Genomic DNA, 56,336 nt, shown 5'->3' with positions numbered 1-56,336 from the left:
CGGCAGATCGGTCGCCATGCCCAGCAGTGCGGCCCGGTGGGCGTTCTGGAATTCCATGCCGGCCGAACGGCGCAAGTTCGCTCGGTCCCGACTGTATCCGGAGAGCGCGGCGGTGATCATCGAGCGAGTCGACCGTCGCGGTCTGCCCAGCGAAGTCCCGCGGACCTGGATCATGACCCTGCGGGACCGGGCGCTCTCGCCGGCGCAGCAGCAACGCTGCATCGCCGCACTGGGTGGCGTCGACACGATGATCTGCCTCGATACCTGCCACGACCTCATGTACAGCGAACCGCGCCGGCTGGCGGCAGTCCTGGCCGAACGTTGCCGGACCCGGTCGAAAGCTGACTGAAAGACCCAGCGCGACAGCGGCTTCCACGCCCGGCGGGGCAGCGACGCCGCGGCCGCCGACTTTACAGAGAAACGGAACGGTGTCACGCTGCCACCATGACCGGTCCAAGCGACGACGTCTGGGAAGTCATGTCGACCGCCCGCACCATCCGCCGGTTCACCGACGAGCCGGTCGATGACGCCACGCTGAAACGGTGCCTGGACGCGGCCCGGTGGGCGCCTTCGGGCGCCAACGCACAAGGCTGGCGCTTCGTCGTGCTGCGCTCGCCGGCGCAGCGGGCCGTCGTCGCCAAAGCCGCGGCCCAAGCCCTGCAGGTCATCGAACCGGTTTACGGAATGAGCCGGCCCGCCCCCGAAGACAACAGCCGCCGCGCCCAGAACAACCGAGCGACCTACGAATTGCACGACAGGGCAGGGGAATTCACCTCAGTGCTGTTTGCGCAGATTCATTACCCGACCGCCTCCCAACTCCTGCTGGGCGGGTCGATCTTTCCGGCCATGCAGAACTTCTTGCTGGCGGCCCGTGCTCAGGGCCTTGGTGCCTGCATGACCAGCTGGGCGTCCTATGGCGGCGAGCAATTGCTGCGCGACGCCGTCGGCGTGCCCGGCGAGTGGATGCTGGCCGGACACATCGTCGTGGGCTGGCCGAAGGGCAAGCACGGCCCCCTGCGGCGTCGTTCCCTCGCCGAGGCGGTGAACCTCGACCACTGGGACCATCCCGCCCAGGATCTACTCAGCTGATCGGGCGGCGAAGAACTGCGCAGCCTTGCGGATGGATTCGGCGACGGGTTCGGGTCGCCACCCGAGTTCCCGTTCGGCCTTGCTGTGATCCAGCGGCGACATCAGCTCCGCCATGCGGGCACCGACATAGGCAAACGGTAGGTCGCGGTCGAGCACCGCGGCGGCGAGGTCGTTGACCCGGGCGGCGCCGCGCAGGACGGTCATCGGAATCGGAATGCGGGGTGGTCGCCGTCCGACGGCGCGGGCGGCAATCTCGTGCAACTCGCGGCTGCTCACATACCGGTCCGAGACGATGTAGCGGTGACCGTCGCGGCCCTTGTCGGCCGCCAGAAGCATTGCCCGGGCAGCGTCCTCGATGCCGACTACTTCCGAGGAGAAACCCAGGTAAAAGGGAAAGCGGCCGTTGGCAACGCGCGCCAGGAGTCCGCCGTGCGGCGTCGGTGCCCAGTCCCCGGGCCCGTAGGTGGTCGAGATGCACATCGCGACCGCAGGCAGTCCCCGCTCATGGGCGTACTGCAGCACCAGGTTCTCGGCGGCAACCCGGGATTCAATGTAAGGGCCGCCGTCGTTCCAGTTGTGCGGATCTTCCTCGGTGACCGGCCGGTGGTCGCTGATCGCGAGGGTCCCGGTGCTGCTGGTGAAGACGAATTTCCGGAGGTCGGCGCCCAGCGCCGCGTCGAGGACATGACGTAGGCCCTCGACATTGGTGGCAAACAGCGGCGCCGGGTCGCGCAGCCACATCCGGGCGTCGACCACGCAGTAGTAGACGACGTCACATCCGGCCATGGCGTTGCGCAGGGCGGCATCGTCGAAGATGTCGCCGTAGCAGCGTTCGACGGGTAAGTCCTCGAATCCCTTTGTCGAACTGGTCTTTCGGATCATGACCCGCACATCCTCGCCGGCCGCGACCAGTTGTCGGGTGACGTGTGAGCCGAGGAAGCCGCTGGCGCCGATGACGAGCTTTTTCATTTGCTGACCATCTCCACAAGCATGTCGGGTCCGTACTTGGCGCGCAGAAACGTCCACGGGTAGGCGTACGGACCGCGGTGTTCCCTCCGGCGCTGCAGTGCGAAGACAGCTCGCAGCGCCGGACGGATGACCGGCCCAAAGGCTCGGAGTGCGATCCGGCGCCGGCCCATCGATTCGGCCACCCAGGCGACGGTATCGGCCCAGTCGTGTTGCTGATAATCAAGCAGCGCTTGTGATTCCGTGGTGTCGAACCAGCCGGTGAAGGCCCACCCGCGATCGTCGTCGGGGTCACCGGGCAAGCCCATGGCGGGTCCGAGGCGGCCGATCCCGATCGCGGCCATGACGTCGTCTTGCAGGTCACCCATGAGGCGCAGGCAGCTGCCGTTGCCGGCGATCACCAGCACCTTGCCGTTGACGGCGTCACGGCGCTCCACCGCGTTGGCGAAGGCCAGCGCGACGTCGCGGGCGTCGGTCGCGTGCATGCGGTTGTCGATCGGTGTCGCGCGTACCAGGAGCAGGTAGTCGGCATCGAATGTGGCAGCACCGTCGGGTGAGACGATCGCCGCCAGACGCAGAACAGTATGCGGCAGAGCGCTTTCGGTGACCACGGCTTCGGCGAGGACCTTGTCCTGGCCGTACTGGTCGATGGGGTTGACCGGCGTGTCGGCGGTGATCCGTTCGGGGTGCCGGTGCGGGTTGCGGGAGCCATAGACCGCAGCGCTCGAGGCGAACACGAACAGCGGCGGATCGGTCAACCGCTGCGCGGCCGCTACCAGGGTCTGGGTGCCCTCGACGTTGACCCGGCGGGCCAGCACGGGGTTGCGGTACGAGGGCGGCGCGACGATCGCCGCGAGGTGCACGATCTCCGTCGGCCGGTGTCGGTGCACCACCTTCCCAACCGCATCGGCATCGAGCAGATCGGTGTAGGCCGCAACGAGTTCGCCCGGCGGCGAATCGGCCCTCAGGGCCGCAACGGCCGCGTCCGCGGCGGCTCCGGGCAGGTCCATCGCGATGACGGTGTGGCCGCGGCGCAGCAACAGCTCCGCACAGCGCCTGCCGACCTGCCCGAAGGCGCCGGTGACGAGCACGGTTCGACTCACTTGAGTGCTCACTTGCCGAACCTGCGTGCCAGCGCCACCCCGGCTGAGCGCATGCGCGGTGAGATGTGCACGCTCACAAGCAGATTGAAGACGTCTTCACGCAACCGGGTCAGGGTGGAGGATTTGATCAGCCACTGGCCGTCCACTTTCTGGTAGGTCTCGTGGTAGTGGCCACGGCCGTTGAGGTTGACGGCGGGACCCAACCGCACCACGTCCTCGAGCGCCCAGATCCCCGTCGCGGTGGTCGGCGAGGTCAGCGTGATCTCCGGCGCATGCACTTGATGGGCGGTGGGTTGGGAGGCCTTGCCCAGGGAGGAGCGGACGAACGCCACGAATTCGTCGGCGCCGGTGATCTGTTTCCCGCCGGCCGGGGTGGTGTCGCTGACGAAGTCGTCGGTGAACAGCTGACGCCAGTCATCCCAGCGTTTGGTGTCCAGGTAACGGCAGTACCGGGCTTTCAACTGCTTGATCGCCTCGATCTCGAGCAGGGTCGTTGCGGCATCCGGCATTTGCGACCTCCGCCATGATCGGGCTGCACTTCATAACCAGATAGTGAGATTACTACTTGCAGATCAGAGAATGTTATTCTCGCATAGCCGGTGAGGACAGGAGGCGGCGCGGATGCTGTTGGAGTTCGATGCTGATCAGCGCCTGTGGCAGCAGACGGTGCAGGACGTGGTCGCCAAGCAGTGCCCGCCCTCTTTGGTGCGCAGCGTCGCCGAGGACGGAACCGACCCGACGCCGCTGTGGAAGTGCTATGTGGACCAGGGCTGGACCGAGCTCAACGACCAGGCCGACGCGGTCGAGTTGGCCATCGTGCTAGAGGAACTGGGTCATGCCACCGACCCCACCCCGTTTCTGGCGACCATGAGCCAGTTCGCTCCGCTGGCAGGGGACCGGTTCGACGCGCACCAGTCGGGCACCGCAGTCTACGGAGGTGTGTCGGCGCACCGCGACCCCGACGGCTGGGTGCTCGACGGCACGGCACGCCATGTCCTCGACGGTGATCGGGTCGATCAGTTGGCGGTGGTCACCGAGGCGGGTGTGTTCCTCGTCGAGGCAGGTCAGGTGTCGGCCCGGCGTGAATCGGTGTTCGACCCGGTGCTGCATGTCGCCGACCTGTCCTTCCGCGAGGTTCGGGTACCCGACGGTGCCCGGCTCACCGTCGACGCCGATCGGGCACGTCACATGGCGTTGACCGGTATGGCGCTGACGATGGTGGGGGCGTGCCAGCGCATCCTCGATCTGGTCCTCGAGCACGTGCGCAGCCGTCAGCAGTTCGGTGTGCCTATCGGTTCCTTTCAAGCGGTTCAGCACAAGGCCGCCGACATGCACGTCGCCGTGCAACGGGCCCGCGCATTGGCATACTTCGCAGCGTTGACCATCGCCGCCGACGATCCGCGCCGCAGGTTGGCCGCCGCGATGGCCAAAGCTGCTGCGGGAGAATGCCAGTCGCTGGTCTTCCGCCATGGCCTGCAACTGCACGGTGCCATGGGGTTCACCTGGGAGAACGATCTGCAATTTGCGCTCAAGCGCGCCAAAGCGGGTGAGCTGATGCTCGGCGGCGCGGCGCAGCATCGAGCGCAGATCGCCGAGGAGTACCGTGCAGCTGACTTTTGATTCCGATGTCGAGGAGTTCCGGGCCGAGTTCTCGGCATTTCTCGACGAGAATCTGCCTCCGCCAAGCGAAACCCTCGAGCGGCCCCGTTCGGTCTCCCATATGCCGCAGTGGGCGCGCCGCTGGCAGCGGTTGCTGTTCGACAATGGTTGGCTGCTGCCCGGTCAGCCGCCCGAATTCGGCGGACGCAACGCGACAGTGGTTCAGCAATTCGTCCATCTGGAAGAGCTATGCCGGCGCAGGATCTATCACAGCTTCAATCCCCAAGGTGTGAATATCGTTGCCGCATCGCTATTGTCGTTCGGCAGTGACGAGCAGAAGCAGCGCTGGGCGGTGCCCATCCTGCGGGCCGAGATGACCGCCTCCCTGGGCATGAGCGAGCCCAGCGCCGGATCGGATCTGGCGTCGCTGCGTACCCGGGCGGTCCTAGACGGCGACCACTTCGTGGTCAACGGGCAGAAAGTCTGGACCTCGGGTGCCCATGACGCCGACGTCCTGCTGACCTTTGTGCGCACCGATCCCGACGCGCCCAAGCACAAGGGCATCAGTGTGCTGCTGATCCCCACCGCCACCGAAGGCGTTGTGCGGCGGCCCTTTCCGTCCATCTGTTCTGCCGATGACCTGGACTTCAATGAGGTGTTCTTCACCGACGTGAGGGTGCCCAAGGAGAACCTGGTCGGTGAGCTCAATCAGGGCTGGCGGGTGGCCAACGGGTCACTGGGGCATGAGCGCACCATGATGTGGCTCGGCTTCGCCGACCGGCTGGACAACATGATCGACGACTTCCAGCCCAGGACGGCGCTGGAGCGCGACCACTACGCGACCACCATCATGGACAAACAGGCCTTGCGACTGCTGGGTTCGGTGGCTTTGGCGCGTGCGGCCCGCGGTGAAGACGACGTGGCCGCGATCTCGGTGCTCAAGCTGCTCGGCTCCGAAGCCGAATTACGCGCCAGCGAGCAGGCTTTGGCGGCGGCCGGTCCCGACGGGCTCATTCAGCCGGCGCTGACCGGACCTTACGCGCACATGAACCTGGACCATTACTTCGCCAGCTGGTTCGAGCGGTACGCCCGTAGCTTCTCGGGCACCATCGCCGGCGGCACCTCGGAGATTCAGCGCAACATCATCGCCCAACGGGTGCTGGGTCTCCCGCGCGGCTGATTTCCTCTCGCGAGCAGACGCAGAATCGCACGATATCTCGCTGTGTAATGCGATTCTGCGTCTGCTCGGCGACCGGGGCCTAGTCGATGACCGCGGCTTCGCGGCGCTCGGTGACCGGCCTGGCCAATTCCTGCTCGTCGCAGATGCGTTGCAGCTTGTCGAGTGTCGCGTCCAGGCCCGCGCCGACGCGAGGGCCCGGGGTGAAGGTCGCGGGCAGCTTGCGCATGCCCTGGATGACCCCGATGGTCTCGTAATGCACCGCACCGCCGGGCACACAGGTGTAGTCGGGCATCCGATCGAGCACCGCCGTGAGCATGGACTTGAACACGGTACGGGCCACGTTGGAGCCGATGCAGCGATGCACGCCGATCCCGAAACTGAAGTGCCGATTGCCTTTTCGGTCCAGAACGATCTCGTCGGGGTCGTGGAACACCGACGGGTCCCGGTTGGCCATGGCCCAGGAAATCCACAGCCGCTCGCCCTCCTTGAACTGGGTACCGTCCAGTTCCACATCGTCGGCAAAGGTCCTGCCGTCGCCGGGCGCGGGGGTGAAGTAGCGCAGGAACTCCTCGGTGGCCGGATCGAGCAGGGTATCGAGGTGTTGGTGCAGACGCCGGCGCTCCTCGGGATTGTCCGAGAGCCACTCCAGCGCATGGGCGGTCAGCGCGGTTGTGGTGTCGAAACCGCCGCCGATGACCAGACCTAGATTGCCGAGTATTTCCAGATCGGGAGCCGGCTCACCGTCGATGCGCATCTGCAGCAGAGCATTGACGATCCCCGGTCGCGGGTTGTTGCGAATCTCGATCATGGTGTTGACCATGTCGAGGCCCATCTGCCGGTGCATCTCGGTGACGCGCTCGATGTCGGGGGAGTGTTCGGGGGTGTACACCGCGGCGTGGACGGGCTCGCTGTACATGTTCCACTTCTTCAACGGGATGCCCAGCATCGCCAGCGTCAGTACCGCGGGCACGATGTTGGCCAGGTCGTCGACGAAGTCGATGGTGCCGCCCTCGATCTTCTCGTCCAGGCAGGCGCGGGTCACCTCGTCGATGAACGGTTCCCAGCGCTTGACTGCGGCCGGGGACAGGTACGGGTTGAGCACGGTGCGGTAGATGCGGTGTTCGGGGTCGTCCATCTCCAGGATGCCGCCGCGGACGACGCTGACGCGGCTGGCCGTAGGAATCGAAATCCCTTTGTAGCCACGGCGTTCCCCGTGGATGTCGTGGTCGTTGGAGACGACTGGGCAGCGGGCGAGTTCGAAGACTTCGTGACTGCCCGCGGCGACCCAGTGGCCGCCGTAGGTGTCGCTCCACGCCATCGGACACTTGGCGTGCATCTCCTCGGTGACCTTTTTGAACTGGGCGCGGTATTCCGGGGAGTGCCGATCGAAGTGGTAGCGGTTCTTCTTGCGGTCGCTGTCACTGACGACGTCGTCCACACTCAACGTGCTGTCTCCCTTGATCTTCAGTCGGTCAGGATGATGGCCTGCTCCGGGCAGGATTGGGCGGCTTCGCGCACCTGGTCCAGCTGGTCTTCGGGTACCACCTCGCTGACCGCCGAGGCGCTGCCGTCGATGTCACTGAGCGCAAAGGAGTCCGGAGCAATCATCGAACACAGGGTGTGGCCCTGACAGCGTTCCGCATCGACCCAGACCTTCACAGTGCCTCCTTACTACTTAGGTGTTCCGGCCGCCGTTGACACCCAGAATCTGCCCGGTGATGTAGCCGGCTTCTTCGGAGATGAGGAAGGCGCACGCGGCGGCGATGTCTTCTGGCTTGCCCATGCGGCGCACCGGCGTTCGCGCGATGTTCTGTTCGATGTCGCCCAGGAAGCCCTGAGCCGCGGCATTGCGCAGCATCGGCGTGTCGATGAAACCGGGCGGCACGGCATTGACAGTGATACCGCTGGGCCCATATTCCAGTGCCAGCGACTTCGTCAATCCGTTGACCGCGGACTTGGCCGCCACGTAGTGCGACATGTAAGAGGTGCCCGAGTGGGTGCTGGACGAAGAGATGTTGACGATCCGTCCCCACCCGGCCTCCAGCATGTCGGGCAGGACCGCCTGAATCGTGTGGAAGACCCCGTTGAGGTTGACGTCGATGACGCGCTGCCACTCCTCGAAGGCGATGTTGGTGAAGCGCTTGAATCCGTCGAGGCCCGCGGCGTTGACCAGAACCGTCACCGGTCCCAGTCGGTCGCGAATGGCCGACAAGGCCGTGTCCACCTGGGCACGGTCGGTGACATCGGCAGTGAATCCGAGATCGTCGTCGCACGGCCGCAGGTCCATGGTGGCCACGTTCAGGCCATCGGCTCGCAGACGGCGCACAATAGCCAGCCCGATGCCGGAACCGCCACCGGTGACGACGGCAGTCTTCACTGCATAACCTCCGGTGAAAGCCTGTCCGTCTCAATCACAAAGAATCTCCCTTACAAATTAGGAGAATATTACTCTCCGGATTGAACGGGGTGCAACCAGTTCCCAAACCCGGCGCAGCCTGCGACAAGACCGATAGTCTCTCTAGCGCTAAGCGATTGCTTAGCTGGTCGACGGTGGGATCGAGCCCTCGAACTTTCTTGAATTCTCAGCCTTCGAATGTAGGATTCGCCGGGGATGAGAATGAAATTATCGTGATCGGCACCACATCAGCTGCAGATCAGGGGGCCTTGACCATGCCAGCGCAGTCGACGGCGGAGACCGTCTCACGACCGGTCGGGGGCGGTGCCGGTGCGCCGTCGCAGGCCGATCGGCGACTTCTGATCGACGGTCGGCTGACGACATGCGGGACGACTTTCGCATCGATCAACCCCGCGACCGGCGAGGTGGTGGGGAACGCCCCCGACGCGGGCGCCGAGGAGGCGCAGGCCGCGATCGCTGCGGCCCGGCGCGCGTTCGATGCGACGACCTGGCCGACCGACGTCGCGTTCCGGATTCGTTGTCTGAACCAGCTGCACCAGGCGTTGACGGAACATGCCGAGGAGTTGCGTGCGCTCACCATCGCCGAAGTCGGTGCCACCCGCGCATTGACGCACGGCGCCCAGCTGGACGAGCCGATCGCCATCGTGGGTTTCTATGCCGACTTGCTCGGCAACTTCGAGTTCTCCGAAGACCTGGGCGAGAAAGAATCTCGCGGCATGCGCCACCACCGGTGGGTGGAAAAAGAAGCGGCCGGGGTGGTGGCCGCCATCATCGCCTACAACTACCCGAACCAACTCGCGCTGGCCAAGCTGGCTCCGGCGCTGGCCGCCGGCTGCACGGTGGTGCTCAAAGGTGCTCCCGACACACCTCTGGTCACGCTGGCGTTGGGCGAGTTGATCGCTAAGCACACCGACATTCCCGCCGGCGTGGTGAACGTCTTGAGTTCCTCGGATCCCGAAGTCGGAGCCGCGCTCACCACCAGCCCGGACGTCGACGTCGTCACCTTCACCGGCTCGACTGCCGTCGGGCGCAAGATCATGGCGGCAGCCAGCCAGACCGTCAAGCGCGTGTTCCTGGAGCTGGGCGGCAAGTCGGCGGTCATCATGCTCGACGACGCCGACTTCGCCGGCGCCGGCATGTTCGCGGCGTTCAGCATGGTCACCCATGCGGGCCAGGGTTGTGCCTTGACGTCGCGGCTGCTGGTACCCAAGAAACACCACGACGAAATTGTCGAGCTCATCGCGGAGAACTTCGCCAAGGTGCGCCACGGCGACCCGGCGGACCCGAAAATTTATATGGGCCCGCTCATCAACGAACGTCAACGCGACAAGGTCGACGGCATGGTGCAGCGCGCCGTCGCCGCCGGGGCCACGCTGGTCACCGGCGGTAAGCGGGTGGACCCGGGCTACTTCTATGCACCCACCTTGCTGACGAATGTGGATCCCGACAGCGAGATCGCGCAAGAGGAGGTGTTCGGACCGGTGCTCGTCGTCATCGCGTACGACGATGACGACGACGCGGTGCGCATCGCCAACAACTCGATCTACGGCTTGGCCGGTGCGGTGTTCAGTCGCGACCAGGACCGGGCGCTGGCAGTGGCACGGCGCATCCGCGCCGGATCCTTCTCCATCAACGGCGGCAACTACTTCGGCGCGGACAGCCCGTTCGGCGGCTTCAAGCAGTCCGGGGTGGGACGCGAGATGGGAGCCGCCGGACTCGAAGAGTTCTTGGAACTCAAGACATATGCGGTTCCAGTGTTAGGGGCACCAGCGTGAAGCCATTAGAGGGCATCCGAGTTCTGGAAGTCGCGATGTACGGCTTCGTCCCGTCGGCCGGCGCAGTGCTGGTCGAGTGGGGCGCCGATGTCATCAAGGTTGAGCATGCGGTGACCGGTGACCCTCAGCGCGGATTGCGGCAGACCGGCATGTTGCGCGTGGAAGGTGATCCGAACCCCAACATCGAGCACGCCAACCGCGGCAAGCGCAGCATCGGGTTGGACATGTCCGTTCCCGAGGGCAGGGAAGTGCTCTACGAACTGGCCCGCCGGTCCGATGTCTTTCTGACCAGCTTCCTGCCCGACGCGCGCCAGAAGTTCGGCATCGACGTCGACGACATCCGCGCGGTGAACCCGTCGATCATCTACGCGCGCGGCAGCGCGCTGGGGCCCCGCGGTCAGGAAGCCACCAAGGGCGGTTACGACATGACGGCGTTCTGGTGCCGCGCCGGAACGGCGGCCACCATCACACCGATGGGCTACTCGGGGATGATCAACCCACCTGGGCCCGCCTACGGCGACACCATCTCTGGCACCAATCTCGCCGGGGGCATCGCGGCGGCGCTGCTCAAGCGCGAACGCACCGGTGAGCCGTCCGTGGTCGACGTGTCGTTGTTGGGCAGCGGACTGTGGTCGCTGGGTCACACGGTGGCGTTGACCAACCACTTGGGTCAGTTGATGCAAGCACCGCCGCCCGGCATACACGGGTCACCGATCAACCCGCTGGTGGGGGTGTATGCGACTTCTGACGAACGCTACATCTCCTTGGTGATGATGCAGCCGACCAAATTCTGGGCCGATGTGTGCCGCCACGTCGACCTCCCCGAGTTGGCCGATGACCCGCGGTTCGCCACCGTGGACAGCATCGCCGCCAATACCGCTGAGGCGGTGGAGATTCTGAGCAAGGTCATCGCGACCCGCACGCTCGCCGAATGGAGCGAGCGGTTTGCGACGCTCGCTGGGCCGTGGGCCCCGGTGCAGGACACCTTGCAAGCGGCCGAGGACGCGCAGATCCGGGCCAATGAGTACATCGTGGCGGCCGGCGAACTGGAACTGGTCGCTAATCCCGTGCAGTTCGACGTCACCGCGCCGCAGAGCGGTCCGGCCCCGGGATTCGCCGAGCAGACCGACGACATTTTGCTGGACCTCGGGCTCGACTGGGATCGGATCATCGAGCTCAAGACGGCCGGCGCGGTCACCTAGGTCCCACGATGTCGGAGTTGCCGAAACCTCGCTTCACGTCCGGCCGTCACCGGCCGACGCACCGTCGGGATAACGGTTATGCGTTTTTCATTCCCCGGGGACGTGATCTGCGTCATAATCGCCAAACGCTTCACGACTTGGCGGCTCGGGCGGCCAACACGGTCGGGAAGCGCCAACTCACGCAACAGAACGGAGGTCTGGCGTGAGGAGGACATGCCTAGACGGTTGCAGTGCAGTTGGTGGCGAAGCGTTGGGTATGCGCGCGGGAGGAATTCGCGTCCATGGTGAGTAAGGGAGCCGACCGCTGGTCAGCAGGCATCAGCCTGGGCCGGGGTTCCAAACCCATGGAGGCAGTCGGGGGTCTGTTCGCCATGTCGGCAGATGCCATCAAGTTCTTGTTCCGCCGACCCTTCCAGGGACGCGAGTTCCTCGAACAGTCGTGGTTCGTCGCGCGGGTGGCCATGCTGCCCACCCTGCTGGTGGCCATTCCGTTCACCGTCCTGGTCAGCTTCACCCTCAACATCTTGCTGCGCGAGCTGGGGGCCGCTGACCTGTCCGGTGCCGGTGCCGCGTTCGGTGCCGTCACGCAGGTGGGCCCGCTGGTCACCGTGTTGATCGTCGCCGGTGCCGGCGCCACGGCCATGTGCGCGGACTTGGGCTCCCGGACCATCCGTGAAGAGATCGACGCGATGGAAGTGTTGGGTATCAACCCGGTTCAGCGCCTGGTGACACCGCGCATGTTGGCCTCGGGGCTGGTGGCGCTGCTGCTGAACAGCCTGGTGGTCATCATCGGGATCCTGGGCGGCTACATCTTTTCGGTGTTCGTGCAAGACGTCAATCCGGGTGCGTTCGCGGCGGGCATCACCTTGTTGACCGGGGTGCCCGAAGTGATCATTTCCTGCACCAAGGCAGCGCTTTTCGGCTTGATCGCCGGGTTGGTCGCCTGTTACCGCGGGCTGACGGTGTCCGGGGGCGGCGCGAAGGCGGTCGGGAACGCCGTCAACGAGACCGTGGTGTACGCGTTCATGTCGCTGTTCGTGGTGAATGTCGTCGTCACCGCTATCGGCATCCGCATGTCGACCAAGTAAGTCCGATCGGGTCAGGGGAGGTGTCGAAAACGCTGTGACGCTGAGAGCCGTCTATCCGCGACTGTGGCGCCAATTCGACAAGCCGGTTGCCCTGATGGGGCGCATCGGTGATCACACATTGTTCTACGGCAAGGCGCTCGGCGGAATCCCGTTCGCCGTCACGCATTACGGGCGGGAGGTCGTGCGTCTCATCGCCGAGATCAGCATGGGCGCCGGGACTTTGGCGATGATCGGCGGAACCCTGGTGATCGTGGGCTTCTTGACGCTCGCCACCGGCGGCACATTGGCCGTGCAGGGCTACAGCTCGTTGGGGAACATCGGTATCGAGGCGCTGACCGGATTCCTGGCCGCCTTCATCAACGTGCGGATTGCCGCGCCCATCGTCGCCGGGATCGGACTGGCGGCCACCTTCGGTGCGGGCGTCACCGCTCAATTGGGCGCCATGCGCATCAACGAGGAGATCGACGCGCTGGAATCGATGGCTATCCGGCCGGTTTCGTACCTGGTGAGCACCCGGATCGCCGCCGGCATGTTGGCGATCACCCCGTTGTACAGCATCGCCGTCGTCCTGTCGTTCCTTGCCAGCCAGTTCACGACCGTCGTCCTGTTCGGCCAGTCAAGCGGCTTGTACAACCACTACTTCACGACGTTCCTCAACCCGATCGACTTGTTGTGGTCGTTCCTGCAAGCAATCTTGATGGCCCTGACGATCTTGCTGATCCATACCTATTACGGCTACTTCGCGGCGGGCGGGCCCGCGGGAGTGGGCGTCGCGACCGGTAATGCGGTGCGCACCTCCCTGATCGTCGTGGTGTCGGTGACTTTGCTCGTCTCGCTTTCGATCTACGGCTCCAACGGCAACTTCAACCTCTCGGGTTAGCGGGATGGGAAAGGGACAGTGAAGCGCTCCTACGCACGACCCCTGGCGGGTCTGGCAACGATCCTGGTCATCGGGTCGATCATTGCCGTTGCGCTGGGCCTGTTCCGGGGCGACTTCACCACGAGCGTGCCGATCACCGTCGTTTCCCCGCGCGCCGGACTGGTGATGAATCCCGAGGCCAAAGTCAAGATGCGCGGGGTCGTGGTGGGCAAGGTCGAATCGATCCAGTCCCGCCCGGACGGTAAAGCCGTGCTGAACCTCGCGATGCAACCTGCGCAGATGCGCCTGATTCCGTCGAACGTGCATGTCGACATCGCGTCGACGACGGTGTTCGGCGCCAAATTCGTCGAACTGGTGCCGCCCGCCACTCCCTCACCGCAGCCTCTCAAACCCAATGCGGTGCTGCAGAACAAAGACGTCACCGTGGAGATCAACACGGTATTCGAGCAATTGACTTCGGTGTTGTCGTCGATTGATCCCGCCAAGCTGAACGAGACATTGGGCGCGATCGCCACCGCGGTCAATGACCGCGGCAACAAGATCGGTCAGGGCTTGTCCGATCTCAACGCGTTCTTGGGCAAGCAACTTGCCGTTCTGCCGGCGTTGAGCCACGACCTCGAGACGCTGCCCGCGGTCAGCAACGCCTACGCCGACGCGGCGCCGAATCTGATGGAGACGGCCAACAATGCGATCCGAATCAGCAAGACGCTCGTCGATGAACAGCACAGCCTGGACGAATTTCTGATCAGCGCAATCGGTCTGGCCGACACGGGCAACGAAGTGGTGGGCGGAAACCGGCAAGCGTTGGCCAACGTCATGCATCTCCTGGCGCCCACCACCGATCTGCTCAGCGAATACCACCAGGCGCTGTGGTGCGGTCTTGCCGGAGCCTTGGTGAACACCAAAGGGCAACCGTTGCCGGACCCGGGCGTCACCGTTCTGGTCGGTCTCGAACTGGGCGCCGAACGCTACCGGTACCCGACCAATCTGCCCAAAGTGGCCGCCACCGGTGGGCCGCACTGCGAGACCCTGCCCGACGTACCGTTCAACGTCGCTCCGCCGTATGTCGTCACCGATGTCGTGGCCAATCCGTGGGCGTACGGCAACCCGCACGTTCTGATCAACTCCGACGCCCTCAAGCAGCTGCTGTACGGACCGATCGACGGCCCGCCACGCAACTCGATGCAGATCGGGCAACCCGGATGAGCGGGTCGCGCGGGATGATGATCAAGTTCGGCGTTTTCGCGCTGGTCATGGTGCTGCTGACGGTGTCGCTGTTCTTCGTCTTCGGCCAGTACCGAACCGGTTCCACCACAGGGTATTCGGCGGTTTTCGCCGACGCCTCGCGCCTCAAAGAGGGGCAGACCGTCCGAGTCGCCGGCATCCGGGTGGGCACCGTGAACAGCGTCACGCTGCGCTCGGACAAGAAGGTGTTGGTGGACTTCGATGTCGACAACACCGTCGTGCTCACCACCGGTACCCGTGCCGCGGTCCGATACCTCAACCTGGTCGGCGACCGCTACCTCGAGCTGCTCAACGGTCCAGGGTCGACCAAGATACTGCCGGCGCAGGGACAGATCCCGGTCGATCGGACGGCTCCCGCCCTGGACCTCGACCTGCTGCTGGGCGGCCTGAAACCCGTTATCCAAGGCCTCAATCCGAAAGACGTCAACGAGCTGACCGCGGCGTTGTTGCAGGTTTTCCAGGGTGAAGGCGGAACCCTGCAGTCACTGATGTCGAAGACCTCATCGTTCTCGAACACGTTGGCCGACAACAACGACACCGTGGAACAGTTGATCGACAATCTCAATACCGTGTTGGCGACGCTGGACAAGGACGGCGACAAATTCTCCGGCGCGCTGGATCGGCTGCAAAAGGTGGTCACCGCATTCTCCGACGAGCGTCGCACCATCGGGACCGCGATCGACGCGCTGGACAACGGCACCGCCTCGATTGCCGATCTACTCAACAGAGCGCGCAGACCCCTGGCCGGCACGGTCGATCAGCTCAACCGGCTCGCGCCGATACTCCAAAGCGACCAGGACAAGCTGGACACCTCGCTGCAGCGGCTGCCGCACAACTACAAGAAACTGGTCCGGCTCGGCTCCTACGGGAGCTGGATCCCGTACTACCTCTGCGAGTTGAGCCTGCGCGTCTCTGACCTCCAATACCGCACTGTCGTAGTGCCCATCTTCAAACAGATGGGTGGCAGGTGCGCGGAGCCCAAGGACGTCAATGAATAAGTACCGCGGTGCCAGACTCATCAAGGCGGGATTCGTCGGGGTCATGCTGATGGCCCTGCTCATCACCGTCGGGTTGTCGCCGGACCAACTCATCGAGCGGGCCACCATGGTTCGTTATCAGGCACGGTTCGCCGAAGCCGGCGGCTTGTCGACCGGCAACGACGTCTTGATCTCAGGGGTCAAAGTCGGCTCGGTGTCCAGCGTGGCCCTCGACAAAGGCGATGCGCTGGTGACGTTCACGGTCAAGGGGACAGTAGAGCTGGGCTCGAACTCCACCGCACACATCAGAACCGGTTCGCTATTGGGCCAGCGGGTGCTTGACGTGGAATCCGCCGGTGCAGGCAGGATGCGTCCCCTGGATCTCATCCCGCTGAAACGGACGTCTTCGCCGTACTCGCTGAGCGACGCCGTCAGCGATCTCGCCGGTGATGTCGCCGGCACCAACACCGATTCGCTCAATCAGTCTCTGGACACCTTGGCGGCGACGCTGGATCAGATTGCGCCGCAACTGGGTCCGACCTTCGAGGGCGTGACTCGCCTGTCCCAGGCGCTCAACAACCGCAACAAGTCGCTGAGCGAACTACTCAAGGGCGCAGCCGATGTCACGAAAATCCTGGCCCAGCGCAGTGACCAGGTGAACACCCTGATTCTCAACGCCAACGACTTGCTGAGCGTACTGGTGCAGCGCAGGCAGGAAATCGTGCAGCTGCTTGCCAATACCTCTGCAGTGGCCAAGCAACTCGAGGGCGTGGTCCACGACAACGAGGCCAAACTCGCGCCGACCTTGGCCAAGCTGAATTCGGTGACCGCGATGCTGGAGAAGAACCGGGACAACATCACCAAAGCGCTGCCCGGTTTGGCGAAATTCCAGATCACGTTGGGCGAAACGGTTTCGGAGGGCTACTACTACACCGCTTTCGTCCCGAACTTTCTGGTGGCCCAGCTGTTCCAGCCGTTCTGGGACTACTACTTCGGTTTCCGGGCCAACGGAGCACCCGGGGCGCCACCAGACAATGCCGGGCCGCGCGCTCTGATTCCGTTCCCCTACAACGGTATTCCGGGTGGCTCGCGATGACGCCGCTCCAAAACGTTCCGCGTACGAAGCTCAGACGCCTCCTGGCTTTCCTGCTGGCCGGCGTCCTGATCGTCGGGGCGATAACGGCCATCCGTAACACCTTCTTCGGACCGAAGACCATCACCGCGTATTTCACCACCGCCACCGCGATCTACCCGGGCGACGATGTGCGGGTAGCGGGCATCAAAGTCGGTACGATCAGCGCCATTCGCCCCGAGGGGACGCAGACCAAGGTGGTCATGCACATCGATCACGGTGTGCCGATCTCGGCGAACGCCAAAGCGGTGCTGGTGGCACAGAACCTGGTCGCTGCCCGCTATGTGCAACTCGCCCCGGCCTACCGGACCAGCGGACCCACCATGGCCGACGGCGCGGTGATACCGCTGAGCCGCACGGCGGTCCCCATGGAGTGGGACGAGGTGAAGAACCAACTGATGCGCCTGGCAACGGATCTGGGCCCGAAGCCGGGGGCGCCTGCCACGGAGGTCTCGACGTCGGTGGGGCGCTTCATCGACAGCGCTGCTAACGCGCTGGGTGAGGGCAACGGGGAGAAACTGCGGCAGACCCTGGCTCAGCTGTCCGGTCTGGCAAGAACGTTGGCCAGCGGCAGTGGAAACATCGTCGAGGTCATCAAGAACCTGCAGACCTTCGTGTCGGTGTTGCGCAACAGCAGCGAGCAGCTGGTGGTGTTCAACGACCGGCTCGCCACCCTCACCAGCGTGCTCGACGAGAACAGGTCGGATCTGGATGCGGCACTGACGAATCTGTCGCAGGCGGTCGGTGAAGTGCAGCGGTTCATCGAAGGAACCCGTGACCAAACATCGGAACAGATCACTCGGCTGGCCGACCTCACTCAGATCTTGGTCGACAACAAGATGTCGCTGCAGAACATCCTGCACGTCACCCCGAACGCGCTCGCGAACGGCTATAACGACTACGAACCCGACATGGGCGTCATCCGCGGCGGATTCTCGGTGTCCAACACGGCCAACTCGGTCAACTTGTACTGCGCACAAATGGGGGCCGTCGAAAACGTCACCGCGGTTGAGACGGGCAAGCTCTGCGCCTTGTATGCCGGTCCCGCACTGCGCGTGTTCAACCCGCTGCTGCTGTTCAACTTCAACTATCTGCCCATCCCGCTGAACCCCCTGCTCGCGCCGTCGGCCGACCCGCAGAACATCGTCTACAGCGAGCCGCGTCTGGCGCCCGGCGGGGAGGGCCCCAAGCCCGGGCCGCCGGAGATGCCCCCAGCGGTGTCGGCTTATACCGGCCTGCCCGGCGACGTGCCGCCGGCACCGCCACCCCCGCCCCCGCCGGCGCGGATCCCGGGTGCGGCGATGCCTCAGCCGCCGGCGCCCACGCGGCCGGGAGAATCACCGGCGCCCGCGCCGGCACCCATTCCGGGTCTGCTCCCGGCAGAAGGGGGGCAACCGTGACCGCGTTGCGTCTGACGCGGCGGGTGTCCGCGTTATGTGTGGCCGTCATGTTGGGCGTCAGCGGTTGCGCGTTCAACGGATTGAACTCGCTGCCTCTGCCGGGTGCGGTGGGCCGCGGGCCCGACGCGCGTATCTATCACGCCGAGATCGCCAATGTCGGGACGCTGGAATCGAATGCGCCGGTGCTGATCGACGACGTCGTCGTCGGCAGCATCAGCAAGATGACGGTGCGCGACTGGCACGCGTTGGTGGATTTCTCGGTGAACCCTGGTGTCGTGGTACCGGCGAACGTCGTTGCCAGCGTGGGCCAGACCAGTTTGTTGGGTTCCATGCACCTGGAGCTCAACGTGCCACCCGGCCAGCAAGCCGGCGGGCGGCTCTCACCGGGTGCCACCATCCCGCTGAAGAGGTCATCGACGTATCCGTCCACCGAGCAGACCCTCTCGTCGCTGTCGGTCATCGTCAATTCGGGTGGATTCACCCAAATCGGCGACGTGATCCACAATTTCAACGCCACCCTGTCCGGTCGCGCCGGCGACGTCCGGCAGCTGCTGGAGCGGCTGGACAGCTTCGTGGGCACCTTCGATCGCCAGCGCGACAACCTGGTCGCCTCGATCCAGGCGCTGAACAGGTTCGCCGGAACACTCGCGGGCCAGCGCGACGTGATTTCCCAGGCGCTCAACAAGATTCCGCCGGCGTTGGAAGTGCTGATCACGGAGCGTCCCCGCATCATCACTGCGCTGGACAAGCTCGGCACCTTCAGCGATACCGCAACCAGGCTGGTCAATGACGCCGGCGACGACCTGGTGCGGAACCTGAAGAACCTCGAGCCCACCATCAAGGCGCTTGCCGACGTCGGTCCGGATCTCGATACGGTGCTGGCCTACGCGCCGACGTTCCCATTCACCCAGAACGTCATCGACCGGGCGGTCCGCGGCGACTTTTTCAACGGCTTCTTCAAGATCGACCTGACCAACGCCCGATTGCGCAAAGGTCTGTTGCTGGGCACCCATTGGGGACGGTTGGGGGCAGATCTGGTGCCCGCGCCGGGCGATCCGCAGTGGTTGCAATATCAGTACCCCGAAGGGGGACCCGGGGTGCCGCCGCCGGTGGGTGAACCACTGGCACCGGTACCCAACGGGGGACGTCCGTTGCCGGGACCCCCGCCGGCCTACGCGCCGGGGCCCGCCCCCGCGCCGGGGCCTGTCATGGCACCGGGACCCCAACCCGCGGTGGCGCCCGGGATCGATCCCGGTTCCCCGGTTCCGGGTGCGACGCCCGTGCTCACCGAGCCCTCGGATGGGGGGCAATAATGCTGACCCGCTTCATCCGTATCCAACTGGCGATCTTCGCCATCGTGGGCCTCACCGGAATGGCCGTGATGGTGCTGAATTACGTGCAGGCGCCGACTCTGCTGGGCATCGGGAAAATGACAGTCACGCTGGAGCTGCCGGCCACCGGTGGTCTGTACCGCTTCAGCAACGTGACCTACCGCGGCGTCCAGGTCGGCAAGGTGACCGGGATCGACTTGACGCCCAACGGGGCGAAAGCCACCATGCGGCTGGACAATTCGCCGAAGATTCCGGCGGATCTGAAAGCCGAGGTGCGCAGCATCTCCGCGGTCGGCGAGCAGTACGTGGATTTGCGGCCGCGAACCGATGCGCCCCCCTACTTGCGTGACGGCTCGGTTATCGCCATGAGCGACACGGTGATTCCGCAGCCCATCGGCCCGGTGCTCGATCAGACCAGCAGGTTGATCAACAGTATCCCGACCGGCAAGCTCAACACGTTGCTCGATGAATCCTTCAAGGCGTTCAACGGAGCGGGGTACGACTTTCAATCGTTGTTCGATTCGGCCTCGCAGCTTTCCGGGGACCTCAACGGCGTCGCCGATCGCGCGCAGACCTTGACCGATCACACCGGGCCGGTGCTCGACTCGCAAGCACGGACCGCCGACGCGGTCAGACTGTGGGCACGAAGCTTGGCCGGGGTAACCGGACAACTGCGCGAGGATGACTCGCAGTTCCGCAGTCTGCTGCACAAGGGACCGGGGGCGTTCGACGAAGCCTCGCGGTTGATGGAGCAGATCAAGCCGACACTGCCGGTCCTGCTGGCCAACCTCACCACGGTCGGCCAGATCGGGGTCACTTATCACGCGTCAATCGAGCAGGTGCTGGTGCTGCTGCCACCCTTCACCGCCGCCATCCAGTCGTTCGCACCGTTCAAGAACAACCGGACCGGTTATGCCGTTGGCGACTTCGCCGCCACCGCAGACGATCCGCCGGGCTGCACCGTTGGCTTCCTGCCGCCCAACCAATGGCGATCCCCGGCCGACACCCGCACCGTGGACACCCCGGAGGGGTTGTACTGCAAACTGCCGCAGGATTCCCCGCTCGGCGTGCGCGGTGCTCGCAACTATCCCTGCATGGGTCACCCCGGTAAGCGGGCGCCGACCGTCGAGATCTGCGACAGCGACAAGCCTTTCGAACCGCTGGCGATACGGCAGCACGTTACCGGCACCTACCCGCTGGACCCGAACTTGATCGCCCAGGGCATTCCGCCCGACGACCGCGTCAACTTCTTCCGCGACCGGATCTTCGGACCGGTCGAGGGCACACCGATGCCGCCGCCGGCCGGCGGTCAGGCGCCGCCGCCGCAACTGTCGAACTTGAACGTCATGGAACCGACACCTCCGGGAGTGGAACCGATTGCGCCGCTCGACGTTCCGTCCGGAGAGCCGGTGCCGTCGGGCCCGGGTCCGCGCGCTGCCCCAAGTGGCTTCGGCGGCAATGTCTCTGGCGGCGCTGCGGCCGGCCCATCGGTAGCGATCGCCCACTACGATCCCAGCACGGGCCGCTACCTGGCACCTGACGGCCAGACCTACCGGCAGTCGGATCTGGTCAAGCCCCCCAAGACGTGGCAGGACATGCTGCGCGCGTAGCCTTCAGCGGATTCGCTGCGTCAGCTGATTCTGTCGAGCCGAAATGGCATGTCGACAACCAGCCACTTGTTGACCCGGCAGGCGCCACTGGGCCCTATCGTCTTGTCCGTGCCGGCCAGCGTCGGCGCACCGGTCTTGACATTTCCGTCGTTGTCCACGGGCACGAACAAAAAGGTCTGGTGGCCGGTGAACGGGGTTCCGTCCGGACACGTCTCCCAGTTGGGGACATCGTGTTCGACCTTCCACTGCAACCCGTCGTGCATGACTATGGGTGCGCTCCAACCCTGGTCGCTGCTCACCGTGCCACTGCATTCCTGTGCGTCGCGACACGACGACGTGATCGTCCACACGCTGCGCACCGTCGCCTCATCGTGGAAAGACTCGTTGGTCTTGGCCCAATTGCCCAGCGAGGTGGCATCGTAGCGGCCGTTCAACGAGATATCGGCGGACGCCCGCGCCGGCGGTGCGGCAGCCAAGGCGCCCATCGCGATACAAGCCAGTGCCACGTGGGTAAATCTCGTGGCGGACTTCGCTTTCGAATGAGAATGCGTCATTGCAAACATCGGTACTCCTTGGCGCGCTAAAGGCAAACACTAACACCACCAAAAGCGCTCAGCCAGATGTTTGAGGTAGGAGAACAAGGCTGTTAGGCGTGAGTGCTGTCGAACGTATTGATCAGCCACGTGTTATTGACCTTGGTCAGTTCGACCCGAACGCTACTCGTGGTGTTGACCGGTTCAGGTTTCAATTTGCTTACCAGCTTCTGCCCGATAAACAGAAGTACAACAGCGGATTTCGGCTGCAACTCCGCCACGGCCGCACGAATGACGTGCACCGTGGTGGTGAGCTGTCCGCGCTGGCTGGCCGGCGTGACGACCTGTTCAATGAAGCGCTCGTACATCGCTTCGAATCCGGGTGTAATGCGCGACTTCGCGCTCTGCACATCGCGGCTCAGGCTGTCGGGGGAGTAGGAGAGCAACGCGACGGCGCCGTCGGACGCAGCTTTGATGACCTCGCGTGCGACGGCAGCGTCGGTTTGTTGGTCGGGACGGTAGTCGTAGTAGTACAAGCCACCTGCCCACCCCAGCGTGGCAACCACCAGCAAGACCAACAGAATCGGGCGCCACCGAGCCACACACCGTCGCAGCCCGCGCCGGACCGCACCGCCTAGGCGCCGCCCGCGTACGCGCCACGCCGAACCTGTGCGCAGTGCATCGCCGTCGGTGAGCTCGGTGAACTCCGGATCGTTGTCAACCGTCATGGCAGTGCCTCGATGGCCGCGATCTTCAGCTGCCCGTTTTCTTGTTGCAGTGTCATGACAATGCGCCACTGATGCGGCGGCGGCTTGCGGTCCGGACCGCTGGCCTCGGCCTTCGCCGCCACGAGGACCACCGCGGAATTGTCCGTCGCGGACTGGACCGCGACGCCTTCGACGGTGACCTTGGTGCTGACCTTGGACTGCTGCACTTGTTTGACCATATCCTCCGCGGCTAGCAGCATCCCGAGCTTGAACTGGCCCGTGCTGATGTCGATGACGTGCTGGATATCTTCCCTGGCCTTGTTGGCGTCGATCGCCATCAGCGTCACGGCATTCTGGCGGGCAACCGCGGCGATCTCGGCAGTGCGCTGCCGCTGCTGTTCGGCGGTGCGGTGGTAGTGCAGCACATAGCCGCTGGCGGCCAGCGCACCGCAGACCACGGCGGCTGCGGCGCTCAGCGCCAGCGCTTTTCGACCCGGGCGCCGGGGCCGGGGTAACCGCAACTTGACGCGACGACGCCGCCGTGAAGTGTCCGAGGGCAACTCCGGTGCGGCGCAGTCCCCGAGCTCAGGTGCGTCTGTCGAGTCATCGGTCGTCTCGCCGGGCTCGGCGAGCAGCTCCTGGGCGCGTCGGCGCAAATCGGCCGCACGCGCACGCGCCGCCTCGGCACGTGCTTGGGCCGAGGCGACTTCTTGTTCAGCTTGCGCCAGTGACGGTTCGGGTTCCTGCGACGGCATAGTCACCCCCTACAGCAGTCCCGGTCACCCATCCCATCAAGTCGATTAAGCATCTGCGCAGAACGAATGAGTTTTCCTTCCAATTGTGCAAGAGTAATGGAGTGCGTTTTTTCGTGGCAGTGATTGCCGCGTTGCTCGGCATCACGGTTTATGCGGCGCCTCCCTCGGGCGCCAGTCCGACGGCGTGCGATTACCCGGACTGTACGCCCGGAATCGCCGCCCATCAGGTCCTGGGTGCCCCGTGCGAGAACACGACCTACTACGTCTTCGCGACGGCCGATTACAACCTCTCCTTCGGCACCCAGCCGGGGCGACTGATGTTTTGCGGCTCGCCGAGGCGATACGAGCCCAGGTGGTTCCGTTCGCCGCCCATGGCGGGAGTCAAAATCGAAAATTCCGACTGCATAGATTTCCCGGAGTATTACGTGGCCCAAGCGCCCGACGGGCTGTTTTTGATCTGCAATGCCCATGACGGGAAACAGATTTGGGAGCGCGGCGACACTTAACCGTGCTGCGGCAGGCCAAGCAGGCGCCGAGTTAACTCGGTGAGCCGAGTTCGCAACGTTTCGTCGTCGATGTCGGCCACCAGGGGGTGCATGACGGCGCTGCTGACCGCACCCGAGAACATCGCTCCGGCAATCCGGTTGTCCTCGTCGCTGTCGTCCAGCAAGACCCGATACAGGCGCGCCATGAACCGCTGAAATGGTTCGTGTTCGGCCAGCAGCCTGACCACGACGGGATCGAACTGCAGCGTGCGCACCAACCGGCGGTCGCGAACCGCCATCTCGATCACGCTCACCAACAGCGCGTCCCGGGCTTGCGATTCGTCACCATGGGTCTCCGCTGCTTCCAGGGCCGGCGACAGCCGGGCCAGCTCGCGTTCGGTCACTGCGATGACGATGTGATCCTTGGTCCGGAATTGGTGATAGACAGCGGCTTTGGTGATGCCGACGGCGTCGGCGATCATCTGCAGCGAGGTACCGCTGACCCCGTGCTGGGCGAACAACTCCCATGCCGCGTCGAGGACCCGAGTGCGGGCGGCGCTGTGCTGGACGGCCTGCACTGCGCCCTGGGAGACCGACTGTTGCGGTGATGCCACACGACGAGGGTAGACGAACGTCTTGACCCTCGGCTAGCCGATCGGCTAGCTTCGGCGACTACGCGTGCCGAAGCCGTCGCAGCGAAGGAGCCACGATGCCCGACGTCGATGAAAGCGACATCCAGGCGCCCGAAGTCGGGCACAGGCGGGCCGACGGTGAGCTGATCCTGTTGTGGACGTTGCCGCTGGCGGCCCTCATCTGGGTCTGCGCGTTCTTGTTGTTCCCCGGGTTCACCCCGCCCCTGTCACCAAGCCTGTCTGCAGAACAGGTGGCCGCGTTCTACCGGGATCCGCACAATCTTCCGCGCATCCGTTACAGCATGATTCTGTTCAACTGGTTCGGCGTGTGTCTGATCCCGATCCTCATCCTGCTCGTGATGCAGATCCGTCGAATGTCGCATCGGACGCCCATCTTCTCCTACTGCATGCTCGGTTGCGTGGCCGGCGGCCCCACCCTGTTCCTGATCGCCAACGTGTGCTGGCTGCTGGCCGCTTTCCGCCCGGAACGTGAGCCGGCCCTGACCCAGCTCTACAACGACTTCGCCTGGATCACCTTCACCAGTCAGGTCCCGTTCTTGATCGCGCAGAGCGTAATACTCGCGCTCGCAATCTATTTCGACGATCGCTCCCGACCGGTGCTGAGCCGGTGGGTGGCACATTTCAATCTGGTGATCGCGGGGGCGCTGGTCCCGGCCGCATTCGTCGGTCTGGCGTTGTCCGGTCCCCTGGCATGGGATGGAACGTTGTCGTTCTGGCTGAAGAACACAGCCATCGGCGTGTGGATCGTCGTGACAGGAGTCGTTGTGGGCCGGGCCATTCACCAAGAACACGACGAGGTTCGGCGCTGATGGATTCAGCGGTTGCGCACCCACACCCACCGCTGACCGAGCGTGCGGACGCTCGACCCAAGCGCGAACTGTGGCTTGCCTGGTGGACACTCGTGGTCTTCTACAACCTCTTCGCTGTGGTGTTCTTCGTGCTCACCCGCACCCAGCCGCCCCCAAGTCCCGCGTGGGACACGGCGAGGATCCTGCACTGGTTCGCCGACAACCACTTTGGGATCCTGCTCGGGTTCGCGATCATGTTCGTCATCACCGGCATGACGACGATGAGTAACGCATTGATCGCCTATTCGATGCGGCGCATGTCGGTGAGCCCTGCGTTCGCGTATACCTACCTGATCCTGTATTCGTTGAGCGCGATTCCCGGCATGCTGTTGATGTGCATCGCGCTCACCGTCGCAGCCATCAGACCCGACCGCGACCCCCGGCTGATCTGCTGGATCTACGACTTCGCTTTCCTGTCGTTCGTGGGAACGATGGGGGTGTTCCTGATCGGCTCGCTGGTATGGATGCTGGCCATCCTCCTCGACAAGAACCGGGTGTTCCCGAAGTGGTTCGGCTATCTCAACCTGTGCAACGGCCTCACCGAAATCGTGGTGTCACCCGCCTGGATCTTCCGGCGCGGGGTATTGGCCTGGAACGGCCAAATCGCGTGGTGGCTGGACATGGTGGTATTCGGTATCTACACAGGCGTTTTCATCTTCCTGCTGCGTCGCCTGATCCAGCGCGAGGACTTCGGTGCGGGCGCAGTGCCCTTGACGGCAACAGGTGTGGTCCGGTGACCGACCACAGGACCGGGCCGGCCAAGGTTGATGATCAACCCAGTAGGCCCGACAGATTCGTGCCCGGACAGCCCGACATGTGGGCGTTCGTCTTGTTCGAAACCCTTGTCTTCACCGGCTACTTCGGGTTCTACCTGTTCTACCGCACCCAGAGCCCCGACCTCTTCCTGCGCTCGCAGGCGCACCTGGACATGCGCATCGGAGCGTTCAACACCATTGTGTTACTGCTGAGTTCGTGGGCCATGGCGCGATGTGTGCAGGCCGCGCGCGCCGGCGCCTACCGGCAGGCGCGCAGGGACGTCGTTGGCACCGCGTTCTTCGGTTCGGTCTTCCTGGTCAGCAAGGTGTTCGAGTGGGTCAAGCAAATCCGATCGGGAAACGGCTTCACTAGCAACGACTTCTTCACCTACTACTACTTTCTGACCGGCATCCACTTCATTCACCTGCTGATCGGTTTCGTCGTGCTCGGCATCGTCGTCTATCAACTGCGAGATCCGGCACCCAGATCACCGGGATCGCAGGAACTGGTCGAAACCTGTGCCACCTACTGGCACACCGTCGACTATCTGTGGGTGCTCATCTTCGCGCTGCTCTATGTGGTGAGGTGATCGGTGAAGAGCAAGTTCAACGGCAGGTTGTTGCTCGTCTGGTCGGTGCTGTCCGCACTCACCCTGACTTACCTGTGGATTGATCGCTCCGTCGCAGATCGAGCCGAACCGCTGCGGCCCAGCGCGGTGGTCACGTCCGGCGTGATTGTGATCGCACTTGTCAAGGTGCGCATCATCTTTCGCGAGTTCATGGAGGTGAGACAGGCACCCGCGCTGTTGACCCGGCTCACCGACGCGTGGGTGCTACTGATGGCCGCAGGGATGCTCGGCAGCTACTTCGCCGGAATGGCTCTGGCTTAGGGCCTAGGGCGCTGCTTGCGGCGTGAAGGTGATGTGCAATTCGGTGAGACCGCGCAGGATATACGTCGGCTCGTAGATGTACCGGCGGTCGTGCGCCGGTCCGTGTTTGCTTTCGTTGATGGTGATGTCGCCCATCCGATCCAGGATGCGTTCCAAGGAGACCCGCCCCTCCACCCGCGCCAGCGGTCCCCCCGGACAGGAATGCACACCGCGGGCAAAAGCCATGTGCTCACGCACATTCGGCCGATCGATACGAAATTCGTGCGGATCGTCGAACCGGCGTGGATCGCGGTTGGCCGCACCGGGCAGCACCATCACCACGGTGCCGGCGGGGATGTCGACACCACCGAGCGTGGCCGACTTGCGGGCCAGGCGGGAGTCGCTCTTGACCGGGCTGTCCATCCGCAGTGACTCCTCGATGAAGTTGGGGATGAGGTTGCGGTTGTCCCGCAACCGTTGCTGCAGATCCGGTCGGTCACCCAGCACTCGCATCGCGGCGGTGAGGAGCTTGGCGGTGGTTTCCTGCCCGGCGGCGAACAAGAAGGTGGCCGACCGGACGACCTCGATGACCTCTGGTGTGGAGCCGTCCGGGTACTTGGCCGTCGCCAGCGAAGTCAGGACGTCCTCGCGCGGGTTGCTGCGCCGGTCCTCGATGTAGGCGCAGAACTTTTCGTCCAGCCACTCCAGCGGATTGACCCCCACCGACTGATGATCGAGCGCTCCGACGCGGCCCGGGCGATCGGCACCCAGGACGACGCGGAAGTCATTGCGGTCGGCTTCCGGGACGCCGAGCAGGTCGGCGATCACCAGCGTGGCAAAGGGTTTGGCGTATTCACTGATGAACTCGCACTGCCCGTTGTCGAGGAACTCGTCGAGTTGGCGATCAGCGAGGCGCCACATGAACTCCTCGTTCTGCTTGAGGCGACTCGGTGTCAGCAGCCGGCTCAGTATCGAGCGGGCACGGCTGTGGTCCGGCGGGTCCATGGTGACCATGTGCTCGTACATCGGGAACTTCTCGCGATGCTCGTCGATTTGAGCGTTGATGTCGTCGCCGTCGGGCTGAAACGGCAACGGGGGGAAGGGGCCACCCAGCGCGACGCAGTTCGAGAAGGAGTCGGTGTCTTTGTAGACGGCGGTGGCCTCGTCGTAACCGGTGACCGCGACCACCCCGTAATGCGGCAGCCGCAATACCGGGCTCTGGCTACGCAGATAGTCGAAGTAGGGATGCGGATCCGGCACCAGAGACGGATCGGTGAAGAAGTCGATCGAATCGTATGCGGTGGTCATGTGCGTACCTCCCGATGCCAGACCTAACCCGGAATTGTTCGGATAGTGCCCGAATTCATGCCTTGCCGTTGCGAGTTGACGCCGCGAGCCATCCGAGTTCTTACTAAGCTGAGCACTTGCTTAGCATGGCGGTAATGTCAGGGTCAAGAAGGCGCTCAGGTCGGCGAGGCGGGTTACCGCGGCGATCTGGCTACCATCGGCATGAGGGCGTTGACGGTCGAAAGTACGGAGTCTGGGCATGACATCGGCGCGCAGGATCGGGACGCCGGACGCGAAGAACCGGGGCCTGCTGCTCGACGCGGCCGAACGGTTGATGCTTGACGAGGGCTATGCCGCAGTGACGTCCCGTCGACTGGCGAGCAAGGCCGGACTCAAGCCGCAGCTGGTGCACTACTACTTCCGCACGATGGAAGAGCTTTTCCTTGCCGTCTTCCGGCGCCGCGCCGAGGAAGGTCTGCGCGTGCAGGCCCGGTTGTTGGAGTCCCCGCAACCGTTGTGGGCGCTGTGGCGATTCGGCACCGACCCCGGCTTCGCCCGGATCTCGATGGAGTTCATGGCGCTGGCCAATCACCGTAAAGAGATGCGCGCGGAGATTGCCTTCTACGCCGAGCGGTTTCGCGACGAGCAACGCCAGGTGGTGACGACCGCGCTGCAGCGCTACAACGCGGACACCGACGGCTTGCCCGCCGCGGTCTGGACGGTGCTGATGAGCAGCGTGTCGCGGTTTCTGGTGCTCGAGCAGGCCATCGGCGTCTCCGGCGGGCACGCGGAAACGATTGAGCTGGTGGAAGATTACCTGCGCCGCCTGGAAGGTGAGCCCCCGCCGATCGCGGACGTGCCGCCGGTTCACCAGGTCCGCAACGAGCAGAGCACACCCTTGGGGCCGTCCCTGGACACCACCACACGTCCGTCCACCGCCAGGTCGCAGTGAAAGTTGGGGGTGCCCGGCTCCCGACCGCTGCTGACCGTGACCATCGCCCACTGATCGGGGTTCACTAGCGGCACCTGCTGCACCCATGGCCTGCCCGGCGCGATATCGGTCTTGATATTCGGGGTGAACGAGTACGGGTTGTGGCTGTAGTCGGAGAAGACCGTGGGGTCCTGGTCCTGGTAATAGATGTCGGCGTAGGTCGCGTTTTGCACCGAGACGGTATAGGTGACTTGGTGAAACTCGGGGTCGGCCTGCGCCCGCCCGCCACCGATCAGCAAGCCCGCCCCGGCCAGCGACGTCGCTAAGCCAATGCCCAGCGTCTTCCTGACGGTCATCATGGCGCTCCTCCCGTTGCCGGGCGCGCACTGGCAGTGCGGTTCATCACCCGCTCTGCGGCCTCCCAGTGGGCGTCGGCAACCCACAGCCGTGCAAAGGATGCTATCGCTTCCTCAGCGGAAACTCCGCTGATCACGCGCTTTAATTCGGTTGCCGGGCGCCGGGCCAGCGAGCGGGCCACCGATCGCCAGCCCAGCTCGGCTGAGCCGAAGACGGAGCGGGGCAAGACCAGGTCGACCAGGCCCATCCGCTGGGCCTCGGCGGCGTCGAGCGCGGTGCCCGTGCCGGCCAACAACAGCGCCCGGCCCTTCCCGACCAGCGCGGCCAGTCGCTCGGCGCCACCCCAGGCCGGCATGATCTCGAGCTGCACCTGATTGAACGCGATCTTGATGTCGTCGGCGGCGATCCTGATGTCAGCAGCGACGGCGACCTCGGCTCCGCCGCCGAAAGCGTGCCCGTTGAGTGCGGCGACCACCGGAGCGGGGAAGCTCGCCAGCCGATCACAGATGGCGCGCATTCGCTGGGCCATCGCCGCGGCTTGGTGTTCGGTGCGCAGCGCGCTGAGCTCCTTGAGATCGCCCCCCGAGACGAACGCACGCTCTCCCGCGCCCGTGACGACGAGTGCTCTTGCGCCGGCTGCCGCGTCGAGTGCCTGCTCCAGCTGCGCCATCGTGTCCAGGGCGATCGCGTTGCGCGCCTGGGGGCGGTCGATGGTGAGCACTGCCAGCCCGTCATCGAATTCCAAGTCGACCATTGAGTCTGAGTTCCTCGGGGCCAGCCGATATTGGCATTCTCTTTCCGGGAGAATAACATCACCAATACAGTTCCAACCCAGAGTCCATGGCTGCTGAGCGTTCTCGCGAACCCGACAACCGCGGATGACTATGAGGTGGCCGAGTGCGGGACCGAGGTATGGCCGCGACCGCCGCGGTGCTGACGTTGATCCTCGCCGCGTGCGGCGGTGGCGCGCCGTCGCAAGCGCAGATCGCCAGCACGGCGTCGGTGATCGTCAACCAGGCCGAGTCGAGGACGTCGCAGGTCAAGTGCTCTCAACTGGAGTGGGTCCGAACTATCGACATCGGCACCAAGTTCGCCGGAGCCACCGTCATCGTCGACCAACAGGCGCAGGCGCCCAACACGAGATCAGTGCGCATCCGCAATGTGGGCGGCTTCACCGGCATGTTCTCCCAAGGCGACGGAACCGATGCCAAGACTCAGTTCAGCAATGACACGTTCACCATCACCGGCACTGCCCACGGCTCCAACTCGGAGAAACCGAACGAGCCGATGACCGCGACTTTCAAAATCAACGTCAAGTGCTGAGGCACGTCAGGTGCAGAGCGCACCTTCTCGGGTGCTTGTTGCGGCCCGTCGCCTCAAGAGAATAGTATTCTCGGAAATTGCGAAGGAGGATTTCATGGGGCAGCTGTCGCATCGGGAGGACGTCCCGTTTCCGCTCTTTGACGCGGACAACCATCTCTACGAGCCGCCGGAGGCGCTCACCAAGTTCTTGCCCAAGGAGTACAAGGACTTCGTCCAGTACGTACAGATCAACGGGCGCACCAAGATCGCGCTGCGCGGCGTGATCAGCAACTACATCCCCAACCCCACGTTCGAGGTGGTCGCCCGGCCGGGGGCCTGGGAGGAGTACTTCAAATACGGCAACCCGGACGGCAAGAGCAAACGCGAACTGTTCGGCGAGCCGATGCGCGCGATCCCGGCGTTCTTCGAGCCCGGCCCGCGCCTGGAGAAGATGAACGAGCTGGGCCTGGACCGCACTCTGATGTTCCCGACGTTGGCCAGCTTGATCGAGGAGCGGCTGCGCGACGACCCGGTCGCCATCCACGTCCTGATCCATGCGCTGAACCAGTGGCTCGACGAGGTCTGGGGCTTCAATTACCAGAACCGCATCTTCACCACCCCGGTCATCACCTTGCCGATCGTGGAGAAGGCGATCGAGGAGCTGGAATGGGTGGTCAAGCGTGGCGCCCGCGCCATCCTGATCCGCCCGGCGCCGGTCCCCGGATTCCGCGGCCCGCGGTCGTTCGCGCTGCCCGAGTTCGACCCGTTCTGGGAGCGAGTCGTCGAGCACGACCTGCTGGTCGGCATGCACTCCAGCGACAGCGGCTACTCCCGGTACACCTCCGAGTGGGACGGTGCCGACCAGGAGATGCTGCCGTTCCAGACCAACGCGATGAACATCCTCAACGAGTGGCGACCGATCCAGGACGCGGTCGGCTCGTGGGTGATCCACGGCGCCCTCTACCGCCACCCCAAGCTGAAAGTCGCCATCGTCGAGGCCGGATCCAAGTGGATGACCCCGCTGCTGGACGGCCTGGCCGAGGTGTTCCGCAAGGCACCGGAAGCCTTCCCGAGCGACCCCGTCGAGATGGTGAAGAACCGGATCTACGTCAGCCCGTTCTTCGAGGAGGGCATCGACGATCTGATCAACCTCGTCGGGGTCGACCAGGTGCTGTACGGCTCGGACTGGCCGCACCCGGAGGGGCTCGCGGAACCGACCTACTACATCAACGCACTGTCGCACCTGCCCCTCGACGACCAGGCGAAGATCATGGGCGGCAACCTCGGTCGGCTCGTCACGGTGTGACGCGGGTCAGCGAACCGGCCAGTTTGACGGCCGATGACGATGCAGAGCGCGAAGCGCGATGAGGAGGAACCGGCCAGTTTGATTTGGCAGACCATCCCCGAGATGGTCTCGAGCGCAGCGGACCGTTTCGGCGACGCGGAAGCGATGGTCGACGGCTCGCTGCGCTTGAGCTTCACTGAGCTGGTTCACCGGATACGCTGTGCGGCAGGGGCATTCGCCCAGCTCGGTATCGGTGTGGGTGACCGGGTGGCGATTTGGGGACCCAACTGCGCGGAGTGGGTCATCGCGGCGTTCGGGCTGCTCACCGCCGGTGGCGTGTTGGTGCCGGTCAATACCCGGTTCAAGACCGAAGAAGCCGGCGACATCATCGGTCGCAGTAACGCGAAGGCGGTGTTGGTCCAGCAAGGGTTTCTGGGCCAGGATTACACCGCACCCGCGGGCATACCCGTCATCGACCTGAAATCGGACTTTCTTTCCAGCGGTTCGCCTTTCGAGCGGGCGGTGAGCGGCACGGACACGTCGGACATCATCTTCACCTCCGGCACCACCGGCCGTCCCAAGGGCGCGATGATGAACCATCGCCAGACGCTGCGGATGTACGAAGAGTGGGCGACGCTGGCGGATCTGCGCGAGGGTGACCGCTACTTGATGATCAACCCTTACTTCCACACCTTCGGGCTCAAAGCGGGACTGGTCGCGTCCTTCCTGCGCGGCGCGACGATGGTGCCCGTCGGAGTCTTCGATGTCGACACGGTGGTGGACCTGATTGCGCGCGAACGCATCACGATGCTGCCCGGGCCGCCGACGCTGTACCACTCGTTACTGACGGTTTGCGACAAGTCGAAATTGTCGACGTTGCGGGCCGGCGTGACGGGGGCCGCGGACATTCCCGTCGAATTGGTGCGGCGCATCCATAGCGAACTGCCGTTCCGAACACTGATGACCGGTTACGGGCTCACCGAGGCCGGCAACGTCACCCTGTCTCGCCCCGGTGACTCCTTCGAGGATGTGGCCACCACCGCGGGGTTGCCGTGCGAGGGGGTCGAGGTAGCGATCGCCGACGACGGTGAAGTTTTGGTTCGCGGATACAACGTCATGAAGGGGTACCTCGACGACCCGGTCGCGACCGCTGAGGCGATAGATGCCGATGGCTGGCTGCATACCGGAGACCTGGGCAACCTCGACACCGCCGGACGGTTGCGTGTGGTCGGCCGCAAGAAGGACATGTTCATCGTCGGGGGCTTCAACGCCTACCCGGCCGAGATCGAGGGTTTCCTGCTGAGCCACCCAGCCGTGGCGCAAGCGGCGGTGATCGGTGTCCCCGACGAGCGGTTGGGCCAAGTGGCTAAGGCGTTCGTCGTCCGCAACGGCGCCGTGGAGGCACAAGAACTCATCCACTGGTGCCGCGATCGGATGGCGAATTTCAAGGTGCCGCGCTCGGTGCAGTTCCTCGACGCCCTGCCGCTCAATGCCACCGGCAAGGTGGTCAAGGACCGGTTGCGGTAAACGGTCGACAGCGTTCTCTGGAATGAAGAACGACACTCTCACAGCTTGTCCCGACTTTACCGCGTCCATGACCTGCAACGACGACGGTTTCACGGCGATAAGTGATAACGTGGTTCTCCGCGGCCGTTGATTCGGGGGGAGTCGAGCGTCGCACGTGATCGTGGCGTTATCGCTCCTGCCGGGTAGGGTGGCGCAACGGTGACCACGGTGTCATCCACGAGTCGGCGCATAAATCGGCAGAAGAACAAAAGGACGGGCAAGGGGCAGAGGAGTTTCACATTGAGTCACGAGCAGCCGCTTTCCTGGGCCGCCGAGTTGTGAGTCCCGATGTCCGCCCGAACGCTGCTGAAACGAAACCCCTGCCGGTGAGCCCGGACGACGACTCCGGCACGGCAGCAGACATTCGGGCGTTGGCCGAAGAGGCCGAGGCGGAGGCTGCTGAAGCCGAAGCCCTCGCCGCCGCGGCGCGGGCCCGGGCTCGCGCTCTCGCCCTACGCCGCAAGGCCGATCGTGCCGAAGCCGCCGAAAAGGACCTCGCCGCAGAACCTGACCTTGGCGTGGAAAAAGGCCCAGCGGCCGAAAAGAGCGCGGCCACAGCAGAAATCCAGACCACTCAAGAAGCCTCCGCCGCCTCGGGTATAGCGACACCAGACCTCGAACGCGCCGAAGGCGCAGCAGAAACTGCGGATGTCGAGATCACCGAGGTGCCGAGCGGGACGGCCACCGAAACCGACCTCGACACCGACGCCGAAAGTGACCAAGACAGCGGGGACCACAGCGACGCCGGGGACGACACCGCGCAAGCAGCGCAGGAGCCCGGCCCACAGGTGCGCAGGCTTGCCGGCCGGCGCCGACGCCCCAACTGGTCCACTGTGCTCACCGGCATTGCCGCGCTGATCATCATCGCCGCGGTGTCGGGCAGCGTCTACATGATCAAGCATCACGAAGACGCCGTTCGGCGGCGCCAACTGGTCGCCGAATTCTCCGCTGCAGCGCGCCAAGGCGTTGTCACGCTGACGTCCCTGAACTTTCAGAACGCCAAAAACGACATCCAGCGCATCGTCGACAACTCCACCGGTTCATTCCGGGACGACTTACTCAAGACGGCAGACGAATTCGGCAAGGTGGTGGAAGAGTCCAAGGTCGTCGAGCAAGGCACTGTGCAACTCGCGGCGGTAGATCTGGATACGCTGACGCGCGATTCCGCGGTCGTGTACGTCGCGTCGACCTCCGAGGTGACCAATTCTGCTGGCGCCAAACAGGATCCGCGTAATTATCGGCTGATCGTGACGATGACCCGAGACGGCGGCCAGCTCAAGATGTCAAAAGTCGAGTTCGTGCCGTGAGCGCAGAAGATGCGTCGACCGTCGACGAAACCGAAGTAGCCGACCCGACGGCGCCAGCCGAAGATTCCGCGGCAGCTGACGAGGGGGCCGCGGGCGAATCCGCCGAACGCAGCGACGACGACCGGCGTCCCGGTCTGCGCACCCGTCTTGCCGCGCGCGCCAAAGCGTTGTCGTCCGGACGAGTCCTCATCGCCCTGGTGACTTTGTCGGTCGTCGGGTCCCTTGCGCTGCTCGGTTCGCTGCTGTACTTCACCTACCTGCCGGATCGTAAAGTCGACGCCGCGGCCGCCAAAGTTGCCATCGCGGCCGCCAGCGAGGGAACGGTCGCCGTCCTGTCGTACTCGCCGGAGACCCTCGACCGCGACTTCTCCTCGGCCAGATCGCGTTTGACCGGCGACTTCTTGTCCTACTACGACCAGTTCACCCAGCAGATCGTTGCTCCGGCCGCCAAGATGAGATCCGTCAAGACCACCGCTGTGGTGCTGCGCGCCGCGCTTTCGGAATTCCATCCGGACTCGGCGGTCGTGCTGCTGTTCGTCAACCAAACCACCCAGAGCAAGGACCGACCAGAGCCGACGTTGACCTCCAGCAGTGTCGAGGTCAAGCTGACGAAAGCCGATCACAAGTGGCTGATTTCGTCGTTCAATCCGATCTGACCGGCTGTAAGGGCTGTGCCGATGAGCAACGACATGCACTCGATGGTGATCGCCTCGGACTATCGCGTCGCCGACCCGACCCGAGTGTGGCCACTGCTCGAGCGGAACAAGAAGGCACTGGCCGACATCGGCGCCCACCACGTCCTGGTCTACGGATCAACGCACGACTACGGCCGCGTGCTGGTGATGATCGGTGTGCATAGCCGGGAGCCGATCGTCGAATTGCTTCGCTCGCGGGTCTTCTTCGACTGGTTCGACGCGGTGGGCGTCGACGACATCCCCGCCGTCTTCGCCGGTGAGATCGTCGAGAGGTTCATCGTCACACCGGCTTCCTCTTCCCGGGCCCCCGGCGTCGTCGTGGCCGCGTTCGCCTCGGTCGACAACATCTCCACGCTGACCGCCGAAGTGCGGTATGCGATGGACAGATTCACCGCGGCCGGCATTCGCAAGACGTGGGTGTTCCAGGCTTTCGACAACGCCGACGAAGTTCTGATCTTGCAGGAGTTCCCGGACGAGGACGGTGCCCGGCGATGGATCGACCATCCCGACGCTGCGGCGCCCTGGCTGACCGGAGCAGGTGTGGGCGCTTATCCGCCGGTCTTCGTCGGCCGCTTCCTGGAAATGATGCGGATCGAGCCGGTGGAATAAGCGGATCGTTCGATGTTCGTGTGCCTGTGTAACGGAATCACCAGCCAGACCGTGGCGGACGCCATCTCGGCCGGGGCCTCCACGACCAAGGAGGTCGCGGCCGCTTGTGGTGCCGGAGCGGACTGCGGACGCTGCCGGCGCACCATCCGGGCGATCATGTCGGCACCGAACACGGATCGGACGGCGCTGTGAACGATGACGAAACCGCCGGCACCGCCGAGGAGATGCGGTCGTTGGCCGACCGCGCGCAGACAGAGGCCGCCAAAGCGCAGGTGCTTGCCGAAGTCGCCCTCGATGCCCGGGCTAGGGCAATTCGGTTGCGCCGCGCTGCCGAACGGGTTGCCGGCGCCGACGCCAGTCCCGACGACGAGCAACCAACCCCGCTCAGCCGTCGCAGACTGCCGACGGTGGCCGCTGTGGTGTGCGTCGGCCTGCTGCTTGCCTTCGTGGGGGCCAGCGTGCAGATGACGCGCGTTCACCAGACCGCGAACCACCAGCGTCAGCTGGCGGCCGAGTTCGCCGCGGCGGCCCGGCAGGGCGTCGTGCGATTGACGTCCTTGGACGCCAACCATCCCGAGCAAAGTGTGCGGCGCATTCTCGAGGACTCAACCGGCACCTTCCGTGAGGAGTTCGCAAGAAATGCAGGCGAATTCACCAAGACGGTGGCGGAATCGAAGGTGATCGAGCAGGGCACGGTGCAGGCCGCCGTGGTGGACCTGAACACGATGACCAGTGAATCCGCGGTCGTGCTGGTCGCCTCGACCTCCGAGGTGACGAACTCTGCCGGCGCCAAGGAGAGCCCGCGAAAGTTCCGGCTCGTCGTCACCATGTCCCGCGACGGGGACCAGCTCAAGATGGCCAAGGTCGACCCGGTGATCTGACTGCTAACGCGGGCTGTTGGGCGGGGGTGACAACGACCCCACCAGCTGGCCGAGCAGTGCCGGGACTTCCAGACGAGGCAGCACGACTTCGACGAACACCATGCGGTCCTGCCGTTGCGCGGCGGCGGTCAACGCGTCGTCGAGTTCTCCATAGGTGTGCGCCCGGAACGCATCGTGTTCGGTCACCCCCAGCGCGGCGGGCACGTCGGTCCATCTCCAGCGGACAATGTCGTTGTAGGCAGCGGCTTCTCCGTGAATCGCCCGTTCCACCGTGTAGCCGTCGTTGTTGACCACCACGATCACCGGGGACAGCCGTTCCCGGTAGAAGATGCCGAGTTCTTGCACGGTCAGTTGCGCGGCGCCGTCACCGATGAGCAACACCGCTCGGCGGTCCGGGTGCGCCACCGCGGCGCCGACCGCGGCCGGAAGGGTGTAACCGATTGAGCCCCAGAGCGGTTGGCCGATGAACGTCACCCCCTGCGGCAGCCGGTGGTCGGCCATGCCGTAGAACGAGGTGCCCTGATCGGCGAGCACGATGTTGCCGGGCGTCAGCGCGGCGCAGAGCCGGTCCCACAACATCTGCTGGGTCAGTTGCGCGTCACGCGCCGGCGTCGGCGGCGCCGGCTCGGCAGGTGGCGGCGTCACGGGTGGTGAAGTGACGTTGCGCCGGGTCAGGATGGTCGCCAGCGCCCCCAGCGCGGCGCCCATTTCCAGCGGCGCGAACACCTGGTCGCCCACGGTGCTTTGGTACTGCCCGATGTCGATGGTGCGGGAGGCGTCGATGTGTTGGCTGAAGAAGCCGCTGACCATGTCGGTGAACACCACGCCGGCCGTCACCAGTACGGCCGCCTGTTCGATCGCGGCACGGACGTGTTCGGCGCTGGCCGCCCCGGCATAGATGCCCAGAAAGTTGGGTGAGCTCTCGTCGAGCAGGCTCTTACCCCACATCAGGGTGGCGTGCGGTACCACGTCGGCGGTCAGCAACGCCTCCAACTCCTTGACGGCGTGCAGGCGATGGACCAACAAGTCGGCGAGCACCGTCAACTGATGCTCACCGATGAGTTCGGTGGCGGCCTGGGTGAACAGCGCCAGCGCGCGCGGGCTGGTGCCGCCGGTGTAGCGCGGCAGTGGGGACTCGGGCGGTTCGGTGGGGAAGCGCGCTACGTCGCTGGACAGCAGGATGTAGCCGGGCCGCTTTTGCTCTCGGACCTCCGAGAGCACCCGGTCGATTTCCCTGCACGCCGTCGCGGGCATGAGATTGGTTTGCGCGCAGGTGATTTCGCGGCTGATGCGGAAGAAGTGTTCGAAGTCTCCATCGCCCAGCGAATGGTGTAGTGCGCGCCGGGTGCCTTGAGCGTCTTTGGACGGGCCGCCCACGATGTGCACCACCGGCACATGCTCGGCGTAACTGCCGGCGATGGCATTGGCCGCCGACAGTTCACCGACACCGAAAGTTGTTACCACAGCCGACATTCCGCGCAGCCGCCCATAGCCGTCGGCGGCATAGCCGGCGTTGAGCTCGTTGGCACTGCCTACCCACCGCAGGTGCGGGTGGGCGACGATGTGGTCGAGGAAGGCCAAGTTGTAGTCCCCGGGTACCCCGAAGATCTCCGAGACGCCCAGTTCCACGAGGCGGTCGAGCAGGTAGTCGCCGACGGTGTACACGGGTTCGGCCAGCGCAGACGCAGCATCGGTCACGATCATGACGGTACGCCTCAAACCTATTCCGGCTGGGACGCTGTTTCGCTATGGTGCGGGCCATGGCAATCAAAGAGTCGCGCGACATCGTCATCGAAGCCAGTCCCGAGGAGATCCTGGATGTCATCGCTGATTTCGAGGCGATGCCCGACTGGTCAGAGCCGCATCAAAGCGCCGAAATCCTCACCACAGGTGACGACGGGCGGCCCAGCGAAGTCAGGATGAAGGTCCGCACGGCGGGGATCACCGACGAACAGGTGGTGGCCTACACCTGGGGCGACAACGAGGTGACCTGGACGCTGGTCAGTTCCGGCCAGCAGAAGTCGCAAGAGGGCAAGTACACCTTGGTTCCCAAGGGGGACAACACCTTGGTCAAGATGGAGATCAGCATCGACCCGAACGTGCCGTTGCCCGGCTTCGTGCTCAAGCGGGCCGTCAAAGGAACCATCGACTCCGCCAGCAAGGCGTTGCGGGAGCGGGTGCTGAAGGTGAAGAAGGGTCACTAGTCGCCGTGCCGAGCGGGGGGCCCCTGACCGGGGTGAAGGTCATCGAACTCGGCGGCATCGGGCCCGGCCCACATGCGGGAATGATGCTGGCCGACCTGGGTGCCGACGTGGTGCGGGTGCGCCGCCCCCGATCAGCCCCGATGCCGTCGGAGGATCGCGACTTGCTGCACCGGGGCAAGCGGATCGTCGACTTGGACGTCAAGGCGCAGCCGCAGGCGCTGCTCGATCTCGCGGCCAAGGCCGACGTGCTGCTGGACTGCTTCCGGCCCGGGACGTGCGAGCGATTGGGCATCGGTCCGCACGACTGCGCGGCAGTCAACCCGCGCTTGATCTTCGCCCGCATCACCGGATGGGGACAGCACGGGCCGTTGGCGGCCACCGCGGGCCATGACATCAACTACCTGTCGCAGACCGGTGCGCTGTCCGCGCTCGGTTACGCCGACCGGCCACCGCTGCCGCCGCTGAATCTGGTCGCCGACTTCGGCGGCGGTTCCATGCTGGTGCTGCTGGGCATCACGGCCGCCCTGTACGAGCGAGAGCGCTCGGGCAAGGGCCAGGTCATCGACGCCGCGATGGTGGACGGCGTGAGTGTGCTGGCACAGATGATGTGGACGATGAAGTCCACTGGCGCGCTGCGGGACCGGCGCGAATCCTTCTTGCTCGACGGCGGTGCCCCGTTCTACCGCTGCTATGAAACCGCCGACGGCAAGTACCTGGCGGTCGGCGCCATCGAGCCGCAGTTCTTCGCGGCGTTGCTCACCGGACTGGGGCTGGACTCCGAACAGATACCCAATCAGCTTGACGTGGCGTCGTATTCGCGCATGCGCGACATCTTCACCGAACGGTTCGCCAGCCGGACCAGAGACGAATGGGTCGAGGTCTTCGCCGGCACCGATGCGTGCGTCACGCCGGTACTGACGTGGACCGAAGCCGCCGCGGACGGGCATCTGATCGCGCGATCAACGGTGATCACCGCCCATGGTGTCGAGCAGGCCGCACCCGCACCGCGGTTCTCTCGCACCCCGTCCGGGCCGGTCGGCCGGCCACCGGCTGCCACCACACCGCTTACCGAAGTTGGCTGGTGACAACGTATTCGGCCCAAGCATGTACACGCCGAGTGCGGCATTGCTAGCTTGGCTGTGATGGCCGTCCAAGCATCGCGAGAAATTGTGATCAATGCGCCGCCGGAGAAAATCATGGAGGCGCTGCAAGACGTCGGCGCCTTGCCCCAATTGTCTCCGGTGCACAAGCGAGTGGAAGTCCTCGATTGTTATCCCGACGGTCGGCCGCATCACGTGAAGGCCACCGTCAAAATCCTCGGCATCGTCGACAACGAGATCTTGGAATACCACTGGGGACCGAATTGGGTGTGCTGGGATGCCGAGAAGACCTTTCAGCAACACGGACAGCACATCGAATACACCGTCAAACCCGAGGGTCTGGACAAATCGCGGGTACGGTTCGACATCACCGTAGAACCGTCGGGCCCTATCCCCGGTTTCATCGTCAAGCGGACCAGTCAGGCGGTCCTGGACGCGGCCACCGAAGGTTTGCGCAAGTGGGTCGAGCAAGACGGCGGTTCTGCCGTATCGGATTAACCCTTCCATTCCCCGGGTAGCCGACAGCTCAAGTGCGCTAGGGGAGGCGGTTCGGTGAGCAGGCATGTCGAGGTGGATCCGGCGCTGTGGGAGGAATTCCACCGGGTGGTGAACATGTCCTCGCGTGAGCTGTCCGACTGGCTGCGCACGCGGTCCGCCGAAGAAGGCGCCGAGGAACTTCCCGATCGGGCCGGGACGAAGACGGGGCGGGGGGTGTTGAAGGTCCTGCAAAAGCGACGCGTCGACCTCGATGAGGAAGACGAGCGGATCATGCGCAAGGTCGTCGACCGAATCCACGCCGAACGCAGTGACGAGATGGAGCCGACCGCTGGCTCCGAGGACTGGCGGCACCGGTTGATGACCATAGGTCACGACCCGCTGAAACCGACTCGTTGAGGGACGTGAGAAAGGCAAGGTAGATGGAGCGCGGAAACTCGAAGCTCAATCCCCGGGTTGACGAGGAACTCAAGCACGAATTGCAGGGCTACATGCAGGGAAACCGGCCGACCCGCGCAGAGGAATGGCGCGACCCGGAACCCCCCGCCGACGATGATCCGGATGTACCGACTGCCGGCCCAGTGAATCGGTAGCCGTTAGGCGCGGCCTGCCTGCAACTGCGGCGGTCCCGGGGTTAACTTGGTACCAATGGCCGTCCAAGCGTCCCGCGAGATCGTCATTGAAGCGCCTCCCGAGGTCATAGTGGAGGCGCTGGCCGACATGGACGCGGTGCCGTCCTGGTCGTCGGTGCACAAGAAATGTCAAGTCATCGACACCCATCCCGATGGACGCCCGTTCCACGTCAAAGTCACCATCAAGGTCACCGGGATCATCGACACGGAATTGGTCGAATACCACTGGGGCCCTGACTGGGTGGTCTGGGATGCGCAAAAGACCGCGCAGCAACGCGGCCAGCACGGCGAGTACAACTTGATCCGCGAAGGCGACGACAAGACTCGGGTGCGGTTCACCCTCACGGTCGAACCGAACGCGCCGCTGCCCGAATTCTGGGTGAACAAGGCTCGCAAGAGAATCTTGGAGGCCGCCACCGACGGACTGCGCCGACGCGTGCTGGGACCTGCTACCTAGGGTCGTCGCGCAGCGCCGCCAACCGCCGGATCGCCTCGTCGAGCGTCTCGTCGCGTTTGCAGAAGGTGAACCGCACCAAGTGATTCCACACGCTGGACTGCGGTACGGCGGTGTCACAGAACGCCGACATCGGGATGGCCGCCACGCCGACTTTCTCGGGAAGCGCTGCGCAGAACGCGGTGCTGTCGTCGTAACCGAGCGGACGCGGATCGGCGCACAGGAAATAGGTGCCGTGGCTGTCGTGCACCGCAAAGCCGATGTCGGTCAATCCCGACGCGAGCCGATCGCGCCGCTTCTGCAGGGTGTTGCGCAGTTCGGACACCCAGGCGTCCTGAGTCTGCAGCGCCAGCGCGACCGCCGGCTGAAAGGGCGCCCCGCCCACGTAGCTGAGGTATTGTTTGGCCGCGCGTAACCCGGCGATGAGATGTGCTGGCCCACAAGCCCACCCGATCTTCCAGCCGGTGCAGTTGAACATTTTGGCGGCACTCGAGATGGTCACCGTTCGCTCGGCCATGCCCTCGAACGTCGCCAGCGGCAGGTGTCGGTGCCCGTCATAAACCAAGTGCTCATACACCTCGTCGGTGATCACCAATAAGTCCGCGGCCACCGCGATCTCGGCGATGGCCGCCAGCTCGGATGCGCTCAACACCGCGCCCGTCGGGTTATGCGGGGTGTTGACGATCAGCGCCCGGGTCTGCGGCGTCAGCGCACCGCGCAGCGCGTCGGCGTCCAGGGCGAAGCCGCGGCCGTCGGGAACCAGCGGCACGATCACCCGCTGTGCGCCGGCCATCGCGACCACCGGTGAGTAGGAGTCGTAAAACGGCTCGATCAGCACCACCTCCGAGCCCGGCTCGACCAACCCCAGCACCGCCGCGGCGATGGCCTCGGTCGCGCCGACGGTCACCAGCACTTCGGTGTCCGGGTCGTACTCGACGCCGAACGCGCGCCGGCGTTGCGCGGCAATGGCCTGGCGCAGCGGAGCGATGCCCAAACCCGGGGGATATTGGTTGACGCCGTCGGCGATGGCCTCCTGGGCCGCCCGGAGCATGGCCGGCGGTCCGTCCTCGTCGGGGAAGCCCTGCCCGAGGTTCACCGCGCCGATCCGGGCGGCCAGCGCCGACGTCTCGGCGAAGATCGTCGTCGCGTAGGGCTGCAGGCGCGACACCGTCATGGCAGACGAGCTTACGGCTTGGTCACCTGGGCCAGTGGCGCCGCCGGCGACAAGTTGCTAACAGCCGACCGTTGCGTCTTCGGGGCCGCTGAGCTGGGCAAACGGTAGCCAACCAACAGGTTGGCCGGGGCTGCTGTTAGTGTGCTCGTACCGGACCTACCCTTGAATACGGATCCGAACCCCACATTTGTGAACAGGAAATCGACATGTCCGAAGAAGCCTTTGTATACGAGGCCATCCGCACTCCCCGTGGCAAGCAACGCAACGGTTCGCTGCACGAGGTCAAACCCCTGAGCCTGGTTGTCGGCCTCATCGACGAGTTGCGCAAGCGCTTTCCCGACCTGGACGAGAACTTGATCAGTGACGTCATCCTGGGCGTCGTTTCGCCGGTCGGTGACCAGGGCGGGGACATCGCCCGTGCCGCGGTGCTGGCCGCCGGCATGCCCGACACGGTCGGCGGCGTGCAGCTCAACCGCTTCTGCGCCTCTGGCCTCGAGGCCGTCAACACCGCCGCGCAAAAGGTGCGCTCGGGCTGGGACGACCTGGTACTGGCCGGTGGTGTGGAGTCCATGAGCCGGGTGCCGATGGGCTCGGACGGGGGCGCCATGGCGCTGGACCCGGTCACCAACTACGACGTCGGCTTCGTGCCGCAGGGCATCGGCGCGGACCTGATCGCCACCATCGAGGGCTTCTCCCGCGACGACGTCGACGCCTACGCGCTGCGTAGCCAGCAGAAGGCCGCCGAGGCGTGGTCGGGCGGGTACTTCGCCAAGTCCGTCGTGCCGGTGCGCGACCAGAACGGCCTGCTGATCCTCGACCACGACGAACACATGCGCCCGGACACCACCATGGAGGGCCTGGCCAAGTTGAAGCCGGCCTTCGAGGGGCTGGCCGCGCTCGGCGGCTTCGACGACGTGGCGCTGCAGAAGTACCACTGGGTCGAGAAGGTCAACCATGTGCACACCGGCGGCAACAGCTCCGGCATCGTCGACGGCGCCGCGCTGGTGCTGATCGGCAACGAAGCCGCCGGCAAGTCGCAGGGCCTGACGCCGCGGGCGCGCATCGTGGCCACCGCCACCACCGGTGCCGAGCCGACGATCATGCTGACCGGCCCGACGCCGGCCACCCAGAAGGTGCTCGACCGCGCGGGACTGACCGTCGACGACATCGACCTGTTCGAGCTCAACGAGGCCTTCGCGTCCGTGGTGCTCAAGTTCCAGAAGGACCTGAACATCCCCGACGAGAAGCTCAACGTCAACGGCGGCGCCATCGCGATGGGCCACCCGCTGGGCGCCACCGGCGCCATGATCCTGGGCACCATGGTCGACGAGCTGGAGCGCCGCAACGCCCGACGCGCGGTGGTCACGCTGTGCATCGGCGGCGGCATGGGCGTCGCGACGATCATCGAGAGGGTGTGACCGCATGACCGACAACACCATTCAGTGGGACAAGGACGACGACGGCATCGTCACGCTGACGCTGGACGACCCGTCCGGCTCGGCCAACGTCATGAACGAGGCCTACATCGAGTCGATGGGCAAGGCCGTGGATCGCCTTGTCGCCGAGAAGGATTCGATCACCGGCGTGGTGATCACCAGCGCGAAGAAGACCTTCTTCGCCGGCGGCGACGTCAAGAGCATGATCCAGATCGGCCCGGAGAACGCCGGTGAGGCTTTCGACCTGGTCGAGAACGTCAAGAAGCAGTTGCGCACCCTCGAGACGCTGGGCAAGCCGGTGGTGGCCGCCCTCAACGGCGCTGCGCTCGGCGGCGGCCTGGAGATCGCGCTGGCCTGTCACCACCGCATCGCGGCCGACGTCAAGGGCTCGCAGTTCGGTTTCCCCGAGGCGACGTTGGGACTGCTGCCCGGCGCGGGTGGCGTCACCCGCACGGTGCGCATGTTCGGCATCCAGAACGCGTTCGTCAACATCCTGTCGCAGGGGACGCGCTTCAAGCCGGCCAAGGCCAAGGAGCTGGGCCTGATCGACGAGCTGCTGCCCACGGTCGAGGAGCTGGTCCCGGCGGCAAAGGCGTGGATCAAGGCCAACCCGGACGCTCATGAGCAGCCGTGGGACAAGAAGGGCTACAAGATGCCCGGCGGCACCCCGTCGTCGCCGTCGCTGGCCAGCATCCTGCCGTCATTCCCGTCGCTGCTGCGCAAGCAGATCAAGGGCGCGCCGATGCCGGCGCCGAAGGCCATCCTGGCCGCTGCGGTCGAGGGTGCGCAGGTCGACTTCGACACCGCCAGCCGCATCGAGAGCCGCTACTTCACCGAACTGGTCACCGGCCAGGTCGCCAAGAACATGATCCAAGCGTTCTTCTTCGACCTGCAGGCCATCAACTCCGGCGAATCGCGTCCGGACGGGATCGGCAAGACGCCGATCAACAAGATCGGTGTGCTCGGCGCGGGCATGATGGGCGCCGGCATCGCCTATGTCTCGGCCAAGGCCGGCTACGACGTCGTGCTCAAGGACGTCAGCATGGAGGCGGCTCAGAAGGGTAAGGGCTACTCGGAGAAGCTGGAAGCCAAGGCGCTCGAGCGGGGCCGCACCACCGAGGAGAAGTCCAAGGCGCTGCTGGACCGCATCACCCCGACGGCCGACCCCGCCGACCTCAAGGGCGTGGACTTCGTCGTCGAAGCGGTCTTCGAGAACCAGGACCTCAAGCACAAGGTGTTCCAGGAAATCGAAGACATCGTCGAGCCCAACGCGGTGTTGGGGTCCAACACCTCGACGCTGCCGATCACCGGTCTGGCGACCGGCGTCAAGCGGCAAGAGGACTTCATCGGAATTCACTTCTTCTCCCCGGTCGACAAGATGCCGCTGGTCGAAATCATCAAGGGCGAGAAGACATCTGACGAGGCGCTGGCCCGGGTGTTCGACTACACCCTGGCCATCGGCAAGACCCCGATCGTCGTCAACGACAGCCGCGGCTTCTTCACCTCCCGAGTCATCGGCACCTTCGTCAACGAGGCGCTGGCGATGCTCGGCGAGGGCGTGGAGCCGGCCAGCATCGAGCAGGCCGGGTCGCAGGCCGGGTACCCCGCGCCCCCGCTGCAGCTGTCCGACGAGCTCAACCTGGAGCTGATGCACAAGATCGCCCTGGCCACCCGCAAGGGCGTCGAGGATGCCGGCGGCACCTACGAGCCGCACCCGGCTGAAGCCGTCGTCGAGAAGATGATCGAGCTGGGACGGTCCGGACGGCTCAAGGGCGCCGGCTTCTACGAGTACCCCGAGGGCAAGCGGTCCGGGTTGTGGCCCGGTCTGCGGGAGACCTTCAAGTCGGGCAGCTCGGAGCCGCCGTTGCAGGACATGATCGACCGGATGCTGTTCGCCGAGGCGCTCGAGACGCAGAAGTGCCTGGACGAGGGCGTGCTGACGTCGACCGCCGACGCCAACATCGGGTCCATCATGGGCATCGGCTATCCGCCGTGGACCGGTGGTAGCGCCCAGTACATCGTCGGCTACGAGGGTCCGGGCGGGACCGGCAAGGAAGCCTTTGTCGCCCGCGCCAAAGAGTTGGCGCAGAAGTACGGCGACCGGTTCCTGCCTCCGGATTCGCTGACCTAGATCTGCCCCGCGCAGACGCGAAGGCCCCCGAAACAGCGTGGTTTCGGGGGCTTTTGGCGTTCGGCGTAGGAGCCGCGGTTAGAGTGCGGCTATGCGCTTTGGTCTTTTCATCCCCCAGGGCTGGCGAATGGATCTCGTCGGCATCGAACCCGAGCGGCAGTGGGCGGTGATGCGCGATCTGGCCACCTATGCCGACCGCAGCGCATGGGATTCGTTGTGGGTCTACGACCATTTCCACACCGTCCCGCTGCCGACGGATCAAGCCACCCATGAGGCGTGGACGTTGATGGCGGCTTACGCTGCCACCACCTCACGGATCAAGCTGGGCCAGATGTGCACGGCGATGAGTTACCGCAATCCGGTGTACCTGGCGAAGGTGGCGGCGACGACCGACATCATCTCCGGCGGTCGTGTACAGATGGGTATCGGTGGCGGTTGGTACGAACACGAATGGCGCGCTTACGGTTACGGCTTCCCGTCGGCGGGGGTGCGGCTGGGCCGGCTGGACGAGGGCGTGCAGATCATGCGCGACGCCTGGCGCGACGGCAAGGTCTCCTTCGGCGGCAAGCACTATCAGGTGGACGGGGCGATCGTCGAGCCAAGACCGTTGCAGGACAATGGGATTCCGTTGTGGATCGCCGGAGGTGGGGAGAAGGTGACGCTGCGGATAGCGGCGCAGTACGCCCAGTACACCAACTTCACGCCGGAGCCTGCGGCGTTCGCACATAAATCCGAGGTGCTAGCGGGGCACTGCCGCGACGTGGGCACCGACTTCGACGCGATCGTGCGCTCGGCGAACTTCACCGCGCTGGTCGGCACGTCGGAGGAAGACGTGCAGGATCGACTGCAGCGCGTGCGCGACCGGATGGTCGGATACGTCCCAGAGGCGGTGGCGGATGCGATGATCGCCGGGGGCAGCGGACCGGAGTCGGCGACCGGCACCACCGAGCAGATCATCGAGCGGATCGCCAAGGTGCGGGACCTGGGCTGCGAGTACGCGATCTGCTATTTCCCCGAGGCGGCCTACGACCGTTCCGGCATCGAGTTGTTCGAACGCGAGGTCATTCCCGCGTTGAGCTGATCGCGGTGGTGCTGATCGGCCGTCGAGTGTGCGGATCGCGTGTCGGGTGTGCTGATTTGCGTCGAGTGTGAGCCCACGGTTTTGATTGTGTTGTCAGGGCGGGGATTTCGCCGATTCTGCGCCGTGGGCTCACACTCGACGCCGTGAGGTCACACTCGACGCCGTGGGTTCACACTCTGCGCCGTGGGCTCACGCTCGACGCCGTGGGTTCACACTCGACGCCGTGGGGCTCACACTCTGGGCCGTGGGCTCACAGTCGACGCCGTGGGCTCACGCTCGATGCCGTGGGTTCACACTCGACGCTGAACGTGAGCCCAGGGCGCGGACCTAAGCGCTCAGATGTCGGTGGCGATGTAGCGCGTCTTGGCGGGCGGCGCGGCGAGCAAAGGCGGCAGCTCGGTCAGGCGACCCTCCCCGGCGCGGAACTTGCGATAGGCCTCGTCGTGCTCGACGCTTTCCCACACTTCGTAGATCAGCCAGTGGCCCTCGTCGGTGTCGTCGACGAGCACGTCGGTGCGCAGATTCCCGTCGAATGCGCGGGTGTCCTGCAGCGCGCGGCCCATCAGGTCGCGGGCCGCTGCCACCGAGTCCGGCTTGATCTTGAGTTCGAGTATCACAGTGACGGGAATGGTCGTCTCCTTCTGTCGAGGTGATCAGCGCCGCACGCTAATCACCGATGCGAGTGAACGTCTGCTCGAAGCCGGTGTTCACAGCGCAGGCCCCCGTTTGTTCCTGGTGGCCGTGCCCGATCAGCGAGGTTATCGGATCGTCGGCCGAAGCGGGCAACGGGAACTGGGCGATGACACTGAAATGCGTTGTGCCACCGGCCGGGCAGCGGTAGTCCTGTTCGGTGTCCAGCGTCCAGATCCCATTGGCGAAGAGCAGTGGTGAGTCTCCGGCGCGTCCGTGGAAGTAGCTCATGCAGCGTTCTCCGGTGCGCAGGCACTGGGTGACGACGTTGGACTCACCGGTCTGCCTGGGCTGTTCGGAGCTGAACGACCTGACGACGCGGTAGTGGCCGTGCAGTGCGGCGGCCGGCGACGTCACCCGGGGTGGCGCGCCGGCCGGATCGGCGACCGTGTTGACGTCGACATCACCGGTGCGGGTGAAGGTGACGGTCCGTTTGTCCCGGCAGGTGCTCCCGCTGGTGCGGCTGAATTCGCCGGTGAGGGTGCCGTCGGGCGCGGGGTGCACCACGAAGACTTGCCAGAACTCGGCGCGGGTCCCCTGGCACTGGTCGGAACTCAGGGATACGGCGACCCAGTTTCCGTCGATCTGGTCGAACACCGTCGTGGCCGCCAGCGTCGGATCGCCGTCGCGGCGGGCCGCCGTGGCGACGCACCCGGTGCTGCCGCAGGCCGAGCGCAGGCCGTAGGTGAGCGTTATTGATTTGCCGTTACCACCCGGATTGCCGTCGAGATCGGTAAGCGGGCCGAACTCGACGGCGTAGGTGCCGGTGAACGCCGGCAGTGGCGGGGGCGGGGGCGTGGCGGGTGCCGCGACAGCGGTACTGGTGGGTGGAGGGGCGGCGGTGGTGGTCACCGTCGGTGGGGCAGGGGTCGCACGATCGTGCGACTGATTGAGCCGGACGCCGGCGAAGACAGCGCCGATGACCACCAACGCGACGGCAACCAGTGCAGCGATCACGACGGCGGGTCGCTGCGTCAACCGCTTGCGATGCGGTGCGCGCTGGACGGGCGCGGTGATCGCGATCGCCGGTTGAGTGATGCGGGTGTCCTCATAGAGGTGTGTGGTGAGTTGGGTGGCGAAGTCGGTGCAGGTGGGGTAGCGGTCGTTGGGGTCTTTGGCCAGTGCGGTGGTGAAGATGGGGTCGAGGTGGGCGAGTTCGGGTCGGCGGGTGGCGATGGAAGGTGGTGGGGCGCTGACGTGTTGGGCGATGACGACGGTGGGGTTGGGGTCGGTGTAGGGCGGGGTGCCGGTCAGCAGTTCGAAGGCGCTGCAGGCCAGGGCGTATTGGTCGGCGCGGCCGTCGATGGTGTGGCCGCGTAGTTGTTCGGGGGCGGCGTAGGCCACGGTGCCTACGGCGACGTTGGTGGCGGTGAGTTTGGCTGAGTCGTCGATGCGGCGGGCCACGCCGAAGTCGGCCAGGTAGATGCGGCGGGCGTGGGCGTCGGGGTCGGTGAGCAAGATGTTGGCTGGTTTGACGTCGCGGTGCAGCAGGCCGCGGTGGTGGGCGTAGTCCAGGGCGGAGGCCACCGCGGTGACGATGGCGGCGACTTCGTCGGCGGGCATGCCGGCTTGGTAGCGCTCGGCCAGGAGTCGGGCGGCGTCGGTGCCTGCGACGTAGTCCATGGAGATCCAGAACTGTCCGTCGTGTTCGCCGCGGTCGTGGATGGACACGATGTGGGGGTGGGACAGGCTGGCGGCCAGGTCGGCTTCGCGGGTGAACCGGGCCCGGTATTCGGCGTCGTCGGTGAATTCGGCGGGCAGCACCTTGAGCGCGTCCTCGCGCGGTAACCGCGGGTGCGTGGCCAGATACACCTTGCCCATGCCACCGGCACCGAGCACCCGCAAGATCGTGTACCCGGCAAAAACCTGGCCCGGCTGAAGCAACATGGCGTGAATGCTAAACGCCGACGGCCAACTCAGGCCAGCGACAAAGTTGTGATCGGTAGGCGCGCGGGGACCGCGGCTAGTCGCTTGTGCGCGTGAATGTTTCGTCGAAATCGAGGCTCACCGCGCACGCCCCGGTCTGTGTCCAGTGGCCGTGTCCGGTCAACGTCGGCACCGGGTCTTGCACCGGCGCAGGCAGCGGAAACTGCGCGGTGGCTTTCAGGCTGGCCGGGCTGCCGTCCGGGCACTGACCGTTGGTCGAGTCGTCCCACGTCCACGCCCCGGCCGCGAAAACCAGTGGCACATCACCGGATTTGGAGTGGAAGTAACTCATGCACCGCTCACCGGTGCGCAAACAGTTGGTCGTGATGGCGGAGTTTCCCAACGGTTGCGGGCCGCCGTTGGCGAACGTCCGGGTCAACTGATAGCGGCCGTGCAGCGCCTCGGCCGGGGACACCACCCGCGGTGGCAGGGTCGCCGGGTCGGGAAGGGTGATGTCGAGGTCTCCGGTGCGGGTGAAGGTAACCGTGCGCTTCTCCTGGCAGTTGTTGCGAGCGGTCCTGGTGTGTTCCCCGGTGAGCGTGCCGTCGGGATGGGGTTGCAGGGAAAAGACCTCCCAGATCTCGCCGGCGGAATCCCGGCACGGGCTGGTGGTCAGGCCGACGGCCAACCAGCGTTCCCCGACTTGGTCGAACACCAACGACGACGCGAAGGCCCGTTCGCCGCGCAGGCGCGAGGCCGTCGCGATGCACCCGGCCCCGCCACACATCGAGCGCACCCCATAAGTGCCCGATGACGATACGGCGTTGGCACCTTGGTCGCCGTCGAGATTGGTGACGGGACCGAAGTCGGCGCGGTAGGTACCGGTGAACGGCCCGCTGGTGCTCGGCGGCGCGGTCTTGTGAGGCACCGTGGCGGGCGCGCTGGGCGCGGTGGGCGTGCTGGCGGTGCCGGCTCGGTGCCGCGACTGGGTGAGCGTGACTCCGGTGATGACCCCGGCGATGATCAGCAACGCGGCGGCGGCGAGTGCGCCGATGACGACGGCTGGGCGTCGCGATCGCGTCACGGCCGCGGGTTGGTCGAGTGTGGTGATGGGTATCGCGGGCTGGGTTTCCTTGGCGTGCAGGCCGAGCGCCAGATCACGCCGGTGGGGGTCGAGGTGGGTGGTGAGTTGGGTGGCGAAGTCGGTGCAGGTGGGGTAGCGGTCGTTGGGATCTTTGGCGAGTGCGGTGGTGAAGATGGGGTCGAGGTGGGCGAGTTCGGGTCGGCGGGCGGCGATGGAAGGTGGTGGGGCGCTGACGTGTTGGGCGATGACGACGGTGGGGTTGGGGTCGGTGTAGGGCGGGGTGCCGGTCAGCAGTTCGAAGGCGCTGCAGGCCAGGGCGTATTGGTCGGCGCGGCCGTCGATGGTGTGGCCGCGTAGTTGTTCGGGGGCGGCGTAGGCCACGGTGCCTACGGCGACGTTGGTGGCGGTGAGTTTGGCTGAGTCGTCGATGCGGCGGGCCACGCCGAAGTCGGCCAGGTAGATGCGGCGGGCGTGGGCGTCGGGGTCGGTGAGCAAGATGTTGGCTGGTTTGACGTCGCGGTGCAGCAGGCCGCGGTGGTGGGCGTAGTCCAGGGCGGAGGCCACCGCGGTGACGATGGCGGCGACTTCGTCGGCGGGCATGCCGGCTTGGTAGCGCTCGGCCAGGAGTCGGGCGGCGTCGGTGCCTGCGACGTAGTCCATGGAGATCCAGAACTGTCCGTCGTGTTCGCCGCGGTCGTGGATGGACACGATGTGGGGGTGGGACAGGCTGGCGGCCAGGTCGGCTTCGCGGGTGAACCGGGCCCGGTATTCGGCGTCGTCGGTGAATTCGGCGGGCAGCACCTTGAGTGCGTCCTCGCGCGGTAACCGCGGGTGTGTGGCCAGATACACCTTGCCCATGCCACCGGCACCGAGCACCCGCAAGATCGTGTACCCGGCAAAAACCTGGCCCACCTCAAGCGACATGGCCAAATCGTAGAGCTTCGGACACCCGCGACGGCACCCATGGCAGTCAGCACGACCGACGAGAATGAGATTTCCATTTTTCTCCAATGCTGTTGTACGGTTTGGTGAGCCGCATTACGTCATGGCGGACGACGGAGGATCTTCCCGATGCAGAAGGCACTGGCCCCCGACATCTCAACGTGGCCGGACGAAAATCCCCAGCTCATCGGCAGCCAATGCAGCGGTTGCGGCGCGACCACCTTCCCGATGCAGGAGCTGTGCCCACGCTGCAGCGGCTCGGACATGAGTGAGGTGTTGTTGCCCCGCCGGGGCACCCTGGTGGCCTGGACCACGCAGGGGTTCCCCCCGGGAGCTCCCTTCGCCGGTCCCACGGGCAAGGATTTCGTGCCGTTCGGTGTCGGGCTGATCCAGCTCGGTGACGTCATTCGGGTGGAAGGCCGGTTGACCGAAAACGACCCGGCCATGCTGCAATTCGGGCAAGAGGTCGAGCTGACCATGGTCCCGTTCGCTACCGACGCCGACGGCGACGAGATCGTCACGTTCGCATTCCAGCCGGTCTAGTGGCGGTCGTGAGCGCGGCGGCGCAGCCGGGTGAAACCGGTCGCCACCATCTACCCAGGAGGACCGTCAGATGACCAACGACGTAGCCATCATCGGTGTGGGGCTCCATCCCTTCGGCAGGTTCGAAAAAACCGCGATGCAGATGGGCGCCGAGGCGATTCAGACCGCGCTGGCCGACGCCGGCGTGGCATGGAAGGACATCCAGTTCGGCTTCGGTGGCAGCCACGAGGTTTCCAACCCCGATGCGGTGACCCGCTTGGTGGGGCTGACCGGCATCACCTTCACCAACGTCTTCAATGCCTGCGCCACCGCGGCCAGCGCGATCCAACAGACCGCCGACACAATTCGCTTGGGTAAGTACGACATCGGGATCGCCATCGGACTGGACAAGCATCCTCGCGGCGCGTTCACCGACGATCCGGCGAAGCTGGCGCTACCGCAGTGGTATGCGCAGAACGGTCAGTTCGTAACCACCAAGTTCTTCGGCATGAAAGCCAACAAGTACCTGCACGACCACAACATCTCGCAAGCCACCTTGGCCAAAGTCGCCGCCAAGAACTACCGCAACGGTTCGATGAACCCGAATGCGTTTCGCCGCAAGACCTTAGGTGAAGACGAGATCCTCAACTCGGCGGTGCTGAACTACCCGCTGACGCAGTACATGTTCTGCGCCCCCGATGAGGGCGCCGCGGCGGTAGTGATGTGCCGCGCCGACATGGCGCACAAGTACACCGACAAACCGGTGTTTGTGCGCGCCAGCGAAATTCGCACCCGGCGGTACGGCGCATACGAAGTGCACGCCACGTTCGCCCCGTTGGACGAGGACTCTTCCCCCACCGTCTACGCGGCCCAGGCCGCCTATGAAGCCGCCGGCATCGGACCCGAGGATGTCGACCTGGCCCAGCTGCAGGACACCGACGCGGGCGCGGAGGTCATCCACATGGCCGAGACGGGGCTGTGCGCCGACGGCGAACAAGAGAAATTGGTTGCCGACGGCGCCACCGAGATCAGCGGATCGCTGCCGATCAACACCGACGGCGGGCTCATCGCCAACGGTGAACCGATCGGCGCATCGGGATTGCGCCAGGTGCACGAGTTGGTGCGCCAGCTGCGCGGCGAGGCGGGCGAGCGGCAGGTGCCCGGCAACCCGCGCGTCGGGCTCGCCCAGGTCTACGGCGCCCCGGGCACGGCGTCGGCGACCATCCTGTCGCTGTAAATCCAGCGTGTGGCCGCTTAGATCGCCGGACCCAGCAGGTCGTCGGCGTCGCGGATGATGTAGCCGTAGCCCTGCTCGGCCAGGAACCGCTGCCGGTGCGCGGCGTATTCGGCGTCCAAACTGTCGCGCGCCACCACCGAGTAGAAGATCGCGCCCCCACCGTCGGCCTTGGGCCGCAACAGCCGGCCCAACCGCTGCGCCTCCTCCTGCCGCGAGCCGAACGTCCCCGAAACCTGCACCGCCACAGAGGCTTCCGGCAAGTCGATGGAGAAGTTGGCCACCTTGGAGACCACCAGGGTGGAGATCTCGCCGCGGCGGAAGCCGTCGAACAGCGCTTCGCGTTCCTTGGTCCTGGTCGAGCCCTGGATCACCGGAGCGTTCAGTTCGGTGCCCAGTTCCTCGAGTTGGTCGAGGTAGGCGCCGATCACCAAGGTCTGCTCACCGGGATGCTTGGCCAGAATCGATTTGACCACAGCAATTTTCGTGTGCACCGTCGAGCACAGCCGGTAGCGCTCCTCGGGTTCGGCGGTGGCGTACATCATGCGTTCGTTGTCGGTCATGGTGACCCGGACCTCGACGCACTCGGCAGGCGCGATCCAGCCTTGTGCCTCAATGTCTTTCCACGGCGCGTCGTAGCGTTTGGGGCCGATGAGGGAGAACACGTCGCCTTCGCGGCCGTCTTCGCGGATCAAGGTGGCGGTCAGCCCCAGGCGCCGTCTGGACTGCAGGTCGGCGGTCATCCGGAACACCGGCGCCGGCAGCAGGTGCACCTCGTCGTAGATGATCAGCCCCCAGTCGCGGCTGTCGAACAGTTCCAGATGCCGGTACTCGCCTTTGGTGCGACGGGTGACCATCTGGTAGGTCGAGATGGTGACCGGACGGATCTCCTTGCGCTCTCCGGAATATTCGCCGATCTCATCCTCGGTCAGCGACGTGCGGGCGACCAGCTCACGCTTCCACTGCCGGGCCGCCACCACATTGGTGACCAGGATCAGCGTCGTCGCACTGGCTTTGGCCATCGCCGCCGCCCCCACCAACGTCTTCCCGGCGCCACAGGGCAGGACGACCACGCCCGAGCCGCCCGCCCAGAACGAGTCCGCGGCCATCTGCTGATAGTCGCGCAGCTCCCAGCCGTCGGGTTGCAGGTCGATCTGGTGCGCTTCGCCGTCGACGTAACCGGCAAGATCCTCGGCGGGCCAACCGATCTTCAGCAACATCTGCTTGACCCGGCCCCGCTCGCTGGGGTGCACGACGACGGTGTCGTCGTCGATGCGGGCGCCCAGCATCGGGGCGATCTTCTTGTTGCGCAGCACCTCCTCGAGCACGGCGCGATCCAGGCTGACCAGCGTCAACCCGTGTGCGGGATTCTTCACCAGTTGCAGGCGGCCGTAGCGCGCCATGGTGTCGACGATGTCGACCAGCAGCGGCTGGGGAACCGCGTAGCGGGAGAAGCTGACCAGCGCGTCGACGACCTGCTCGGCGTCGTGGCCGGCGGCGCGGGCGTTCCACAACGCCAGCGGGGTGATGCGGTAGGTGTGCACGTGCTCGGGCGCGCGTTCCAGCTCCGCGAACGGCGCGATGGCGGCGCGTGCGGCGTCGGCCAAGTCATGGTCGACTTCCAGCAGCACCGTCTTATCGGACTGCACAATCAACGGTCCGTCAGTCAATGGCGCCGCTCCTCCTCATCGCTCCCTCTGCATCGTCGCCGGGGGTCATGAGTCCATTATCCTGCGTCGGCCGACACCACCGACGTGATGCGATGGATGGCGAACTCGCGCAGCCGCCCGGAGCCCGAGTCGTAGGCCGTCAATTGGCCACCGCGGATGATGATCGGAGAGACCACCCGTTGGGTGGCGACCCCGGCGGCGTCGAGGTACCCGATCAACACGGTCTCCTGGTCTCTGGCCGCGCGCTGCAGTAGCGCCATCGCGACGGCCGGGTCGACACGGATGTTGCCGAACGGGGCGGCAGTCACTTTGCGCAGAACCGCCACCACCGCGTTGAGGGTGTCGGTGCTGGGCCGCGGCGGCGGGCGGTAGGGGGAGCGCCGCTGCGGCGCGGCCACCCGGGCGCCCCGGGTCCGCACGTCCACGATGGCGCCGGTGGAGTCTTCTGCCGCCGGTGCGAAGCCCGCACTGCGCAGCGCCGCGAGCACTTCGCCAATCGGCGCGGGCGAAACCGCCACCGTCGGCGCCAGTGCGCGCAGCTGCAATTCCTCGGCTGCGGGCGCCGAGATGGCCTGGGCCAGCAACGCGGGGTCCTCGCAGCGCACGAACGAGGTGGCCATGCCGATCCGCAGCTGACCGTGCCGCCGGGCCACATCGTCGATGAGGTAGCTAAGCCCCTGCGGTACAGGCGTTTTCGAATGCCCTGCAAAGAACGCGTGCATCCAGTCGCGGGTTTTGCCGATATCGAGGGCGTGCCGGATGGAGGCCTCGCTGACCCGGTACACCATCGCGGTCCCCGCCGA

The 56,336-nt window shown here is 65.2% G+C and carries 58 protein-coding genes (2 of these 58 cut by a window edge); 38 read left to right on the top strand and 20 right to left on the bottom strand.

Translation table 11 applies throughout. The features are described from left to right. Together I2456_RS22485 and I2456_RS22480 are read left to right on the top strand one after the other, a co-directional pair. On the top strand, positions 1 to 349 hold the final stretch of the coding sequence (locus I2456_RS22485) for an alpha/beta fold hydrolase (protein WP_085075341.1). It extends 410 nt beyond the left edge of the window; 349 of the gene's 759 nt are visible here — the last part of the coding sequence; its start codon lies off the left edge, out of view; it ends in the stop codon at positions 347 to 349. A gap of 95 nt (positions 350 to 444) precedes the next feature. Then, positions 445 to 1,089, top strand: a complete 645-nt coding sequence (locus I2456_RS22480) for a nitroreductase family protein (RefSeq protein WP_085075340.1) — start codon at positions 445 to 447, stop codon at positions 1,087 to 1,089. On the opposite strand, the gene I2456_RS22475 is transcribed toward I2456_RS22480, so the two are convergent. Genes I2456_RS22475 through I2456_RS22465 form a run of 3 tightly spaced genes read right to left on the bottom strand, consistent with a single transcriptional unit; the run spans position 1,078 to position 3,667 of the window. Beyond that, complete coding sequence (locus I2456_RS22475) at positions 1,078 to 2,058, bottom strand: NAD-dependent epimerase/dehydratase family protein (RefSeq protein WP_085075339.1); 981 nt, start codon at positions 2,056 to 2,058, stop codon at positions 1,078 to 1,080. The genes I2456_RS22480 and I2456_RS22475 overlap by 12 nt on opposite strands. Next, positions 2,055 to 3,170 (bottom strand): NAD-dependent epimerase/dehydratase family protein, encoded by a 1,116-nt coding sequence (locus I2456_RS22470; protein WP_241007791.1) that lies wholly within the window; start codon positions 3,168 to 3,170, stop codon positions 2,055 to 2,057. Before I2456_RS22470 ends, I2456_RS22475 begins: the two co-directional genes overlap by 4 nt. Continuing rightward, complete coding sequence (locus tag I2456_RS22465) at positions 3,167 to 3,667, bottom strand: nuclear transport factor 2 family protein (RefSeq protein WP_068161808.1); 501 nt, start codon at positions 3,665 to 3,667, stop codon at positions 3,167 to 3,169. Before I2456_RS22465 ends, I2456_RS22470 begins: the two co-directional genes overlap by 4 nt. A gap of 112 nt (positions 3,668 to 3,779) precedes the next feature. Here I2456_RS22465 and I2456_RS22460 point away from each other — a divergent pair, with 112 nt between their 5' ends. Further along, positions 3,780 to 4,778 (top strand): acyl-CoA dehydrogenase family protein, encoded by a 999-nt coding sequence (locus I2456_RS22460; RefSeq protein WP_085075337.1) that lies wholly within the window; start codon positions 3,780 to 3,782, stop codon positions 4,776 to 4,778. Continuing rightward, positions 4,762 to 5,937: an acyl-CoA dehydrogenase family protein gene (locus I2456_RS22455; protein ID WP_068031051.1), complete on the top strand. Its 1,176-nt coding sequence runs from the start codon at positions 4,762 to 4,764 to the stop codon at positions 5,935 to 5,937. Before I2456_RS22460 ends, I2456_RS22455 begins: the two co-directional genes overlap by 17 nt. A gap of 79 nt (positions 5,938 to 6,016) precedes the next feature. On the opposite strand, the gene I2456_RS22450 is transcribed toward I2456_RS22455, so the two are convergent. The 3 genes from I2456_RS22450 to I2456_RS22440 are packed head-to-tail and all read right to left on the bottom strand — an operon-like array spanning position 6,017 to position 8,314. After that, positions 6,017 to 7,381 (bottom strand): cytochrome P450, encoded by a 1,365-nt coding sequence (locus tag I2456_RS22450; RefSeq protein ID WP_085075336.1) that lies wholly within the window; start codon positions 7,379 to 7,381, stop codon positions 6,017 to 6,019. Between the two features lie 20 nt (positions 7,382 to 7,401). Next, complete coding sequence (locus tag I2456_RS22445; protein ID WP_068031044.1) at positions 7,402 to 7,596, bottom strand: ferredoxin; 195 nt, start codon at positions 7,594 to 7,596, stop codon at positions 7,402 to 7,404. A 16-nt stretch (positions 7,597 to 7,612) separates the two neighbouring features. Then, on the bottom strand, positions 7,613 to 8,314 hold the full coding sequence (locus tag I2456_RS22440) for an SDR family NAD(P)-dependent oxidoreductase (protein ID WP_068031040.1): 702 nt from the start codon (positions 8,312 to 8,314) through the stop codon (positions 7,613 to 7,615). A 293-nt stretch (positions 8,315 to 8,607) separates the two neighbouring features. On the opposite strand from I2456_RS22440, the gene I2456_RS22435 reads away from it, so the two are divergent. The 10 genes from I2456_RS22435 (at position 8,608) to I2456_RS22390 (ending at position 20,993) form a co-directional block, all read left to right on the top strand. Continuing rightward, positions 8,608 to 10,128, top strand: a complete 1,521-nt coding sequence (locus tag I2456_RS22435) for an aldehyde dehydrogenase family protein (RefSeq protein WP_085075335.1) — start codon at positions 8,608 to 8,610, stop codon at positions 10,126 to 10,128. Continuing rightward, positions 10,125 to 11,330, top strand: coding sequence for a CaiB/BaiF CoA transferase family protein (locus I2456_RS22430; protein ID WP_068031034.1), 1,206 nt, complete (start codon positions 10,125 to 10,127; stop codon positions 11,328 to 11,330). The genes I2456_RS22435 and I2456_RS22430 overlap by 4 nt, the downstream gene beginning before the upstream one ends. A gap of 281 nt (positions 11,331 to 11,611) precedes the next feature. Further along, positions 11,612 to 12,418 carry an MlaE family ABC transporter permease gene (locus I2456_RS22425; protein WP_068031282.1) on the top strand — a complete coding sequence of 269 codons (807 nt, stop codon included), beginning with the start codon at positions 11,612 to 11,614 and terminating at the stop codon, positions 12,416 to 12,418. A gap of 34 nt (positions 12,419 to 12,452) precedes the next feature. After that, entirely contained in the window at positions 12,453 to 13,298 is an 846-nt protein-coding gene (locus I2456_RS22420) for an ABC transporter permease (protein ID WP_068031029.1), read from the top strand. A gap of 18 nt (positions 13,299 to 13,316) precedes the next feature. After that, complete coding sequence (locus I2456_RS22415) at positions 13,317 to 14,504, top strand: MCE family protein (RefSeq protein ID WP_241007790.1); 1,188 nt, start codon at positions 13,317 to 13,319, stop codon at positions 14,502 to 14,504. After that, positions 14,501 to 15,541 carry an MCE family protein gene (locus tag I2456_RS22410; protein WP_068031025.1) on the top strand — a complete coding sequence of 347 codons (1,041 nt, stop codon included), beginning with the start codon at positions 14,501 to 14,503 and terminating at the stop codon, positions 15,539 to 15,541. Before I2456_RS22415 ends, I2456_RS22410 begins: the two co-directional genes overlap by 4 nt. Further along, complete coding sequence (locus tag I2456_RS22405; protein ID WP_068031022.1) at positions 15,534 to 16,616, top strand: MCE family protein; 1,083 nt, start codon at positions 15,534 to 15,536, stop codon at positions 16,614 to 16,616. Before I2456_RS22410 ends, I2456_RS22405 begins: the two co-directional genes overlap by 8 nt. Beyond that, a complete protein-coding gene (locus tag I2456_RS22400; protein ID WP_085075334.1) occupies positions 16,613 to 18,052 on the top strand; it encodes an MCE family protein in 1,440 nt (479 codons plus the stop codon). Before I2456_RS22405 ends, I2456_RS22400 begins: the two co-directional genes overlap by 4 nt. Positions 18,053 to 18,099: 47 nt before the next feature. Further along, positions 18,100 to 19,365 (top strand): MCE family protein, encoded by a 1,266-nt coding sequence (locus I2456_RS22395; protein ID WP_082952252.1) that lies wholly within the window; start codon positions 18,100 to 18,102, stop codon positions 19,363 to 19,365. Further along, positions 19,365 to 20,993, top strand: coding sequence for an MCE family protein (locus tag I2456_RS22390; RefSeq protein ID WP_068158677.1), 1,629 nt, complete (start codon positions 19,365 to 19,367; stop codon positions 20,991 to 20,993). Before I2456_RS22395 ends, I2456_RS22390 begins: the two co-directional genes overlap by 1 nt. A gap of 20 nt (positions 20,994 to 21,013) precedes the next feature. On the opposite strand, the gene I2456_RS22385 is transcribed toward I2456_RS22390, so the two are convergent. The 3 genes from I2456_RS22385 to I2456_RS22375 all read right to left on the bottom strand — a co-directional run bounded on the left by I2456_RS22385 (position 21,014) and on the right by I2456_RS22375 (position 22,988). Then, positions 21,014 to 21,547, bottom strand: a complete 534-nt coding sequence (locus I2456_RS22385) for an Rv2253/PknI dimerization domain-containing protein (protein ID WP_068031013.1) — start codon at positions 21,545 to 21,547, stop codon at positions 21,014 to 21,016. A gap of 92 nt (positions 21,548 to 21,639) precedes the next feature. Beyond that, the gene (locus I2456_RS22380) at positions 21,640 to 22,092 is read right to left on the bottom strand and encodes a twin-arginine translocation pathway signal (protein WP_241008023.1); all 453 of its coding nucleotides are present in this window, start codon (positions 22,090 to 22,092) and stop codon (positions 21,640 to 21,642) included. A 158-nt stretch (positions 22,093 to 22,250) separates the two neighbouring features. Next, positions 22,251 to 22,988: a hypothetical protein gene (locus I2456_RS22375; RefSeq protein WP_139823309.1), complete on the bottom strand. Its 738-nt coding sequence runs from the start codon at positions 22,986 to 22,988 to the stop codon at positions 22,251 to 22,253. A 101-nt stretch (positions 22,989 to 23,089) separates the two neighbouring features. On the opposite strand from I2456_RS22375, the gene I2456_RS22370 reads away from it, so the two are divergent. After that, positions 23,090 to 23,494, top strand: coding sequence for a hypothetical protein (locus tag I2456_RS22370; RefSeq protein ID WP_174814225.1), 405 nt, complete (start codon positions 23,090 to 23,092; stop codon positions 23,492 to 23,494). Here the strand turns inward: I2456_RS22370 and I2456_RS22365 are convergent. After that, a complete protein-coding gene (locus tag I2456_RS22365) occupies positions 23,491 to 24,087 on the bottom strand; it encodes a TetR/AcrR family transcriptional regulator (protein WP_068031007.1) in 597 nt (198 codons plus the stop codon). The genes I2456_RS22370 and I2456_RS22365 overlap by 4 nt on opposite strands. Positions 24,088 to 24,182: 95 nt before the next feature. On the opposite strand from I2456_RS22365, the gene I2456_RS22360 reads away from it, so the two are divergent. The 4 genes from I2456_RS22360 (at position 24,183) to I2456_RS22345 (ending at position 26,619) form a co-directional block, all read left to right on the top strand. Then, positions 24,183 to 24,935, top strand: coding sequence for a hypothetical protein (locus I2456_RS22360; RefSeq protein ID WP_068158674.1), 753 nt, complete (start codon positions 24,183 to 24,185; stop codon positions 24,933 to 24,935). Beyond that, a complete protein-coding gene (locus tag I2456_RS22355; RefSeq protein WP_068031001.1) occupies positions 24,935 to 25,711 on the top strand; it encodes a hypothetical protein in 777 nt (258 codons plus the stop codon). Before I2456_RS22360 ends, I2456_RS22355 begins: the two co-directional genes overlap by 1 nt. Positions 25,712 to 25,788: 77 nt before the next feature. Further along, positions 25,789 to 26,319 carry a cytochrome c oxidase subunit 3 family protein gene (locus tag I2456_RS22350; protein ID WP_082952250.1) on the top strand — a complete coding sequence of 177 codons (531 nt, stop codon included), beginning with the start codon at positions 25,789 to 25,791 and terminating at the stop codon, positions 26,317 to 26,319. A gap of 3 nt (positions 26,320 to 26,322) precedes the next feature. Next, positions 26,323 to 26,619, top strand: coding sequence for a cytochrome C oxidase subunit IV family protein (locus I2456_RS22345; protein WP_068030996.1), 297 nt, complete (start codon positions 26,323 to 26,325; stop codon positions 26,617 to 26,619). Between the two features lie 3 nt (positions 26,620 to 26,622). Here the strand turns inward: I2456_RS22345 and I2456_RS22340 are convergent, their stop codons facing one another. Further along, positions 26,623 to 27,906, bottom strand: coding sequence for a cytochrome P450 (locus tag I2456_RS22340; RefSeq protein ID WP_068030994.1), 1,284 nt, complete (start codon positions 27,904 to 27,906; stop codon positions 26,623 to 26,625). Between the two features lie 238 nt (positions 27,907 to 28,144). On the opposite strand from I2456_RS22340, the gene I2456_RS22335 reads away from it, so the two are divergent. Continuing rightward, the gene (locus tag I2456_RS22335) at positions 28,145 to 28,837 is read left to right on the top strand and encodes a TetR/AcrR family transcriptional regulator (protein ID WP_068030991.1); all 693 of its coding nucleotides are present in this window, start codon (positions 28,145 to 28,147) and stop codon (positions 28,835 to 28,837) included. On the opposite strand, the gene I2456_RS22330 is transcribed toward I2456_RS22335, so the two are convergent. Continuing rightward, on the bottom strand, positions 28,753 to 29,115 hold the full coding sequence (locus tag I2456_RS22330) for a hypothetical protein (protein WP_371869970.1): 363 nt from the start codon (positions 29,113 to 29,115) through the stop codon (positions 28,753 to 28,755). The two genes, I2456_RS22335 and I2456_RS22330, sit on opposite strands and share 85 nt — an antisense overlap. A 56-nt stretch (positions 29,116 to 29,171) precedes the next feature. After that, positions 29,172 to 29,927 carry an enoyl-CoA hydratase/isomerase family protein gene (locus I2456_RS22325; protein WP_085075331.1) on the bottom strand — a complete coding sequence of 252 codons (756 nt, stop codon included), beginning with the start codon at positions 29,925 to 29,927 and terminating at the stop codon, positions 29,172 to 29,174. A gap of 143 nt (positions 29,928 to 30,070) precedes the next feature. On the opposite strand from I2456_RS22325, the gene I2456_RS22320 reads away from it, so the two are divergent. The 8 genes from I2456_RS22320 to I2456_RS22285 all read left to right on the top strand — a co-directional run bounded on the left by I2456_RS22320 (position 30,071) and on the right by I2456_RS22285 (position 36,818). Further along, a complete protein-coding gene (locus I2456_RS22320; protein WP_068030981.1) occupies positions 30,071 to 30,496 on the top strand; it encodes a lipoprotein LpqH in 426 nt (141 codons plus the stop codon). Positions 30,497 to 30,590: 94 nt separating this feature from the next. After that, complete coding sequence (locus I2456_RS22315) at positions 30,591 to 31,781, top strand: amidohydrolase family protein (protein WP_068030978.1); 1,191 nt, start codon at positions 30,591 to 30,593, stop codon at positions 31,779 to 31,781. A 39-nt stretch (positions 31,782 to 31,820) separates the two neighbouring features. Then, positions 31,821 to 33,287 (top strand): FadD3 family acyl-CoA ligase, encoded by a 1,467-nt coding sequence (locus tag I2456_RS22310; RefSeq protein ID WP_085075404.1) that lies wholly within the window; start codon positions 31,821 to 31,823, stop codon positions 33,285 to 33,287. Positions 33,288 to 33,652: 365 nt separating this feature from the next. Continuing rightward, positions 33,653 to 34,633: a hypothetical protein gene (locus I2456_RS22305; RefSeq protein ID WP_241007789.1), complete on the top strand. Its 981-nt coding sequence runs from the start codon at positions 33,653 to 33,655 to the stop codon at positions 34,631 to 34,633. After that, a complete protein-coding gene (locus I2456_RS22300) occupies positions 34,630 to 35,289 on the top strand; it encodes a twin-arginine translocation pathway signal (RefSeq protein ID WP_085075329.1) in 660 nt (219 codons plus the stop codon). The genes I2456_RS22305 and I2456_RS22300 overlap by 4 nt, the downstream gene beginning before the upstream one ends. Before the next feature lie 21 nt (positions 35,290 to 35,310). Continuing rightward, positions 35,311 to 35,937 carry a fatty-acid--CoA ligase gene (locus I2456_RS22295; RefSeq protein ID WP_068030968.1) on the top strand — a complete coding sequence of 209 codons (627 nt, stop codon included), beginning with the start codon at positions 35,311 to 35,313 and terminating at the stop codon, positions 35,935 to 35,937. Positions 35,938 to 35,949: 12 nt separating this feature from the next. Beyond that, positions 35,950 to 36,129 (top strand): (2Fe-2S)-binding protein, encoded by a 180-nt coding sequence (locus tag I2456_RS22290; RefSeq protein WP_085075328.1) that lies wholly within the window; start codon positions 35,950 to 35,952, stop codon positions 36,127 to 36,129. After that, a complete protein-coding gene (locus tag I2456_RS22285; protein ID WP_068030962.1) occupies positions 36,126 to 36,818 on the top strand; it encodes a hypothetical protein in 693 nt (230 codons plus the stop codon). The genes I2456_RS22290 and I2456_RS22285 overlap by 4 nt, the downstream gene beginning before the upstream one ends. A 3-nt stretch (positions 36,819 to 36,821) precedes the next feature. Here the strand turns inward: I2456_RS22285 and I2456_RS22280 are convergent, their stop codons facing one another. Next, a complete protein-coding gene (locus I2456_RS22280) occupies positions 36,822 to 38,522 on the bottom strand; it encodes an alpha-keto acid decarboxylase family protein (protein WP_068030957.1) in 1,701 nt (566 codons plus the stop codon). 56 nt (positions 38,523 to 38,578) lie between these two features. On the opposite strand from I2456_RS22280, the gene I2456_RS22275 reads away from it, so the two are divergent. The 5 genes from I2456_RS22275 (at position 38,579) to I2456_RS22255 (ending at position 41,706) form a co-directional block, all read left to right on the top strand. Further along, positions 38,579 to 39,022 (top strand): SRPBCC family protein, encoded by a 444-nt coding sequence (locus I2456_RS22275; protein WP_085075403.1) that lies wholly within the window; start codon positions 38,579 to 38,581, stop codon positions 39,020 to 39,022. A 5-nt stretch (positions 39,023 to 39,027) separates the two neighbouring features. After that, on the top strand, positions 39,028 to 40,107 hold the full coding sequence (locus tag I2456_RS22270) for a CaiB/BaiF CoA transferase family protein (RefSeq protein ID WP_085075327.1): 1,080 nt from the start codon (positions 39,028 to 39,030) through the stop codon (positions 40,105 to 40,107). Positions 40,108 to 40,164: 57 nt separating this feature from the next. Further along, positions 40,165 to 40,620 carry an SRPBCC family protein gene (locus I2456_RS22265; RefSeq protein ID WP_085075326.1) on the top strand — a complete coding sequence of 152 codons (456 nt, stop codon included), beginning with the start codon at positions 40,165 to 40,167 and terminating at the stop codon, positions 40,618 to 40,620. Positions 40,621 to 40,674: 54 nt separating this feature from the next. Next, a complete protein-coding gene (locus I2456_RS22260) occupies positions 40,675 to 41,016 on the top strand; it encodes a DUF3140 domain-containing protein (RefSeq protein WP_068030949.1) in 342 nt (113 codons plus the stop codon). Between the two features lie 249 nt (positions 41,017 to 41,265). Beyond that, positions 41,266 to 41,706, top strand: a complete 441-nt coding sequence (locus tag I2456_RS22255) for an SRPBCC family protein (RefSeq protein WP_085075325.1) — start codon at positions 41,266 to 41,268, stop codon at positions 41,704 to 41,706. Here I2456_RS22255 and I2456_RS22250 read toward each other — a convergent pair. Further along, positions 41,699 to 42,877, bottom strand: coding sequence for a pyridoxal phosphate-dependent aminotransferase (locus I2456_RS22250; RefSeq protein WP_085075324.1), 1,179 nt, complete (start codon positions 42,875 to 42,877; stop codon positions 41,699 to 41,701). The genes I2456_RS22255 and I2456_RS22250 overlap by 8 nt on opposite strands. A 206-nt stretch (positions 42,878 to 43,083) precedes the next feature. On the opposite strand from I2456_RS22250, the gene I2456_RS22245 reads away from it, so the two are divergent. From I2456_RS22245 to I2456_RS22235, 3 genes are all read left to right on the top strand, one after another. Further along, positions 43,084 to 44,295 carry an acetyl-CoA C-acetyltransferase gene (locus tag I2456_RS22245; protein WP_068030941.1) on the top strand — a complete coding sequence of 404 codons (1,212 nt, stop codon included), beginning with the start codon at positions 43,084 to 43,086 and terminating at the stop codon, positions 44,293 to 44,295. 4 nt (positions 44,296 to 44,299) lie between these two features. Next, positions 44,300 to 46,444 carry a 3-hydroxyacyl-CoA dehydrogenase NAD-binding domain-containing protein gene (locus I2456_RS22240; RefSeq protein WP_085075323.1) on the top strand — a complete coding sequence of 715 codons (2,145 nt, stop codon included), beginning with the start codon at positions 44,300 to 44,302 and terminating at the stop codon, positions 46,442 to 46,444. Positions 46,445 to 46,535: 91 nt separating this feature from the next. After that, positions 46,536 to 47,525 (top strand): LLM class F420-dependent oxidoreductase, encoded by a 990-nt coding sequence (locus tag I2456_RS22235; protein ID WP_085075322.1) that lies wholly within the window; start codon positions 46,536 to 46,538, stop codon positions 47,523 to 47,525. Positions 47,526 to 47,860: 335 nt separating this feature from the next. Here I2456_RS22235 and I2456_RS22230 read toward each other — a convergent pair whose 3' ends face one another. From I2456_RS22230 to I2456_RS28940, 3 genes are all read right to left on the bottom strand, one after another. Beyond that, the gene (locus I2456_RS22230; protein ID WP_085075321.1) at positions 47,861 to 48,154 is read right to left on the bottom strand and encodes a putative quinol monooxygenase; all 294 of its coding nucleotides are present in this window, start codon (positions 48,152 to 48,154) and stop codon (positions 47,861 to 47,863) included. A gap of 37 nt (positions 48,155 to 48,191) precedes the next feature. Then, entirely contained in the window at positions 48,192 to 50,102 is a 1,911-nt protein-coding gene (locus tag I2456_RS28945) for a serine/threonine-protein kinase (protein WP_163703903.1), read from the bottom strand. A 76-nt stretch (positions 50,103 to 50,178) separates the two neighbouring features. Continuing rightward, positions 50,179 to 52,089, bottom strand: a complete 1,911-nt coding sequence (locus I2456_RS28940; RefSeq protein WP_085074025.1) for a serine/threonine-protein kinase — start codon at positions 52,087 to 52,089, stop codon at positions 50,179 to 50,181. A gap of 147 nt (positions 52,090 to 52,236) precedes the next feature. Between I2456_RS28940 and I2456_RS22215 the strand changes: the two genes are divergently transcribed. Together I2456_RS22215 and I2456_RS22210 are read left to right on the top strand one after the other, a co-directional pair. After that, positions 52,237 to 52,650 carry a Zn-ribbon domain-containing OB-fold protein gene (locus I2456_RS22215; protein ID WP_085074026.1) on the top strand — a complete coding sequence of 138 codons (414 nt, stop codon included), beginning with the start codon at positions 52,237 to 52,239 and terminating at the stop codon, positions 52,648 to 52,650. A gap of 70 nt (positions 52,651 to 52,720) precedes the next feature. After that, on the top strand, positions 52,721 to 53,866 hold the full coding sequence (locus tag I2456_RS22210) for a thiolase family protein (RefSeq protein WP_085074027.1): 1,146 nt from the start codon (positions 52,721 to 52,723) through the stop codon (positions 53,864 to 53,866). Positions 53,867 to 53,883: 17 nt separating this feature from the next. Here I2456_RS22210 and I2456_RS22205 read toward each other — a convergent pair whose 3' ends face one another. Together I2456_RS22205 and I2456_RS22200 are read right to left on the bottom strand one after the other, a co-directional pair. Further along, positions 53,884 to 55,533 (bottom strand): DNA repair helicase XPB, encoded by a 1,650-nt coding sequence (locus I2456_RS22205; protein ID WP_068030920.1) that lies wholly within the window; start codon positions 55,531 to 55,533, stop codon positions 53,884 to 53,886. Positions 55,534 to 55,589: 56 nt separating this feature from the next. Next, a protein-coding gene (locus I2456_RS22200; protein WP_085074028.1) for a helicase-associated domain-containing protein crosses the window boundary here: on the bottom strand, positions 55,590 to 56,336 show its 3' end. The gene runs 1,515 nt beyond the window's last position; the window shows 747 of its 2,262 coding nt (coding positions 1,516-2,262); its start codon lies off the right edge, out of view; it ends in the stop codon at positions 55,590 to 55,592.

The organism is Mycobacterium kubicae (assembly GCF_015689175.1).
Lineage (GTDB): Bacteria > Actinomycetota > Actinomycetes > Mycobacteriales > Mycobacteriaceae > Mycobacterium > Mycobacterium kubicae.
Note: the sequence above shows the minus strand (reverse complement) of the source record. Positions and strands in the feature narration are given on the sequence as shown.

Coding starts and splice junctions, on each gene's coding strand:
- I2456_RS22215 (WP_085074026.1), top strand. CDS start 52,237: ATGCAGAAGGCACTGGCCCCCGACATCTCAACGTGGCCGGACGAAAAT.
- I2456_RS22245 (WP_068030941.1), top strand. CDS start 43,084: ATGTCCGAAGAAGCCTTTGTATACGAGGCCATCCGCACTCCCCGTGGC.
- I2456_RS22310 (WP_085075404.1), top strand. CDS start 31,821: ATGCAGAGCGCGAAGCGCGATGAGGAGGAACCGGCCAGTTTGATTTGG.
- I2456_RS22340 (WP_068030994.1), bottom strand. CDS start 27,906: ATGACCACCGCATACGATTCGATCGACTTCTTCACCGATCCGTCTCTG.
- I2456_RS22405 (WP_068031022.1), top strand. CDS start 15,534: ATGAATAAGTACCGCGGTGCCAGACTCATCAAGGCGGGATTCGTCGGG.
- I2456_RS22250 (WP_085075324.1), bottom strand. CDS start 42,877: ATGACGGTGTCGCGCCTGCAGCCCTACGCGACGACGATCTTCGCCGAG.
- I2456_RS22240 (WP_085075323.1), top strand. CDS start 44,300: ATGACCGACAACACCATTCAGTGGGACAAGGACGACGACGGCATCGTC.
- I2456_RS22400 (WP_085075334.1), top strand. CDS start 16,613: ATGACGCCGCTCCAAAACGTTCCGCGTACGAAGCTCAGACGCCTCCTG.
- I2456_RS22350 (WP_082952250.1), top strand. CDS start 25,789: ATGTGGGCGTTCGTCTTGTTCGAAACCCTTGTCTTCACCGGCTACTTC.
- I2456_RS22275 (WP_085075403.1), top strand. CDS start 38,579: ATGGCAATCAAAGAGTCGCGCGACATCGTCATCGAAGCCAGTCCCGAG.
- I2456_RS22335 (WP_068030991.1), top strand. CDS start 28,145: ATGACATCGGCGCGCAGGATCGGGACGCCGGACGCGAAGAACCGGGGC.
- I2456_RS22315 (WP_068030978.1), top strand. CDS start 30,591: ATGGGGCAGCTGTCGCATCGGGAGGACGTCCCGTTTCCGCTCTTTGAC.
- I2456_RS28940 (WP_085074025.1), bottom strand. CDS start 52,089: ATGTCGCTTGAGGTGGGCCAGGTTTTTGCCGGGTACACGATCTTGCGG.
- I2456_RS22375 (WP_139823309.1), bottom strand. CDS start 22,988: ATGCCGTCGCAGGAACCCGAACCGTCACTGGCGCAAGCTGAACAAGAA.
- I2456_RS22295 (WP_068030968.1), top strand. CDS start 35,311: ATGAGCAACGACATGCACTCGATGGTGATCGCCTCGGACTATCGCGTC.
- I2456_RS22210 (WP_085074027.1), top strand. CDS start 52,721: ATGACCAACGACGTAGCCATCATCGGTGTGGGGCTCCATCCCTTCGGC.
- I2456_RS22290 (WP_085075328.1), top strand. CDS start 35,950: ATGTTCGTGTGCCTGTGTAACGGAATCACCAGCCAGACCGTGGCGGAC.
- I2456_RS22460 (WP_085075337.1), top strand. CDS start 3,780: ATGCTGTTGGAGTTCGATGCTGATCAGCGCCTGTGGCAGCAGACGGTG.
- I2456_RS22435 (WP_085075335.1), top strand. CDS start 8,608: ATGCCAGCGCAGTCGACGGCGGAGACCGTCTCACGACCGGTCGGGGGC.
- I2456_RS22475 (WP_085075339.1), bottom strand. CDS start 2,058: ATGAAAAAGCTCGTCATCGGCGCCAGCGGCTTCCTCGGCTCACACGTC.
- I2456_RS22465 (WP_068161808.1), bottom strand. CDS start 3,667: ATGCCGGATGCCGCAACGACCCTGCTCGAGATCGAGGCGATCAAGCAG.
- I2456_RS22355 (WP_068031001.1), top strand. CDS start 24,935: ATGGATTCAGCGGTTGCGCACCCACACCCACCGCTGACCGAGCGTGCG.
- I2456_RS28945 (WP_163703903.1), bottom strand. CDS start 50,102: ATGTTGCTTCAGCCGGGCCAGGTTTTTGCCGGGTACACGATCTTGCGG.
- I2456_RS22410 (WP_068031025.1), top strand. CDS start 14,501: ATGAGCGGGTCGCGCGGGATGATGATCAAGTTCGGCGTTTTCGCGCTG.
- I2456_RS22395 (WP_082952252.1), top strand. CDS start 18,100: ATGTTGGGCGTCAGCGGTTGCGCGTTCAACGGATTGAACTCGCTGCCT.
- I2456_RS22235 (WP_085075322.1), top strand. CDS start 46,536: ATGCGCTTTGGTCTTTTCATCCCCCAGGGCTGGCGAATGGATCTCGTC.
- I2456_RS22425 (WP_068031282.1), top strand. CDS start 11,612: ATGGTGAGTAAGGGAGCCGACCGCTGGTCAGCAGGCATCAGCCTGGGC.
- I2456_RS22480 (WP_085075340.1), top strand. CDS start 445: ATGACCGGTCCAAGCGACGACGTCTGGGAAGTCATGTCGACCGCCCGC.
- I2456_RS22360 (WP_068158674.1), top strand. CDS start 24,183: ATGCCCGACGTCGATGAAAGCGACATCCAGGCGCCCGAAGTCGGGCAC.
- I2456_RS22385 (WP_068031013.1), bottom strand. CDS start 21,547: ATGACGCATTCTCATTCGAAAGCGAAGTCCGCCACGAGATTTACCCAC.
- I2456_RS22265 (WP_085075326.1), top strand. CDS start 40,165: ATGGCCGTCCAAGCATCGCGAGAAATTGTGATCAATGCGCCGCCGGAG.
- I2456_RS22255 (WP_085075325.1), top strand. CDS start 41,266: ATGGCCGTCCAAGCGTCCCGCGAGATCGTCATTGAAGCGCCTCCCGAG.
- I2456_RS22280 (WP_068030957.1), bottom strand. CDS start 38,522: ATGATCGTGACCGATGCTGCGTCTGCGCTGGCCGAACCCGTGTACACC.
- I2456_RS22325 (WP_085075331.1), bottom strand. CDS start 29,927: ATGGTCGACTTGGAATTCGATGACGGGCTGGCAGTGCTCACCATCGAC.
- I2456_RS22390 (WP_068158677.1), top strand. CDS start 19,365: ATGCTGACCCGCTTCATCCGTATCCAACTGGCGATCTTCGCCATCGTG.